Source organism: Thiopseudomonas acetoxidans (assembly GCF_030362935.1).
GTDB classification, from domain to species: domain Bacteria; phylum Pseudomonadota; class Gammaproteobacteria; order Pseudomonadales; family Pseudomonadaceae; genus Thiopseudomonas; species Thiopseudomonas acetoxidans.
Genome location: NZ_JAUCDY010000006.1, coordinates 115344 through 171954 on the forward strand (window position 1 = coordinate 115344; position 56611 = coordinate 171954).

Below are 56611 nucleotides of genomic sequence, written 5' to 3' on the forward strand. Positions count from 1 at the left end.
GAGCAAGTGCGAAGAAGCCGGTAACAACCAGCTGATTCTATGCGAGCGCGGTAGCGCCTTTGGTTACAACAACCTCGTGGTGGATATGCTGGGTTTTGGCATCATGAAAAAATTTAACTACCCCGTATTTTTCGATGTCACCCACTCGTTACAAACCCCAGGCGGACGTGCAGACTCCGCAGGTGGGCGTCGTGCGCAAGTCACTGATTTGGCGAAAGCCGGTATGAGTCAGGGCTTAGCAGGACTGTTTTTAGAGGCGCACCCAGATCCGGATAACGCTAAGTGCGATGGTCCCTGTGCGCTGCGTTTAGATAAGCTTGAACCCTTTTTAGCTCAGCTCAAACAGCTGGATGATTTAATTAAAAGTTTCTCGGTAATTGAAACTGCTTAATTTTTGATGGAGTAACCCAACCCATGGCAAAGATTGTTGACATCAAAGGACGTGAAGTTCTGGACTCGCGCGGCAACCCTACAGTGGAAGCCGATGTTATTTTGGATAATGGCATTATTGGCAGTGCTTGCGCGCCCTCGGGTGCCTCGACGGGCTCGCGCGAAGCGTTAGAGCTGCGCGATGGCGACAAGTCTCGCTACATGGGCAAAGGCGTACTTAAAGCCGTTGCCAACGTCAATGGTCCTATCCGTGAAGCATTGCTGGGTAAAGACGCTACCGATCAGCAAGGCTTAGACCGCATCATGATTGCACTGGACGGCACGAACAACAAAGCCACATTGGGGGCGAACGCTATTTTGGCGGTATCACTGGCCGCTGCTAAAGCTGCTGCACAAGCCAAAGGTATGCCGTTGTATGCGCACATTGCTGAGCTTAATGGCACGCCGGGGCAGTACAGCATGCCGGTGCCGATGATGAACATCATTAACGGCGGTGAGCACGCGGATAACAACGTCGATATCCAAGAGTTTATGATTCAACCGGTGGGTGCGAAAACCTTCTCGCAAGCTTTGCGTATCGGTACAGAAGTCTTTCATCACTTGAAAGCGGTACTGCAGGCGCGTGGCTTAAGCACGGCCGTGGGTGACGAGGGTGGCTTTGCGCCCAATCTTGAGTCTAACGAAGCAGCTTTAACCGTGATTGCTGAAGCGATTGCCAATGCCGGTTACAAGCTAGGCGAAGACATTACCTTAGCGTTGGACTGCGCGGCGACCGAGTTCTATAAAGACGGAGTGTACGATTTAGCGGGTGAAGGCAAGAAGTTTGATGCTCAAGGTTTTACTGATTACTTGGCTGGCTTAACCGAGCGCTTTCCAATTATTTCTATTGAAGATGGTATGGATGAGTCGGATTGGGACGGTTGGAAGCTGCTCACCGATAAAATCGGCGAGAAAATCCAGCTGGTTGGTGATGATCTCTTTGTCACCAACACCAGCATTTTCAAGCAGGGCATTGAATCGAAAACCGCTAACTCTATTCTGATTAAATTTAACCAGATTGGCACACTGACCGAGACGCTGGAAGCTATTCAAATGGCTAAGGCAGCAGGTTATACCGCAGTGATTTCCCATCGCAGCGGCGAAACTGAAGATGCCACCATTGCTGACTTGGCCGTAGGCACAGCAGCGGGGCAGATTAAAACCGGTTCGCTCTGCCGTTCCGACCGCGTAGCCAAGTACAACCAACTGTTACGCATTGAGGAACAGTTGGCCGATAAGGCTGTCTATCGTGGACGTGCTGAGTTTCGCGGTTAATACTACAACTAAGCACTAAACATAAGGGCAGCATTGGGCTGCCCTTTTCCTTTGTAATGACTGAACGATGAAAAGACCTTCACTTTGGCTTACCGCTATCTTGCTGATTATGCTGCTGACGCTGCAGTATAGGTATTGGTTTGGCGATGGTGGAGTAACGCACCGCATAGAATTAGAGCGGCAAATTCAAGTGCAGCGTAACGAGAATGAGCGCCTGCAAGCACGTAACCGCATGATGGAAGCCGAGGTAATGGAATTAAAGCAGGGTATGGAAACCGTTGAAGAGCGTGCGCGGCATGAGTTGGGTATGGTGAAGCAGGGTGAAACGCTTTACCTGTTGCTGGAGTAGTCTGTGAAGTTTTGGCTTGTAATTCCTGCGGCTGGCATTGGTAGTCGGATGGCTAGCGATAGACCTAAGCAATACCTGCAGGTGGCAGGGAAAACGATTTTAGAACATACCCTAGATATTTTTTTGCCGCATCCACAATTACAGGGTGCAGCAGTAGCTGTGGCAGAGCATGACTCATATTGGCCGGATTTACCGTTGGTTCAGCACCCATTGGTTCGGCAGGTTGTCGGCGGGCAGGAACGTGCTGACTCAGTGCTGAATGCCTTGCGTGTGCTGCCAAACTTAGGTGCGCAGCCGTGCGATTGGGTGTTGGTGCATGATGCGGCTAGACCTATGTTGCAGCGCACGGATTTAGACAGGCTTCTATCCACTTTAAAGTATGATGCTGTCGGCGGGCTATTGGCCTATCCAGCGCGCGATACTTTAAAGTTGGCTGATGCACAGCAGCGCAGCCAGCAAACCTTGCAGCGTGAACACATCTGGCACGCGTTAACTCCACAAATGTTTCCTCTGCAGTTGCTTAGCGATGCGCTTGAACAAGCTTTAGCGGCAGGCGTAGCAATTACCGATGAGGCGTCAGCAGTAGAGTGGGCTGGCTTTAAACCTAGGCTGGTAGTTGGGCGCAGTGATAATCTTAAAATCACTTACCCGGAAGACTTGCAGCTGTTAGCAGCAGTTCACGAACCCACTGGGTTGGTTGACGGTGTGATTGATGTCTGATGTAAAGCAAAAGCAAAGTTTAAGCTGGCGTTATATTCGTCAGCTTGCTTGGCAGAATAAACAAAAAATACTCTTTGCTAATGTTTTAGCGTTATTCGCGACGCTAACCAGTGTGCCCATACCTTTGTTGTTACCGTTATTGGTCGATGAAGTATTGCTAAAGCAGCCCGGCAAAGCGGTGGCCTTTATGCAGAACTTGTTGCCAGAGAGCTGGGTGCAGCCCGTTGGTTTTATCGGGTTTTTACTCTTGGTAACTCTGGTACTGCGACTGAGCTCGCTGGCTTTTAATGTGCTACAAAGTCGGCTTTTTACTGAGCTATCGAAGGACATTATTTATAAACTCAGGCTGCTGCTGCTGGGTCGCTTGCAACGTATTTCTTTGTCAGAGTATGAAAGCCTTGGCAGCGGCTCGGTAGCTACAAACCTGGTAACAGATTTGGATACGCTGGATGCCTTTATCGGGGAGACACTGAGCCGCTTTATCGTAGCTTTACTTACGCTCACGGGCACAGCCACTATATTGCTGTGGATGCATTGGCAGTTGGCGCTATTTATTTTGCTGCTTAATCCAGTTGTGGTTTTGGCTACAGTTAAGCTCGGTAAGAAAATCAAGCACCTTAAAAAACAAGAAAACGATAACACAGCGCACTTTACCCAAGCCTTAACTGAAACCCTTGATGCCATTCATGAGGTGCGTGCGGGGAGTCATCAGCACTATTTCTTTTCTCGTTTACGTCTACGTGCTAAGAATGCTCGCGACTCGGCTATCGCCAGTAAGTGGAAAACCGAAACAGCGATGCGTTCAAGTGGCTTGATGTTTCAGTTTGGTATCGACGTGTTTCGCTCCGTGGCGATGCTAACCGTGTTGTTTTCTGATTTATCGATTGGTCAGATGCTTGCTGTGTTTAGTTACCTGTGGTTTATGATTGGTCCTGTTGAACAGCTACTGAATTTACAATATGCGCTCTATGGCGCTAATGGTGCGATGCAGCGGATTAATCAGTTGTTAGCGCGGCAAGATGAAGCGCAATATCCCACCCAGATTAACCCATTCACGCATAAGAAAACCGTAGCCGTAGAAGTGCAGGATCTGCATTTTTCCTACCGACAGGAGCCAATTCTTAATGGCCTGAGCTTCTCAGTAGCACCGGGTGAGAAAGTCGCCATTGTAGGTGTGAGTGGGGGTGGAAAAAGTACCTTAGTGCAACTGTTGTTGGGTCTTTATCGCCCCAGTCGAGGTACGATTTTTTATGATAACGTGCCCATTGAGCAGGTTGGTATACAGACTGTGCGCGAGCATGTGGCAGTGGTACTACAGAATCCAGCGTTGTTTAACGATAGTGTGCGAGAAAACGTGCTGCTAGGTCGTACGGGTGATGATGAGGCCTGTTGGCAGGCGCTAGCAGTGGCGCAGCTGGATGAGTTTGTCAGGCAACTGCCAAACGGTTTAGACACCATTATTGGTCGTGCAGGTGTGCGTCTGTCGGGCGGACAGAAACAGCGTTTAGCTATCGCGCGTATGGTGTTAGCTGATCCCTGTGTGGTGATTCTGGATGAGGCTACTTCCGCTCTGGATAGCCAGACCGAGCAGGGCGTGCATCAGGCATTACAAAGCTTTTTGGCTGGGCGTACGACGCTTATAATTGCGCACCGTTTAAGTGCTGTACGACAGGCCGATAGGATATTAGTGCTTTCTGAGGGGCGCGTTGTTGAGCAGGGCGATCACCAAGCTTTGTTGGCGCAAGGGGGCGTTTATGCTGAACTCTACGGCCGTCTACAAGCTAAATAATCTTTATTGTTAAGAAAGGTTTGACAATAAAGTCGGACTTGCTTATCATGCGCCCCGTCCAATGAGTTGGGGCTATAGCTCAGCTGGGAGAGCGCTTGCATGGCATGCAAGAGGTCCACGGTTCGATCCCGTGTAGCTCCACCAATTCAAACTAGCCTATTGATGTGTTTAGTCAGTAGGAGTCAAGGGTTACGTCCCCTTCGTCTAGTGGCCTAGGACACCGCCCTTTCACGGCGGTAACAGGGGTTCGAGTCCCCTAGGGGACGCCACTATTCTTTTAGCATTAAAAGAAAGTAAATAAAAAGCCTGCGCTTTACTAAAAGCGCAGGCTTTTTTGTTTCTGTCTTTTCAGGTTTAAAACAACTCGCCGCCTTCATCGCGACGCGCTTCACGCTGTAGCTGGTATACATAGCGTTCAATGTTGCGCTGAGTAACGCCATCAACCTGATGAAAGCGCAGGCCAACTTTGGTAATGTCCTTCTCTTCTATTACTTGTACATGGCGTGCTTCAACGCTGAGAGTCAATGAGCCATGCGGCATAATTAGGCTAGAGCTCTCGTAAAGCTGGCCGGCTTTCAAGTGGGTGTTGGCAGAGTCTATATGCACCTTACAGCCTGTAGCGGAGATATCCAGTAAGCGCCCGCTAACTGGGGTAGCCAAGGCGTTGCCAGCGAGGGTAATGCTGGCGGGCTGGTCAGGGATTACATTGGCGCGAAATGTTCCTCGGCGCTGATGGTGGCGCATTTCTTCGGGAAACTTAAACCATAAGCATGGATGGCCGTTGATGGTGGCGGCTATGCCTGTTTGGTGATGCGACCAGTTGATACGCACGCCATCTATATGAGCTTCAACATGAAACTCCTCGCCGTTTTGCAGGAAGCGTAGCGCGGTGTTCGGCACAAATTCATCAAGCGCTAATGAAGCGTTTTCGCGGTCAACAGCAACGATATAGCTAAGATAGCGTTGTTCACGACCAGGGAACCGGATTTTTAAAGGCAGGTTGTTATTCAGGAGGGTGCGTAAGTTACCGTTAATTTCTGCTGGAGTTGTTAATATTTTAGGTGGTTGCGGGCCGCTACCTTCATCAAACAATGTAGACACGAACTAATAACCCTAATGGTGTATAAAAAATAACCGTCTAACTAGGCGCTGGTAAAAGTGCGCCGAGTATTTTTGTAGGCGGTGCTGCCGGATTTGTCATACAGCGAAGGCTCGTTGCTACCGCGAATAATGTTAAGCGCCGAGCCAACACTGATTTGGTTGGCACGTATTAACCGGCCGTTGCGCAAATTGGCCGTTTGACACTGTTCGATCAGGTCATTGAGCGTGTTGTGTTGCTGTAACAGTTTAGCAGAGTGTGGGGAGTTTTGAGCAAATTGTTGGAAACCGTTCATGTCTGCTGTCAGACCATTACGTTGTAACAGGTTGCTGCGCTCTTTGGCGTTTTGGTTGAGGCTTACCAGTAACGGCTGTTTACTATCAAGCAGTGCTTGCAGCTGTTCGAGTTTGCGTTCGTTTAGCGCAGAAAACTCCTGCTCCAGAATCGCGAGGAGTTCTGTGCAGGAGTGTATATCAGTGTTTAGCAGTTCTAATATTCTAGTGTCTGGCATGGCTTATAAAAAGTTATAGTAGTGCTTCGAAAGCAAGAATTTTATTGGCTGTAGCGGCACTATCGACTTTATAGCTGCCATCGTCAATAGTCTGCTTAAGCGCTTGCACTTTGTCGTGATTTATATCAGGCACGTGCTTGAGTTTGTCGTTGATGGATTGTAACTCAAGCGCGCTTTGGCTTAGTTTTACAGACTCGCCAAGATTTTTAGCTGGCGCTGAGGAGTCCGCCTGAGCTGCGTTGGGTGCTGAGTTGTCGCTCAAGCCCGCTTTAGCGGGCGGAGCGTTGTTCTTAGTAAGATTTTGCGTGCTGTTTGCACGATTAAATTCGATAGCCATGATAAACCTCTAACTGCTGAGTATTAGAACACTAGTTTAACTATCGGCGGCATCAGAATAAACTTTAGAGCAATGCATGAAAAAGGCTTTTCAGCCGTAAGCGATGGTGTCGAGACTATGATTGATTTTGGTTTACAGGTGCAGAGTATAGCGGTTTTAATGCAGATTACATAGCGACTTCTACTTGGCCGGGAGCGACCACCCGTGCATGAATGACGCGTTGTGAGCGGGTGTTGAGTACCCGTATTTGTTCGCCTATAGCGCCATCAGACAGGGCTTCGCCTGGCATGCGCACGCGTACTCTGCCACTCATTGCGGAAATAATAACCTGGTCACCACGTTTTACGGCTGCAGGCTGACGTAGCTGGTTGGGTGAAATGACTTGATCATGCTGTAGAGCACGGGTGGTTAAACTGCCAATAACGCTATCCAGGCTGAGTAAATAACCTTGCTTAAGATTGCCGACATCACGCTCAGCCAAGGAGATGTCATTGGTCTGAATAATGCTGTTACGTTTTATGGGGCGGGTCGCTACCACCACGTCACGGTACAGGTTGACTTGTGCCGGTACAAAAATTGACCAGGGTGCGCTGCCCTCGCAACGAATGCGTAGGGTAACTCTACCGACCGGTTGCTGCGGGTTTTCTAATGAAGCACTGAGTGGTTGATCGCAGGCGGCCATCCGTAGACGATTGTCTAAACGGCCAATGCTTACCTCGTAACGTGCTTTTATATCGCTATTGCTTAAATAATTTTTGGTTTCTTGTTCAAGAAAGGATTGGGCGGTGTCGATAATCTGATCAATGCTCGTGCCGGCCGCAGCAAAATTGGTTAAAAATAGGCTAAAGCAGAACAAAAAAAACTTGCTTGGCAGGTTTCGTTCGGCCATTGTGTGTCGGGATAATGTCATTTGGATGTTCATAAGAATTATTAAAGCAAAAAACAGACCGGCTGGCGAGAAAGAAACCGGGGTCTGAGCTGTTATTTTGGAGTTTGCAATGGCTGGTGTTTTAGACTCAGTAAACCAAAGAACCCAATTGGTGGGACAAAACAGATTAGAGTTGTTGCTGTTCAGGCTATCAGGTTCTCAGCTGTATGGTGTGAATGTGTTTAAAGTGCGCGAGGTTTTGCAATGTCCTAGCTTAACCATTATACCGCATTCAAATCCTATGGTGCGTGGCGTGGCTACGGTTCGTGGCAACACGGTTCCAGTGATTGATTTAGCCTTGGCAACAGGTAAGCATGAGAAAACAAAGCTGGAAGACAGTTTTGTCATCGTCACTGAATACAACACGAAAACGCAGGGCTTTTTGGTCTGTGCGGTTGAGCGCATTGTTAACCTAAACTGGGAGGAAATTCTTCCGCCACCTGCAGGTACTGGTCGTGAGCATTATTTAACTGCAGTGACTCATGTTGAGGGTGAGTTGGTTGAAATTCTTGATGTCGAGAAGATTTTGGCCGAGGTTGTGCCGGGCAAAGAGGATATTTCAGAGGGCGTGCTTAATGATGATATTCGTAGTCAAGCAGCGAGTAAAAAAATCCTCATCGTTGATGACTCCCTAGTAGCGCGCAAACAGCTGATGCGCGTGCTGCAAGATGTAGGAGTGCAAATCATTGCGTTAAGTGATGGGCGTGCTGCTTTGAATTACTTAACTGATATGATGGAAGAGGGGCTTAATCCAGCACAAGAGTTGCTGATGTTGATCTCGGATATTGAGATGCCAGTTATGGATGGTTATACCTTAACCTCCGAAATTCGTAACAATCCCAGGCTGAAAGATTTATATGTGTTACTGCATACTTCGCTTTCTGGTGTGTTTAATCAGGCGATGGTGGAGAAAGTAGGAGCAGATGATTTTTTGCCAAAGTTTAAGCCGGACGGATTGGCTGATAGCGTTATAAAGCGTCTTAAACAAAAAGGTTAGGGTTTTTGGGTGCTTGGTTTGTTGCCGGGCTGTTCTTAAATAAGCGCAGACACCTTATATTCGAGCACCTAGAGTAATACTGGGCTATAATTGAACAATTGATTTTGATAGTAAGGCGTTATTATAGTGTCACTCACACTCTCAGACTTTCATCTATTTCGGGACTACTTGGAAAAGCAGTCCGGGATTTTGCTCGGTGACAATAAGCAGTATTTGGTCAGTAGTCGTCTGAAAAAAATACTCGAACAAGAGCGCATTCAATCGTTAAGTGAGCTTGTACGCCGCATGCAGGCCAACCCACGTGGAGCGCTGCATACTCAGGTAATTGATGCCATGACGACCAACGAAACACTTTGGTTTCGTGATACCTACCCCTATGAAGTAATGAAAAACAGGGTTTTACCTGAACTGGTTGCAAAGTATCCTAATCAACGCTTAAGAATTTGGTCAGCGGCTTGCTCTTCGGGTCAAGAACCTTACTCCTTGGCTATGATTTTAGATGAATATGAGCGCACGGCTTTTGGTCAGTTGCGTGCCGGTGTGCAAATTATAGCCACTGAGCTGTCCAGCACTATGCTGGAGGCGAGCAAGCAGGGCGAATACGATGCCTTAGCTATTGCGCGCGGGTTGTCACCTGAAAGGCTGCAGCGTTATTTTGATAAGGTGGGCACAGGTGGCCGTTGGAAAATAAAAGATTTCATTAAACAGAAAGTCGAGTTTCGGCAAATTAACCTGTTAGAAAGCTATTCCGCGCTGGGTAAGTTTGATGTGGTTTTTTGTCGTAACGTATTAATTTATTTTTCTGCAGAAGTCAAAAAGGATATCTTGCGTCGTATTCATGCAACATTAAAGCCTGGCGGCTATTTGTTTTTAGGTGCCTCAGAAGCTTTAAACGGTTTGCCCGAGTTGTATACGATGGTGCAGTGTAATCCGGGAATTATTTATCAAGCCAAATAGTTAGGGAGCCTCTGAATAACGTTACCGAGGACGCTAACACAAGGCAAAAACGTACGAAAAAGCGCAGTTTACATGTGTAAATGAGCATTTTGAGTACGTTTTTAACGCAATGGTAGCTACGCAGGTAGTTATTCAGAGGCTTCTTAGCTTATTTAAGGAGCGTTTTTATAACGCCTAGAACAGTCAAAAAAGCCACGCTTGCACACATGCGCGTGGCTTTTTTATTGTGTTCGCTAAAGGTAGTGGGGTGAACGGTATGCAAATAGTTATAGATGAGAATATTCCAGAAGCACAGGTGTTTGCTCAGTTTGGTCGGGTAATTAAACGTGCAGGTCGTGCCATCAGTGCCGCCGATGTGCGTGCAGCAGATGCGTTGATCGTGCGCTCTATCACTCAGGTTAATCCGCAACTACTGCAAGGCAGTGCGGTTAAGTTTGTTGGTACCTGCACCATTGGTACGGACCATCTAGATTTGGACTACTTGAGCAGTCAAAAAATAGCTTGGGCTAACGCGCCGGGCTGTAATGCTCAAGCCGTAGTGGAATACGTGTTGGCAGTTTTGCAGGTGTTAGCGCAACGCACTGGGGCGAAACTTGCCGAGCGTGTTTTCGGTATCGTGGGTGCGGGGCAGGTCGGACAACGCTTAGCCACTGTGTTACGTCAACTCGGCTATCAGGTAATGCTCTGTGACCCGCCGCGCCAGCAGCTAGAGACGTCATCGGCACAAGACTATGTTGATTTAGCAACTATTCTGGCGCGGTGTGATGTGATTTCTGTGCACACACCCTTAGAGAGTTCCGGTAGCTGGCCCACTTACCATATGTTCTCTTCACAGCAATTAGCTGCTTTGCAGCAGGGCGCTTGGTTAATTAATGCAGCTCGGGGTGCGACGATAGATAATCGGTCATTGCTAACCTGCTTGCAACAGCGTACGGATTTGTCTGTGGTGCTGGATGTGTGGGAACCTGAACCTGTTTTTAATCCTGAGTTGGCGGCGTTATGCCAGTTGGCGACACCGCACATTGCTGGGTATAGCTTGGATGGCAAAATTCGCGGTACGCAGATGGTGTTTAATGCGTTTTGCCAGCACTTCGATGTGTCGCCTAGTGCCACGATAGAATATCCAGAACCTTTGCTGCAAACTGTTCAGTTGAACCCAACGGCCAGTGCGGAAAACCTGTTAAGCCTGCTAACAACAGTGTTGTACGATCCTAGAACCGATGATGCGGCAATGCGGATGTTGTTTAGGTTGTCGCCTGAGCAGCGTGGGGCAGGTTTTGACCTTTTGAGGAAAAACTATCCAATACGGCGTGAGCTGGCAACATTAAAGATCGCGGGGGAGGGCTACACCGCGCAACAACAGCTTGTGTTTCAGGCGTTACAGCTGAGTCGGTAACACTGTTTTGTCGGGCTAATAATTGAATGTGAGCTGGTTCACGGTTTGTTTAAAAATCAAGTTGGTTTAAAAAAACCGCCTACACTTTAAACTGCAATCGGTACTTAAAGCCGACCTTGCTGTAGCGCGGCCAAGCTGATAAGCACTTGGCGGTTCTGCACATACTTAAATACTAAGGAGAGTGTTTTTATGAGCAAATCAATCTGGTTTTCATTAATGTTAGCTCTGTCAGTCATGCTTGGCGTTAGTAATGTTGTTCAAGCGCAAGAAACGGCGATGGTTGCGCCTATGACGTCGGTGAATATTAACCAAGCCGATGCACAAACGTTATCTCGTGAGTTGCAGGGAATTGGGCCCTCTAAAGCACAAGCAATAGTGGATTATCGTGCGGCTCAAGGTCCATTTACATCGGTGGATGAGCTTTTAGAGGTGAAAGGTATCGGTGTTTCTACGTTGGAGCGTATACGTAATAAGCTAGTGCTTGAGTAGAAACTCTATTTACTGTTCGAGATTAAGGCAGCCTAGCTGCCTTTTTTATTGGCAAACAATTAAATCGCAAGGGTGCAGTTTTTCATGGCTTAATCTTATAAACTACCCAGATATTACTATCGAATTATGCGAGAGAGGAATTATGCGTTTCTTAGCTGGGTTATTTACGGCAAGCGTGTTACTAGTGGCAACCTGTGCACAGGCAGTGCAGATGCCGAGTATTTACCAGGTTAGCGTAGAGCAGCTGGCTAATGATGAAAATCAAGCGCGCGAGAAAGCATTAAGCCGCGCTTTTAGCATTGTTGTTTGGCGTTTAACCGGAGTAAGTAATCTTGAAGACTACCCTCAGCTTAAGCAGCACAGTGCTGATCCCCAAGACTTAGTCACCGGTTACAACCATCGTGATACAACCTTAACGGTGCGTTTTGATGCCGCTAGCGTATTAAATGCTTTACAGCAGCAGGGTTTGGCTACTTGGGGAGCGCAAAGACCGGTACTGTTATTGTGGTGGACGCAGCGTGATACACATGGACAGCAGTTGTTTAGCGATGGTCAGTTAAAAGCGCAGAGTATCGCTAAGCACGCTGAGCATAACGGCTTACCCGTTCGTTTCCCAATGGCTGACTTGCAAGAGCAGATGCTCACCGATCGCTTGCAGCTTACTCAGGATGCTGAGCAGGTTGAGCAGCTAATTCAGCGTTATGCAGCTGATGTTTTTTTGCGGGTGGTCGTTGAGCAAGAGCCGCAGCCCACAGCGCTTTGGCAGCTGTATGAGCAGGGCAAAGTACGTCAGGGCAAGGTTGAAGCGAGCAAGGTAGATGACTTGCCTGATGCTGTATTTTTTCAATTGGCAAACTATTTTGTGCATAAGTATGCGGTGTTACCCGGTCAGGGTGAGGTGCTGAAAGTGCAGGTAAATGATCTGACGATGCAGCGATTAGCAACAGTGGAGAACCTGTTGCAGGTTTACAACGCTAAATTGGTTAGGCTCGTGGGTCAGCAAGGTGTTTGGCAGGTTAAGGCGTTACCGGAACAGCTGCGTAGCTTGTTTGCCTTACAGCACATGCGAGAGTTGCCAGTATCTGAGAGCGAGTCTTCGGCTTTGCCAGTTGTGGTTGAGTCCGAACAGTTATCTGAAAGCGCCACTGAAAGTGAGTCAGCATCTAATAGCGAAGTGGGCACTGGTAAAACTGAGTCGTCCAAGAGCGTCCAAGATAAAGTGGATTTGTTATTCGGATGGTAATAATTTAAAGCCCTTATGCAGAGTTTAAAGTACTTTTATCTATGTTTAGCCTGTATAGCTTTTTTGCTGCTGTGCTACGTTTTACTGCCTGTATTAACCCCCTTTTTAGTCAGTGCCTTGATTGCCTACGCCAGCAACCCTCTTGTTGTATGGTTGCAGCGTTGGTTTAGTCGGGCGTGGGCGGTAACGCTGGTGTTTTGCTTTACGCTAAGTCTGCTGTTGGTTTTTTTGCTCATATTGATTCCTGTTGCAGGCCAGCAAATGCTGTATTTGTATGAGTTGATGCCCCAGTTTATTGGTTGGTTACAAAGCCAAGTCCTGCCTAGGGTGCAGGAAGCCTTCAACTTGGATGAGGATGTTTGGCACGCAGATAAGCTCAAATCCATGTTACTTGTACATATAGACAAAGCACCCAGCCTAGCTAGTGTGTTGATGACTAAGCTAAGCAGTTCAGGTGCAGTGTTTTTTTCTTGGCTGGCTAACCTGTTGCTGATTCCAGTAGTGACGTTTTATCTGCTGATTGACTGGTTGGCAATTATCAAACGTTTGCGATTGCTCGTACCGCGTCGTTTTGAATCCATAATCAATACGTTAGCTTGCGAGTGCCATGAGGTGTTGGGGGCGTTTATCCATGGGCAGCTGCTGGTGATGCTCAGTTTGGGTGTGATTTACACGCTGGGACTAAGCGCGTTAGGACTAGAGCTGGCGCTTATCGTGGGCGTGATTGCAGCGTTCGCTAGCTTGGTGCCTAACCTAGGATTCATCGTTGGTTTGGTGTTGGCGCTACTGGCTGGGTTGTTTCAGTTTGGCTTGAATTATTATGTGTTGAGCGGCATTGCATTGGTCTTTATCGGCGGACGTTTGTTGGAAAGTATGTTTTTAACCCAAGCTTTGGTCGGCGACCGTCTAGGGCTGCACCCTGTCACGGTAATGTTTGCCTTGTTGGTGGGTAGTCAATTGTTAGGTTTTACAGGGGTTTTGTTGGCTTTGCCGGTAGCAGCTATATTGATGGTTTTGTTGCGTCATCTGTATGCTTACTATATAAAGTCGCGTTTCTATCAACACAGTGAGTCTGAGGCTGCAGATTAATTTCATGCAGGCAGTAGTGATATTTCTATGAAACCAATTCAGTTACCCCTTGCGGTACGCCTACGCGATGATGCGACTTTTGCCAATTACTATCCAGGCGCTAATGCTGCAGCCTTAGGCTATGTTGAGCGCGCTTGCCAGCTAGAGCAGTCGTGGGTGGAGAACTTCATTTGGCTCTGGGGTGCTGCTGGGGCAGGTCGCACGCACTTATTGCAGGCAGCCTGTTTGCGCGCCGAAGAGCTTGGCAGTAGAAGCCTGTACTTGCCTATGACTGAGTGCGTGGGTTACGGCACCGAAATACTGGATGATATTGAAAACTGTGACTTGGTTGCTCTGGATGACGTGCAATGCATCGTTGGCTTAGCAGAATGGGAAACAGCTTTGTTTCATGCCTTTAATCGATTGCGTGATGCAGGAAAGCGATTACTTATAGGTGCTAAGGCAAGCCCGCGTGAGCTGGGCATTGAGCTGCCTGACCTGCAGTCACGCTTGAATACGGCACTGGTTTTTCATTTGCACGAATTGTCCGATGATGAAAAATTGCGTGCTTTGCAGTTGCGTGCATCAAGACGTGGCTTGTATTTGGCTGATGAGGTGGGCGGTTACTTGCTAACCCACACAGGACGTAGCATGGATAACCTGTTTTCTGCCTTAGAAAAACTCGATGAGGCTTCTCTGCAAGCACAGCGCAAGCTGACCATACCCTTCGTCAAAGAAGTGTTGTTTTAGCTGGGTGTTGCCTAAACCGACTCGCTGGTCACTTTGGCGGGGTGTTTAGCCTTGCTTTTTTCGCTGCTGAGCTAAGAACAGTCAAAGCCTTTGTGTTAGTATTTGCCGCCATATGCAAAGCTGAGTATGTGGTTTATGAGTAGCAACGAATCTAACAAAACAAGTCTCTCTAGCGCAAAAATCTATTTTCGCCTACTGCGTTATGTCAGACCCTATATCGGTCTTTTTTCCATCAGTATTTTCGGCTATCTGCTTTTTGCAGCGACCCAGCCGATGCTGGGTTATGTCTTAAAGTATTTTGTTGATGGCCTTACCACGCCTGACGCGGTTTTATTTCCAGATGTCTCTTGGTTAGCCGAGTTGCGCTTGTTACAAGCTGTGCCGTTACTGATTGTGATTATTGCGCTGTGGCAGGGTGTTGGTTCTTTTCTGGGTAACTATTTTCTAGCTAAGGTCTCCTTGGGGTTGGTGCATGATCTGCGCGTGCAGCTGTTTAACAACCTGTTAACTCTGCCGAACGTGTATTTTGATCAAAACAATTCTGGGCATTTGATTTCGCGTATTACCTACAACGTGACCATGGTGACAGGCGCTGCTACCGAAGCCATTAAAGTGGTGGTGCGCGAGGGCATGACTGTAGTGTTCTTGTTTGGCATGCTGCTGTGGATGAACTGGAAACTGACTTTGGTGATGGTGGCAATTTTGCCCCTCATTGCATTGATGGTGAGCAGTGCAAGCAAAAAATTCCGCAAACAAAGTAAAAAAATTCAAGTCGCCATGGGAGACGTTACCCACGTGTCTTCTGAAACCATCCATGGCTATCGGGTGGTACGCAGTTTTGGCGGAGAAGAGTTTGAGAAGGAGCGTTTTTTAAAGGCCAGTGATAGCAACACCAAAAGACAGCTCAAAATGGTGAAAACCACCGCGGTATATACTCCTTCTTTACAGTTGGTTATTTATTCAGCAATGTCGGTGTTGTTGTTTTTGGTTTTGCTATTGCGTGGTGATTCATCGCCGGGGGATTTGGTGGCCTATATCACCTTGGCGGGTTTGTTACCCAAACCTATTCGCCAACTGTCTGAGGTGAGTTCGACTATTCAGCGTGGTGTGGCCGGTGCGGAGAGTATCTTTGAGCAGCTGGATGAAGAACCAGAAGATGACAGCGGTACGCAAGAGTTAACTCAGGTGCAAGGGCGCTTAGAGGTGCGTAATCTGAGCTTTGCATATCCGCAAACCGATAAACTTGTATTAGATGATATTAGTTTTGTCGCTGAACCTGGGCAAATGGTGGCCTTGGTTGGGCGCTCTGGTAGCGGAAAGTCGACTCTTGCTAGCCTAGTACCGCGCTTTTATGCGTACGATCAGGGACAAATTCTGCTTGATAACGTGGATATAAAGCAGCTTAAGTTGCGCAATTTGCGGCGTCATATTGCCTTAGTAAATCAGCATGTCTCTCTCTTTAATGACACGGTGGCCAATAACATTGCCTATGGTGATTTGGCCGGCGCACCGCTTGAGCAAATAAAAGCGGCGTCCGAAGCTGCTTATGCAGCTGAGTTTATTGAGCGTATGCCCGAGGGCTATCAAACGCTGGTGGGCGAAAATGGTGTGCTACTGTCTGGCGGGCAACGGCAGCGTTTAGCCATAGCGCGTGCGTTGCTTAAAAACGCACCTTTATTGATTTTAGATGAAGCAACTTCGGCGTTAGATACCGAATCAGAACGGCATATTCAGGCGGCATTAGAGCATGCGGTGCAGGGTCGCACTACACTAGTTATTGCTCACCGGCTAAGCACCATTGAACGTGCTGATTTGATTTTGGTTATGGACCAAGGAAAGATTGTTGAGCGCGGTACCCACGCAGAATTATTAGCACAAAATGGTTACTACAGCCGTTTGCATGCGACGCAATTTGAAGATTTAGCCCCTGAGCAAGAAGTAGATGATGAATCAAACTAAAGCCTACAGCCTTGAGGATTTGCTCTACCTGATGGAGCGTCTGCGCGATCCCGTGACCGGTTGTCCTTGGGATTTAGCGCAAGACTTTCACAGCATAGTGCCGCACACGCTTGAAGAAGCCTACGAAGTGGCGGACGTTATTGAGCGCCAAGACTTTGCCCAGCTGCCTGCAGAGCTGGGTGACTTACTTTTCCAGGTGGTGTATTACAGCCAAATGGCTCGTGAGGAATCACGTTTTGAGTTTGCTGATGTAGTGGATACCTGTGTACGTAAGTTAGTTCGTCGTCATCCACATGTTTTCCCCAGTGGTGAGCTGCACAGTCAGCGTGAAGCAGGTAAAGTAGAGCCGCAACAGGTAGAGCAGCAGTGGCAGCAAATCAAAGCGCAGGAGCGCGCCGAGCAGCAGGCGCAACCAGCTGCTTCAGTGCTGGATGGTATCGCGTTGAATCTACCAGCGTTGACTCGTGCTACTAAGCTGCAAAAAAAAGCAGCAAAAGTAGGCTTTGATTGGCAAGAGTTATCTTCAGTGTTAGCAAAAATTCAAGAGGAAATAGCTGAGTTGCAAGAAGCCATTGAGCAGCAGGATGCACAGGCCATAGAGCATGAGCTTGGGGATGTGTTGTTTTCAGTTGGTAACTTGGCGCGCTTTGTTAAGGTGGATCCTGAGCAAGCACTGCGCTTGACCAATCAACGCTTTTACCAACGTTTTAATTACATTGAACAACGCCTAGTTGAACAGGGCAAAGAAATAACCGAATGCGATTTAGCTACTTTGGAATCGCTGTGGAATGCAGCCAAGCAAAGTTTGGCTAAATCATAAGTTTGAGGAAGTGGTGATGAGTTTATCCTTGCGCGATCAGTTGCTGAAAGCTGGGCTAGTTAACGAAAAACAAGCGAAGCAGGCCGAACGGCAAAAAAGGAAAGAAAAACGTTTAGTACATAAAGGGCAAGCTGAAGCTGATAACTCAAGCCAAGAAGCAGCTGCCCAAGCGCTTGCAGATAAAGCTAAACGCGATCAAGAACTTAATCAGCAGCAGCAAGAAAAAGCAGAAAAAAAAGCCCGTGCTGCACAAATCAAACAGCTGATTGAGAGCAGTCGTTTGCCCAAACTCGATACAGATGACTATTACAACTTTGTGGATCAGAAAAAAGTTAAGCGTATTGCTGTCAATGAGTTGGTGCGTAATAAACTCAGCAGCGGAAGTTTAGCCATTGTGACTCACGGTGGCGGGTATGAAATTATTCCCCGTGATGCAGCAGTAAAGATTGAAGAGCGCGATCCGCGCAGGATTGTGCTGTTAAATGTAGCCACTGAAACACCGGATGAAGACGATCCCTATGCAGCATATCAGGTGCCGGATGATTTAATGTGGTAAAGCCAAGGATAGGGCTGTTATTGCGCGCTAATTGCTGATATGAGCGCGCAGTTATACCTCGGTAACAGTAGTTGTACACAGATTAAATTGATGTTGCGTTAAGCTGCGCTAAAAAACACTAAATCATGCAATGATTTTTCATGTGGGCACAAGTTGCTGATTTAGTAGGACTTTTAGTCAGTGCCTAAAAAAGCAGCAAACCGCCCTAGAACCAATGCAGTCAAGAGGAAGCTGGTTTTGTCAGCATGATATGCACAGAGTTATCCACAGTATTTGTGGATGCATTGTGTAAGCCTATGGTGCATATGGCTTTGCATAGAATAAGCCCCTGAAAATTGTCGTTTTTGATAAGTGTTTTTGAGTTAGGTCGCAAACTCCCCAACATAAAATGCTGTTGATACTGGGGTGAAAAAAGTGCTGTCATGGACACTCAACGGCTGACAGTTCAATCAATCGGGTCGAGGTCTATATGCGTATTTTAATATCTGGCGGTACAGGTTTTATTGGTAAAGCGCTTTGCCCACTGTTAGTCAGCCAAGGACACCAGCTGATTTTGTGGACGCGGCAAACCAAACCAGTGTTGCCACAGGGTGTGACTGAGTTTGTTAATCAGTTAAGCGAGTTAGAACCTGATTCTGTGCACGCCGTGATTAATTTGGCCGGCGCAGGAATTGCCGATAAACGCTGGTCGTCCGCACGCAAACAGCTATTGATAAGTTCTAGAGTTAACACAACTGAACAGTTGGTGGAGTGGATGAAGGCGCAAGCTACTCCTCCCAAGGTTCTCGTATCGGCCTCCGCCGTGGGTTATTACGGTGAGCAGGGTGATAAAACGGTTACCGAGCAAACCCAACCAAGTGACGGCTTTACACATGAACTTTGTGCCGCTTGGGAGAAAGCCGCTTTAGCCGCCGAGGCTTTGGGCGTACGCGTTTGTTTAGTACGCACGGGTGTGGTGCTGGGTAAAGGGGGTGGCTCTTTAAGCAAAATGCTTCCGGCTTTTCAATTGGGTTTGGGCGGTCGATTGGGTAAGGGCCAGCATTGGTTCCCTTGGATCCATCTTGAAGATATGGCCAGAGTGTATGCATGGCTGGTAGACACTGAGCGAGCGCGTGGCGTATTTAATGCCAGTGCCCCCAATCCTGTAACTAATGCCGATTTCACGCAATCCTTAGGCGCTGCATTACGCCGACCCACTCTGCTCCCTATGCCGGAAAAGGTGTTGAGGTTATTGTTTGGTGAGCTGGCTGAACTGCTGCTGGTTAGCGATAAAATGCTGCCACAGCGTTTATTAGATGAAGGCTTCAAATTTAACTACCCTGAGCTTGAGGGCGCTTTAGCGCAGATTTATTAAAGTGCGTTTGCAGCTCTAATTCAGTACTGAAAATCAGAATCTTAGATTTTTATTTGTAAGTTTCGAAAAGTCCTTACTACTTTTAGTGGGTGGTGTTTGCTTACTCAGTGCTTTTGCGTATAAAAAATAGGTGATAAAGTGTGTCGGTTGTCACAGTACAGGCTTGGTTGAAGCTGTATGTGTGGCATGCGTCTTGCAAGTTATTCATGTGCGCGATGCTGGATGCCAATTTTATGGCATGTGCGAGTAATTATTGTTATAAAAATAAAGCAATAATTTAATTAACGGCTATTTGCTCAAGGTTTTAACGGGTAAGCCGAATACACTTACAGTCGACACGATTTTCAAAACTAAAAGCTCCTGTAAAGGAACCTGCAACTTTTAGGTTATAAAAAAGAGAAGTACCTTGAGGGTTAAAGCATGAGCCAAGTGCCAAAAACAAAACACATGTCAGTGCAGACCAAAATAAACATTGCAATGCTGTCGGTTTTTTTTGTGATGATGTCGGCTTCTTTGCTTTTTTCTGCGAGCAATGAAAAACAGCTAGTGCTCGAAGTTGTTGAGCAACAAACCAAAGACGCTGCAGATACGTACTTTGACAGCATTAACACCATGATGTTGACGGGTACTATGGCTCAGCGCGAAGTGTTACGCAGCAAGATTCTTGAGCGTCCTGGGGTAGTTGAGGCGCGGATTATTCGCAATGATGCGATTAACTCAATGTATGGTCCGGGCTATGACTATCAGGTTGCTCTAGATGAATTGGATGAGCGCGCGCTTAATGGCGATCCTGTGGTACATATTGATGACAGGCAAGGCTCGCGCATTTTAACGGTGATTAATCCTATATTGGCCGAAACAGATTATCGCGGCACTAATTGTTTGATGTGTCACATGGTGCCCGAAAATATGGTGGTAGGTGCGGTACGAATAAGCTATTCACTGGAAGCACTTGATGAGCAGGTGATGCAAAATATCCTGATGAGCGCTGCCATTCAGTTATTGCTGTTAATTGTTGGGCTGATTGTTATCATTTATATTGTTCGTCGAGTGGTTATTGTGCGTATTAACGCGATGCGCCAAACCATGGAAGAAATGACGCACGCTGACGATCTAAGCCGCACCGTAGAGGTACATGCCAAAGACGAAGTGGGCGCTATGGGTGAGACCTTTAACCGCATGATCGGTAAGTTCCGCCATAGTCTCAATGCTGTGTCGAGTGTTACGCAACGTTTGAGTCAAGTATCGGATCAGGTGGCTTCCGTTGCTGACGATACCCTTAAGGCTGTTGTAGCGCAGCGTACTGAAACTGACATGGTGGCTTCGGCCATGAATGAGATGAGCGCCACAGTGCAGCAGGTGGCGCAAAATGCAACACAGACTTCGCAGGCTTCACAGGGTGCAGACCAAGAAGCGAGCAACGGTGTGCTCGTTGCGCAAGAGGCGATAGAAGGTATACGTACGCTTATTAATGAGATCGAGAGCGCCGCACAGGTGGTTGCTCAGGTGGAAGGCGATACCGCCAATATTGCCAAGGTGTTAAGTGAAATCAAGGGTATTGCCGAACAAACCAACTTGTTGGCTTTGAATGCGGCCATCGAGGCAGCACGAGCGGGTGAGCAGGGTCGTGGTTTTGCTGTAGTAGCCGATGAGGTGCGTACTTTGGCGTCACGTACCCAGCATTCCACTGAAGAAATTCAAAACATGATTGAGCAGTTACAAAAAGGAGTTTCTAATGCAGTGACTGCTATGGGTGGCGCCCAAGACCGCGCTGGCTATGGTACGGAGCGCGTGGAGCGTGCCGCACAAAGCTTGCATGTCATTGCTGCAGAGGTGGCAACCATCAGCGATATGAACATGCAAATCGCGACTGCAGCTGAGGAGCAGTCTTCAGTGGCTGATGAAATCAACCGTAATGTAACTACGATCAGCCAGATTGCGGACGAGACTTCAGCAGGGGCGACTAAAACATCGCAGAACAGCGAAGAGTTGGTGCGCCTAGCCGCCGAGTTAAACCATTTGGTTGGACAATTTAAACTCTAACCCACAAGTCACCTTTTAAGCCCTGCCATTGGTAACAATAGCAGGGCTTTTTTTATGGCTTTATGGCTTCATTTAAAGCGTTGATACTGCGTGTTATTTGCGCTCGATAGGCTTGAAATTCTTGTGCGAGCCCAACCTGTTCAGCGTGAATCTTATCCAGTTCTTGTTGCAGCTTTTGTAAGGCCAACTGATTGCTATGGTACTGCTTGAGTTGTTCATTGAGCTGTTCAGAGTGCTGGGCTAAGGCTTCAAGCTCAGCATGGATTAGGGTTAACTGTTGATTATGGGTTTGGTTAACCTCCAACTGCTGGGATTGCTGTTGCTGAAAAACTTCTAGCTGCTTAAAGCCGAGCTTAACTTCGCTACCCAGCTGTTGCTGAGCGGCATCGACGGCCAGCAAGCCTTCTTTTACTGCGTTGGCATGTTGTGTTAAGCGTTGCTTCAGCTGCTCCTGTTGCTTGGAGAGCGAACGCACCTGCTCAGTGTTTTTGCCTGTTTGTGTGTTGATAGCCTCAAGTTGCTGCTGCAGTGTTGTGAGTGTGCGGCTCAATGTTGCGATTTTTGATTGAGCGCTGCTCTGACTGGTATTGAGCTGTCCAGAGATGCTTTGAATATGTTTGGCAGCATCACCGCTAATTTCAGCAAAGTTGTCTTGTGTGGCGATCAGCTGCTGTTCCAGAAGCTGCATGCGCTGATAATTGTTGTAGGCTAGAGCTCCTGTGCCTGCGGCAATGCTTGCTATGGCGAACCAAATAGCCAATTGGCGCGGTTTTTTGCTAGGTTGATTAAACAGCCGAGAGGTTTCGCCGAGTAAAGGTTCAAGTTGAATGCTGTCGTCAGACTGTGCGGTAAGACTGGGTAGCTCATCATTAGGAGCGGGAGTGTTTTTGTTAGCTGGCATGCAGAGATCTTTTAACCTTTTCGTTAGCGGCAAAGTCTGTGTTATAGCGTAAAACTGCGCATAAGTGAATTTGCCTGTATTGGTCAGCAATCCTGGCTAGAGGTTTTAATCTGTAGCGCTCAGCGTACCAAGTGTGCTTCTTCAAGGCAGCGCATCAACACACTGACCTTATCAATAGACTCTTGATACTCGGCTTGCCAGTCAGAGCCCTGAGTGATGCCACCGCCGCCCCAGCAGCGTAGTAATCCATCTTGGGCGAGCAGAGTACGAATAGTGACTGAGCTGTCGAATTGACCATGATTAGAAAGATAGAAAACCGATCCGCAATACACTTCTCTTGAGTCCGCTTCGAGCATATCAATCACTTCAATCACGCTGTTTTTCGGTGTGCCGCTAATTGAGCCAGCCGGAAAACAGTGTTGGAGCAGGTCTAGAGCATCCTTATCTTGGCTAAGCTGGCCGGTAATACAACTAACCAAGTGATGTACATTGGCAAAGCTTTCCAGCTGACATAACTGCGGCGTATGCAAAGTATCGGGATGACAGCATTGCAACAACTCTTGCAGCATAAGCTCGACAATCATCAGGTTTTCGCGCTGATCTTTATCGCTGTTGCGTAACTCATCAGCCAGCTGCTTATCAAGCAGCGCAGTTGCGCCACGCGGGCGTGTGCCTTTTATGGGATAGGTGCGAACCTGCTGTTGTTGCGCCTGTAAAAAACACTCGGGCGATGCGCTTAATACGGCGTCTTGCGCTCCAAGACGGATAAAGCTGGCATAGGGTGTGGGGCAGACCGCACGTAAGCTGAGGTAGGCTTGCCAAGGGTCGCCTTGATAATAACTGTTAAAGGATTGTGCGAAGTTCACCTGCTCGCACTCACCTTGCTCGATTAGGCTTTGAATACGTGCAATGGCAGCTTGGTACTCATCTGGCTGAATTTGCGCCTGAAACGGCTGGGATAGTGTAAATGTTTCAGTTGTTTTTGGCGCGGAAGGGTTAAACAAGGCAACAAGCTGTTGTTGCCTGGCCGCTGGAACGCTGGAGTGGCAAATCAGTCCAGTGCGCTGCGACTGATGATCATTGATGAGCGCCCAAGGATATAAGCCGATACTGGCTGGAACCAGCTGGCTTGCATGCCGGCTTTTAGGCACGCCAGCGCTGTAGGCAAGATAACCTAGTAAGCCGCCGGTAAAGGGTAAGTCTGCCACTGGGCAGGCTTCAGCAGGCAGAGTGTGCAGCATAGCGCGCGTGCGGATTAAAAACTCACCGGTAGACTCGTTGGGCTGCAGTTGTAACTGCCTGCTCGGCCATGCGCTACAGATATCGTAGCGTCCTGAGGTGCAGTGAGGACGTCCGGAATCCAGCCATATAGCTCCCGGTGCAGCCTGAATACAGGCGAAATAGCCGCTGGTGTCAGTGACGTAAGGAAGTGGGTAATACTGGCTAGACATACACTCAGCTAGAGCTCGTGATTAGTGTCAAATAAGGACTGAGCAAGGTTAATACGCTGCTGCGGACTCTCTTGTGTGCCCGTCAGCTTGAGCTGCTGTAAATGCTCTTCTATGGCATGTGCTCTATGGGTAAGTCCTGCGTTGTTAGCGATTTGGATATTCAGGCCCGGGCGCGCATTGAGCTCAAGAATTAGCGGACCAAGCTCTTGGTCTAGCACCATATCGACGCCGATATAACCTAAACCACATAGCTCGTAGCAGCTTGCTGCTAATTCCATAAAATTTTGCCAGTGCGGTAGTTGCACGCCATCAACGGGGTTTTCAGTGTCTGGGTGTTTGCTGATTTTGTCGTTTAACCAAGTGCCTTTCAGCGTAATACCGGTAGCTAGGTCAACGCCCACACCGATTGCACCTTGGTGCAGGTTGGCTTTGCCGCCAGACTGGCGGGTCGGGAGGCGTAGCATGGCCATAATAGGGTATCCCATCAGTACGATGATGCGAATATCAGGCACGCCTTCGTAACTGATGCTTTTAAAGATTGGGTCGGGCGTAACGCGGTATTCAATCAGCGCACGGTCTCTAGCGCCTCCTAGCGAATACAGGCCGGTCAATATGTTGGAAACCTGATGTTCAAGCTCATCATGACTCATCAACTTGCCTGATACCGTTTTGTAACGCCCTTCGAAGCGATCAGCAATAACGATAATGCCGTCACCACCTGCGCCTTGAGCTGGTTTAATCACAAAATCCTTATGGCCTTCGAGGAGTTGGTGCAGCTTGCTAATACCTTTTTCTGTCTCAATGATGCCGTACATTTCGGGTACTTGAATACCGGCAGCTATCGCACGTTCTTTGGTGAGGATTTTATCGTCAACTAGAGGGTATAGGCTGCGCTTGTTGTATTTAAGCACGTAGTCAGCGTTGCGGCGGTTAATGCCCATAATGCCTTTGGCTTCAAGCTCACGCCATGTTTTGATTAAACCGAGCATGTCACTAATCCTTGAGGAAGGCTTTAAAACGGAAAAGTTCGGTTAAGCGATAACCACGATAACGTCCCATTGCCAGCATAAAGCCCGTCATGATGAGCAGGGTGCCGGGGAAGGTGAAGATAAAGTAGCTTAGCTGCACAGAGCTCATTAAGAAGTACGCCAGTGAAGCGGCAAACAAAGTGCCTATAGCCACTTTAAAGGCGTTGTTACCGCCGCGCTCTTCCCACGTAATAGACAGACGCTCAATGGTCATGGTCAAAATAACCATTGGGAAGAGCGTAACTGACAGCCCGCGTTCCAAACCGAGTTTGTGACTGAACAGGCTGATGCACGCAAATAAAATCACTACAAAGGTCAGCACGACGGATAGTCGCGGCAGCATCTGTAGTTTTAAATGCTCTAAATAGGAGCGTAATGATAAACCAAGCGCGGTGATTAAAGTAAATAACACAATCCCGAAAACTAGCTGGGTTTCGCGGAAAGCCAGCGCAATCAACACTGGAGTAAAAGTACCTAGCGTTTGCAGACCGCCAATGTTGCGTAAAATCAGAATAATCAGCACGCCGACAGGGATCATCAGCATGATGTGGTAATTCTGCTGCTCAGCAAAGGGCAGTGCATAGAGGGAGTAATCCAAGAAGTGGCTGCTGGCATCACTGGAAAGTTGAGCTAAACGCATGGCGTTTATTTCATTCTTATTGATGCTGAAGCTTATTTGTGGATTAAGACCGCCTTCTAGATTAAAGGCAGGTTCATCACCATACCACCAGACCAAGCGATCTTTAGGCATGCCTTGCTCGCCGGTTTGCGGATTAAAATACAGCCATTTTTTGCCATTAAAACTACGCAGCCACAACTCAGGTTCTTGGTTGCTACTGCTTTCTAAGCGTATGGTGTGCATGCGTTGGATAGGCACATGGGCGATGGATAATACCAGCTCGATAACCTCTGCTTTTTTTGTGCTCGAGTAGTCGCCCCTTAAGAGGAGTTTGGCATTATCGTCATTCCTATTGTTAACTTTCTTGATCGCTTCGGTCACAAAGGTTTCTACATCAGCGGAGTTTTGTCTAATGGAAGCCAGCAACGCTTCAGCGGCAATTTTTTCTACGCCATCCACCGCAATGCTTTCGCGGTAAACAGGGCCTTTGGCTTTGCCTTCTTCAAGGTTGTAGCGACTTGAGGCTACAAGACGGTAATACAGCGTTTGTTTGCCGGATGCGCGTCGTGCTGACCAAGTGATACGTCTGTTATTGTCGAGCTTGTTGATACTTACGCCGTAGTTGTTAGATATGAAGCTCTCATTAAGAATAACGTGGTTTTGTTCGGCCGGTGGTGCAAACATTTGCAATTTGACTGGTTCATTGGTTTTTGCCTGAAACTCAACTTTGGCATCGATATTCCATAGGTTGTCTACTTCGTGTTCGGTCAAGGGAATATTGAGCACGAATATCTGATAACCCGTAATCAGAGCACCTAGGCCGACTAACAGGGTGATAAGGATTTTTAAATGTAAGTTCAGAGCGCGCATGGGTTAGTCAAACTCGTGATTGTTGATGGTGTTTAGCGTTGGTGTTTGCGCTTGGTATTCAAGACTAGGATCCACGATGGCGTTGAACTGCTGCAGTGCTGTGGCCCCTACCAGCATAGGGAACTCAAAGCGGCTACGGTCGGTAAGGTTCACTTCTATGGCGTGCTGTTGAGTGCCCATAGATACAGTCATGGTGACCACGGGGCGCTTGATGTAAGAGCGCTGTACTTCAGGTTTAAAGTCACCGTCACGGCGTTTGATTTTACTTACTCTGGCCAGGGGAAGTTCGTAAGTGTGTGGCGCAGCATCTTCAATGGCTAAACGAAAACGCACCCAAGGCTCACCGTCTTTATCAAAATGTTCAATGTCTTGTGCGCTAAGTGATGAGGTTTGAGCACCTGTGTCTAATTTGGCTTTTACGAGCAGGCCAACTTCTGCAATCAGTACTTTTTCGTAAAGCCCGTAGATGTGTTTTTCTGCTGCATGGGTTGTTTGCATGGCGGTGACACTAGTTAAGCAGGTGAGGAAAAAAGTTTGGAGTATCAACTTTATTTTAAACACGTCTATTAAACCCTGTAAGAATTCTTGATTTGTTCGCTGTACGGACGAAGCAAATGCAGGCATGAAAAGGAGCACCATTCTAATCAGCTAAGTGAAAAATAACTATGGGTTGAGTAGAGGAACCTAGAAAATAATCACCCAGAAGTAGTGGGTGCAACTCAGTGTGCTGGTTAATGCTAAACCGCTCATTAAAGGCTAGTTAAGGAACCTCTGAATAACGTTACCGAGGACGCTAACACAAGGCGCAACGACCAACGGGAGTAACAGCCAAAGGCTGGCCCGAAGGGTGAGCACTAGCGAGTCAAAACGTGCGAAAAAGCGCAGTTTACACCGAGTAAATGAGCATTTTATTCGCTTCGCTCCCCCTTCGGGGCCGTGCTAAAGCACGTTCAATCTAAAGATTGTGAGTACGTTTTTAACGCAGTGGTAGCTACGCAGGTAGTTATTCAGAGGCTTCTTAAGCTAGAAGGTTGTTATTTGCGCGCCTTTAATAAGCAAAAAATACAGCCCTCGCCATTTAAACAAATGCCGTGCTGTTGGCGCCAGTACGCCTATAGTGCCTTCTTTTAGTAGTGCCTCCTTTCATGGTGTTTTATACTCCTTAATACTGTTGCAGAGAGTGCAGTCAAAAAACACAGGGTTCTCGACCAAGGTCGCATGATTGTTGACAGTATTCTTAATATTGTCGACAATCAGTTCTATATGTTGGGTTTTATGTCCTGCGGGAATGAGTAGGTGTAGACAATATGCGAGCAGAGGTTGAAGAGTTGTCCGGAGTTGCAGAAGAGTCTTATACGCTCTCGGAGCAAGTATTCCGCAATATTCAAGCTGCGATTGTACGCGGTGAAATAGCTCCTGGCAGTAAAATATCAGAGCCAGAGCTTGCGCGTACCTATGGTATCAGTCGCGGGCCATTACGCGAAGCGATTCACCGCCTTGAGGGGCAACGCTTATTGGTACGTATTCCGCATATCGGCGCGCGCGTGGTTTCGTTGTCACATAAAGAGCTCATTGAGTTGTATGAAATCCGCGAGTCATTAGAGGGCTTGGCCTGTCGCTTGGCCGCTGAGCGTATGACCGAGGAACAGGTCATGCAATTGCGTGAAGTGTTAGCAACGCACGAACGCGATGCCGCTTTCCAAGCAGGAATTGATTACTTCCAGCAAGAAGGCGATTACGACTTTCATTACAAAATCATTCAAGGCAGCAATAACCAGATGCTGGTTAAATTGCTGGGTGAAGAGCTGTATCAGCTGGTGCGCATGTACCGCATTCAGCACTCATCCACGCCTAACCGTCCACAACAAGCCTTTAAAGAGCATCACAAAATTCTTGATGCCATTGCCGATGGCGATGGTGAACTTGCTGAGCTGTTGATGCGTAGACACATAGCCGCATCAAGGCGCAATGTTGAGCGTTATTTTCAAAGTGCCAATAGTGCACAAACACCAATAAGAGGTTAATTATGAGCCGTAAAACTCCAGGCCAGCTTTTTCGTGATGCGGTAGCTAATGAGCATCCATTACAGGTTGTAGGTGCTATTAATGCCAATCATGCTTTGTTAGCAAAGCGTGCTGGTTTTAAAGCGATTTATTTGTCAGGTGGTGGTGTAGCTGCAGGCTCGTTAGGCTTGCCAGACCTAGGTATCTCCACTCTGGATGATGTACTCACTGACGTGCGCCGTATTACGGATGTCTGTGATCTGCCCTTGTTGGTGGACGTGGATACTGGTTTTGGTTCGTCTGCGTTTAACGTGGCACGTACCGTTAAGTCCATGTGCAAGTTTGGCGCTGCGGCCATTCATATTGAAGACCAAGTGGGTGCTAAGCGCTGTGGTCACCGCCCGAACAAAGAAATCGTGACCCAGCAAGAAATGGTTGATCGTATTAAAGCAGCCGTAGATGCGCGTACTGATGACAGCTTTGTCATTATGGCGCGTACTGATGCGTTGGCGGTTGAGGGTTTGAACTCTGCGCTAGACCGCGCTGCTGCCTGTATCGAAGCCGGTGCGGATATGGTTTTCCCTGAAGCCATTACCGAGCTGGAGATGTATAAAACCTTTGCTGATCGCATCAAGGCGCCGATTTTGGCTAATATCACTGAGTTTGGCGCAACACCGCTGTACACCACTGAGCAATTAGCTTCTGTGGATGTGTCCTTGGTGCTGTATCCGCTTTCTGCTTTCCGTGCCATGAATAAGGCAGCGGAAAATGTGTACACCGCGATTCGCCGCGATGGCACGCAGGAGAATGTTGTCGATACCATGCAAACCCGTATGGAGCTTTACGACCGCATTAACTACCATGCTTTTGAGCAAAGCTTAGATGCATTGTTTGCGCAAAAGAAAGGTAACTAACGCACTAAAACCAGAGCCAAGGCGCTGGTTGTGTGGTAACTAAAAGTTCAATTGAACACCGTTAAAGCGTCATTATAAAAATTACGAGGACTACACTCATGGCTGAAACAAAACCAAAAGTACTTAGCGGCGCAGGTTTGCGCGGTCAAATCGCTGGACAAACTGCACTGTGCACCGTGGGTAAAGAGGGCGCTGGCCTGACTTATCGCGGCTACGATGTACGCGATCTTGCCAAGAACTGTAAGAAGTTTGAAGAAGTTGCATACCTGTTGTGGTACGGCAAGCTACCTAACCAAGCTGAATTGGACGCCTATGTAACGCGTTTGAAAGGTATGCGCGATCTGCCTACAGCACTGAAAGAAGTGCTTGAGCGCATTCCTGCCGATGCTCACCCGATGGACGTGATGCGTACGGGTGTTTCCGTTCTAGGTACCTTGGAGCCTGAGCTGTCTTTTGATCAGCAGCTGGATGTAGCAGACCGTTTGTTGGCATCCATGCCAGCCATGCTGCTGTACTGGTACCACTTCAGCCACAACAACAAACGCATTGAGTGCGTCACTGATGAGCCGGATCTGGGCGGTCACTTCCTGGCCCTTCTGCACGGCAAGTCACCTAGCGATCTGCACCGCGAAGTGATGAACGTGTCGCTGACTCTGTATGCCGAACACGAATTTAACGCCTCTACCTTCACTGGTCGCGTTTGTGCTTCTACTTTGTCTGACCTGTACTCCTGTGTTACCGGTGCCATCGGTTCGCTGCGTGGCCCGCTGCACGGTGGTGCCAACGAGGCAGCCATGGACCTGATCGACCGTTTCCAGACCCCTGATGAAGCCGTTGCTGAGCTGAAGGCGATGATGGCTCGCAAAGAGCTGATCATGGGCTTTGGTCACGCTATCTACCGCGAGTCTGATCCGCGCAACGAAGTGATCAAGGCGTACTCCGAGAAGCTGGCAGCCGAAGTTGGCGATACCGTAATTTATCCGGTTTCCTGCGCCATAGAGAAGCTGATGTGGGACGAGAAGAAGCTGTTCCCTAACGCTGACTTCTTCCACGCTTCTGCCTACCGCTTTATGGGTATCCCAACGCCGCTGTTTACGCCGATCTTTGTGTGCTCACGCGTAACGGGCTGGGCGGCACACGTGTTTGAGCAGCGTGCTAACAACCGTATTATCCGTCCGAGTGCGGAGTATATAGGTGAAGAGCAACGTCCAGTACCGGCCATTAACGAGCGTTAATTGGTTGTTTGATTGAGGCTGTTGGGTTGACATGGTGTGCAGGCAGTGGGTATTGCGCAAAGACGCCGCAAGTACATCTGACCGCCATGGATGGCGGAAATGCAGTTTTTGCAGGAGCAAAAAACTGCCCTGTAGGCTCTCTGTCGCCATCCATGGCGACAAAAGCTTTGCTACATACCCACCACCTGCATTAAGTATTGTGCAGTCTGCAGCATCAATCGTGTTGGAAAGAGTAGGGCGGGCGTTGCCCGCCTGAATTCCTGGCAGGAATTCTTTGAATGGCGTCACTCCTCATTCAAAGACTTCTTGTTTGTTGGCATTGATATGCTGACTTATTGCGCTTAACCCGAACCGTGTTGCAGCTTGCCGGTTATTACAAACCGCGCATGCACTGAGCGCTGAAGTTTGTGCATAAAATTCGTACTGTAAATTGCAGGAAAAAAGACCATGACCATGAATACTCAATACCGTAAAAACCTCCCCGGCAGTGTGCTGGATTATTTTGATGCACGCGAGGCGGTCAATGCCATTGAGCCAGGTGCCTATGAAAAGCTGCCTTATACCTCGCGCATTCTGGCCGAGCAGCTGGTGCGCCGCTGTGAGCCGGACGCGCTGACCGATTCCTTGAAGCAGCTGATTTATCGCAAGCGTGATCTGGACTTCCCCTGGTATCCGGCCCGTGTGGTAACCCACGACATTCTCGGTCTGACCGCGCTGGTGGACCTGGCCGGTCTGCGTGATGCCATTGCCGCCAAGGGTGGCGATCCGTCCAAGGTCAACCCAGTGGTACAAACCCAGCTGATTGTTGACCACTCCTTGGCCGTTGAGTGTGGCGGTTTTGACCCCGATGCCTTCCAGAAGAACCGTGAAATCGAAGACCGTCGCAACGAAGACCGTTTTCACTTTATCGACTGGACCAAGACCGCGTTCGACAACGTGGACGTTATTCCGGCCGGTAACGGCATCATGCACCAGATCAACCTGGAAAAAATGTCGCCCGTGGTGCAGGTGCGTGAAGGCGTGGCCTTCCCGGATACCTGTGTTGGTACCGATAGTCATACGCCGCATGTGGATGCACTGGGCGTGATTTCTGTCGGTGTGGGTGGTTTGGAAGCTGAAACCGTGATGCTTGGCCACCCGTCCATGATGCGTCTGCCGGATATCGTCGGAGTCGAGCTGACCGGCAAGCGCCAGCCGGGCATTACCGCAACTGACATCGTATTGGCGCTGACCGAATTCCTGCGCACCGAGCGTGTAGTGGGTGCCTATGTCGAGTTCTTTGGCGAGGGTGCCGACAGCCTGTCCATTGGTGACCGTGCCACCATCTCCAACATGACGCCTGAGTATGGTGCCACTGCGGCGATGTTCTACATCGACGGCCAGACCATCGACTATTTGCGCCTGACCGGTCGCGACCCCAAGCAGATCGAGCTGGTTGAACAGTACGCCAAACACACCGGCCTGTGGGCAGACAGCCTGAAAACCGCCGAATACGAGCGTGTGCTGAAGTTTGACCTGTCCACTGTTGGCCGCAACATTGCCGGCCCGTCCAACCCGCACGCCCGTGTTTCCACCAGCGATCTGGCGGCCAAAGGCATTGCCGGCAATCTGGAGGCCGCGCGCGCACAGGAAGCTGAGGGCCTGATGCCCGATGGCGCGGTGATTATTGCCGCCATTACTTCCTGTACCAACACCTCCAACCCGCGCAACGTGGTGGCGGCTGGCCTGCTGGCGAAAAAAGCCAACGAGCTGGGCCTGACCCGCAAGCCCTGGGTCAAGTCGTCTTTTGCGCCAGGCTCCAAAGTAGCCGAGCTATATCTGAAAGAGGCCGATCTGCTGGGTGACATGGAAAAGCTCGGCTTTGGCATCGTCGGTTTTGCCTGTACTACCTGTAACGGCATGAGCGGTGCCCTGGACCCTGTGATTCAGCAGGAAATCATCGACCGCGACCTCTACGCCACCGCGGTGCTGTCGGGTAACCGCAACTTTGACGGCCGTATTCACCCCTATGCCAAACAAGCGTTTTTGGCCTCGCCACCGCTGGTAGTGGCCTATGCGATTGCTGGTACCATCCGCTTTGATATCGAGCAGGATGTGCTGGGCGTGGTGGATGGCAAGGAAATCCGCCTGAAAGACATCTGGCCCAGCGATGAAGAAATCGACGCCATCGTCAACAAATACGTCAAGCCCGAGCAGTTCAACCAGATTTACATCCCGATGTTTGACATGGAAGCCGCCGAGCGTGCGCCAAGCCCGCTGTATGACTGGCGTCCAATGAGTACCTATGTGCGCCGTCCGCCTTACTGGGAAGGTGCGCTGGCCGCGCCTCGCACCATGAAGGGCATGCGTCCGCTGGCGCTGTTGCCGGACAACATCACCACCGACCACCTATCGCCATCCAACGCGATTATGATGGATTCAGCGGCGGGTGAATATCTGCACAAAATGGGCCTGCCGGAGGAGGACTTCAACTCCTACGCTACCCACCGTGGTGACCACCTGACCGCCCAGCGTGCCACCCTGGCCAACCCCAAGCTGCTCAACGAGATGGTGCGCAACGAGGATGGTAGCGTGAAGCAGGGTTCGCTGGCCCGTGTCGAGCCGGAAGGCGAAGTCATGCGCATGTGGGAAGCCATTGAGACCTACATGAATCGCAAGCAGCCGCTGATCATCATTGCCGGTGCCGACTACGGTCAGGGCTCGTCCCGTGACTGGGCCGCCAAGGGTGTGCGTCTGGCCGGTGTTGAGGTCATCGTGGCCGAGGGCTTTGAGCGCATCCACCGCACCAACTTGGTTGGCATGGGTGTGTTGCCACTGCAGTTCAAGGAAGGCACCAACCGCCTGACGCTGAAACTGGACGGCACCGAGACCTATGACGTTGAAGGTACTCCTGCGCCGCTGGCCGAGCTGACTTTGGTGGTTAACCGCGCTAACGGTGAGAAGGTTGAGGTACCTGTGATTTGCCGTCTGGATACTGCCGATGATGTGGAAGTATATGAGGCAGGTGGTGTGTTGCAGAAATTTGCCAAGGACTTTTTGGGGGAGTGATGGTTTTTTAGCTTTGGTGCTGTGGGTGACCGGGATGACGCTACGCAAAACTACGCAGCCAGTTTGAACAAGTTCAAACCTGGCAGCTGAGGTTTTGCTCCGGTCATCCCGGTCACCCAAATGCGCACCGCGCTGAGGGGGAGGGAGTGGCACGGCTTTGCCGTGCTGCTGTCGCGGTTTCTTCTGATGCCTTTGCGTGTAGAAGAATTTTACGCAGCGGTTTCGGGGAGTCCGGGGGGAGACTGGAGCAAGCACCAGCAGTCAGGTTTGAACCTGTTCAAACTGGCTGCGTCGGCTTGCGGAACGTCTCAGCCGGACTCCAGCACGCCTCTCCCCCCTCCACCCCGAAAATTGCGTTTTACACAGAATTCGCAGGGCGGGTTGGTGAAGGCTGTAGCAAGCATCAGCTCGTGTGCCGAAGCTTGCTTCGGCGCATGAGCGTCAGCTTGCGGAAGCCTTCACCAACCATCAGCCCCAACACAAATCTACAAACAAGCTATTGCACGGAAAATAACTATGTCTTTTGTACCTCAAGTAAAAATTCCCGCTACCTATATGCGTGGCGGTACCAGTAAGGGCGTGTTCCTGCGCGTGCAGGATTTGCCCGAGCGTGCGCAGGTTGCTGGTGAAGCACGTGATAACCTGCTGCTGCGCATCATTGGCAGTCCTGACCCTTATGGCAAGCAAATTGATGGCTTGGGTAACGGCAGTTCCAGTACCAGTAAAAGCGTGCTGCTAAGCAAAAGCAGTCAGCCCGGTCACGATGTGGATTACCTCTTTGGCCAGGTGGCAATTGACCGCCCCTTTGTTGATTGGAGCGGCAACTGCGGCAACCTTACCGCTGCGGTAGGCTCGTTTGCGATTAGTAACGGCTTGGTCGATGCCGACAAGATTCCAGAAAATGGCATCTGCACGGTTAATATCTGGCAGGTCAATATCCAGAAAACCATTGTCGCCCACGTGCCCATTACCAATGGCCAAGTGCAGGAAACCGGTGATTTCGAGCTGGATGGCGTAACTTTCCCAGCGGCTGAAGTTGAAATCGAGTTTCTGGACCCAGCGGATGCAACAGGTTCGATGTTCCCGACAGGCAATCTTGTCGACAGCTTGGATGTGCCCGGTGTTGGCACGTTGCAAGCCACGTTGATTAACGCGGGCATCCCAACAATTTTCGTTAATGCTGGCGATATTGGCTATACCGGCACTGAGCTGCAAAGCGATATCAACAGTGATAAAGACGCGTTAGCCAAGTTTGAGTTGATTCGTGCTTACGGTGCCGTAAAGATGGGACTGATTAAAGACGTGTCTGAAGCCGCCACCCGTCAGCACACGCCTAAAGTAGCGTTTGTTGCACCGCCGGTCAGCTATGTGTCTTCCAGTGGTAAGCCGGTTAACGCTGCTGATATTGATGTGCTGGTGCGTGCGTTGTCGATGGGTCAATTGCACCATGCCATGATGGGCACGGCTGCTGTGGCGATTGGTACAGCCGCCTCGATTCCCGGTACTTTGGTGAACCTAGCCGCCGGTGGCGGTGAGCGCCAAACGGTGCGCTTTGGTCATCCGTCCGGCACATTGCGTGTGGGTGCGCAAGCGGCTGAAGTGGACGGCCAGTGGCAAGCTAAAAAAGCCATTATGAGTCGCAGCGCGCGCGTTTTGATGGAAGGTTGGGTGCGCGTTCCTGGTGATTGCTTCTGATACTTAATATAAATATAAACAAGTTTCCGCTTTAGCGCTCCTTTGTGGGCGCTTTTTTTTTGCCTGTTAAAGTACCACCAAGCGTGTTCTAATCTGCAGTAGGTGCACTGATACAGTCTTTAATACTTTAAGGTTTGTTATGTTTAATTTACTTAGTATCCAAAGCAAAATGACCGCCACCGTGCAAGAGGTGGCGCAAAATGCTTTGCTGGCTTCCGAAGCAGCGCAAACAGCAGAGCATGAAAGTCAAACCGGTACTCGCGTGGTAACGCAAACGCAAGCCAGCATCCAATCACTGGTGACAGAAGTGGAACAGGCGGCTCAGTTTATGCAGGTGGTGCGTGATGACAGTCAGCAGATCAATGGCATATTAGAGGTGATTCGTGGCATCGCTGAACAAACTAACTTGCTGGCGTTAAACGCTGCGATTGAGGCGGCGCGCGCAGGTGAGCAAGGTCGCGGGTTTGCTGTGGTAGCGGATGAGGTGCGTAATTTGGCGCAGCGCACCCAGGGCTCCACTAAAGAAATTGATGAGATGATAGAGAGGCTCCAGCAAAGCGTCAGCAATGCGGCGACTACCATGCAGCAGGGGCGCGAGAAAGCGTTAACCGGTGTCGAGTCCGTTCAGCAAGCCAATGACGCGCTGATACGCATTGCTGAGCAGGTGACACGCATTAACGATATGAACGCCAGTATTGCCAGCGCTGCAGAAGAACAATCGGCTGTGGCAGAAGAAATTGACCGCAATGTGGTCAATATTAATGACATTTCTCGCGAAGTTAATGAGGGTACGGCGCAAACGAATAGTGCTAGCCAAGAGTTGGCGCAGTTAGCAGAAGAGCTGCAGCGACAGGTACAGAGCTTTAAAGTGTAAATCGTAATTAATTAATGTAAGGGGTAATCCGTGCAGCATCCTGCCGAAGAATCACTGCTGGGCAAGCAAACAGGTTATGTCACGCAGTACGATGCCAGTTTGTTATTTCCTATCGAGCGTAGGTTTAAATGGCAAGCGTTTGGTATTGATGAAAATAACCTGCCTTATCAGGGCGTAGATATTTGGAATGCCTACGAGCTGTCTTGGCTTTTGCCTAGCGGCAAGCCGGTGGTTGCGATGGCAGAGATTCGAGTACCGGCGCATTCGCCCAACATTATTGAATCCAAGTCGTTTAAACTGTATTTGAACTCTCTTAATCAAAGCCGGTTTGCCAGCTTTGCAGAGGTGCAAGCAGTCATGAGTCGAGACTTGACTGCAATAGCGGGCGCGCCGGTGCAGGTATGGATTAAAACTCTGGCGCAAGCAGCCACCGAAGCTGTTGTTGAGCTACCTGGAATTTGTATAGATGAGCAGGACATCGCTATAAGTCAGTATGACCAGCCTAATGCCAGTTTGCTGCAATGCCGGCCGAGCAAGCAGGTAAAAGAAAGTTTGCACACCCATTTGTTGCGTTCAAGTTGCCCGGTTACCGGTCAACCCGACTGGGGTAGTTTGTGCGTTGAGTATCAAGGGGCTGCGTTATGTCATGCCAGTCTGCTGGCGTATGTAATCAGTTTTCGCCAGCATCAAGATTTTCATGAGCAGTGTGTTGAGCGAATATTTTTGGATTTGTATCAGTTATTACAGCCACAAAAGCTGACGGTGTTTGCGCGTTATTTACGCCGTGGCGGTTTGGATATTAACCCTTATCGCAGCACGCATTCCCTTGAGTTGGCTAACACACGCTTAGTACGTCAATAAAAAAGGCTAAGGCGTATCCGTGCGTCTTAGCCTTGTAGCTTGTAGGTTAGGTTACTGCAGGCTGGTTGGTAAACTGGCTTTGCGACGTAACTCAGTCCAGTTCTCGTAGCTTATTCCAGTATTGGCAGTGGTTACGCGGTCAAGAATCTCATAAAAATCCTGACGTGAAGGGTGTTTCATCACTACATCGCGCTGGTTGGCGCGCACAACATATACCGTCTGTGAGTTCTGGTGATCAAAAGCGCGCCACTGAGCTTTATCTTTTAATAGGCTGTATTCATGATCTTCTAGCGCGCGAATCACGTCACTGCTTTTGAAGCTATTGCTGCGCCGCGCGGCATCAGCCCATTGCTGCACTACGGTGTAGGCAGAAGCTGCCGCGCTAGAAGGTAGAATGCCGTACTTATTGTCAAAGTTTTTTACAAAGGCCATGCCTTTTTCTGATTTTTCTAGCTCTGGAGCGCGCCAAATCCAGTGCTCAACGCCGATAACGCCTTCCATTGCACCCGGGCCAGCACCTTCGATAGCCGTTTGAATTAAGTGCGGCACAACGATTTGCATTTTTTTCGTTAAACCCATGGAGTGGGCGATGCGCATGGCGCGTACCAAATCCTTGCCGTAAAGCACTAAAGCAAGAACCTGGGCATCACTGTGCTGCACCTGAGTGAGTGCATCGATAAAATCTGATTGCTTGGAGCTAGGAAAAGGCACGAGAATACGTGTGTGTTTACCCGTGTCGGTCGTGTTGGTGTTGGCTCTAATGGCAGATTCTGCGCTATGCCCCCAGCTATAGTCGGCTGTGATGTAAGCGTATTTTTTATTTGGGAAATGCTTGGATAAATAGCGTCCTAGTGCTTGACCTGTCATGGTAGCACTCGAGCTTTCGCGGAAAATGTATTTATGCCCGTTTTCTACGGTCACATCATCGGCATAACCGATGGTGGCAAAATATATCGTCTTACCTTGCTGCGCACGTTTACCTGCCGCGACTGCTTCTGCGCTGGAAACGCTACCGAAAACCATGGCAGCACCATCGCGAATAAACTGGTCAACGTTATTGGCTGCTTTTTCAGGTCGTGCAGAGGAATCACGACTGTTAAGTTGTACGGAGTGTCCGAGCAGTCCACCCTGTGCATTAATTTCTTCAATGGCCATTAATGCGCCGCGCATCTGCGCCAAACCTTCTTCCTTGTAAGCTCCGGTGCGAGGATAAGTCAGTCCGATTATTACCGATTCAGCTGCAAACGCTAGAGTGTTTGTACAGAGGTAAAGAGCGCTTAAAATTATTATTCTAAACAAGGCATGCTCCTTGGGAGTTGTTGTTATTGATTTACGTTTAAGCATATTGAGCTTGCTGGTTTGCAGCAATAGCCGGATGCTGACCATTAGTCGTATTTTGGTCGCTTTTTTCGATGAGCTGTTAAGTGGTCCGCACAATTGTGTAGTGGCAATTGCACAGCACGGACTGCTTGCGCAGGCACGCCAAATTTACTATGAGGTTATAACCAAACAATCTACTGATTTATGGCTTTGAATACCGTTTAAGCAGGATTGTCGTTATCATGGATGCATTTTTTGATGCACTTGGAAACCCTATGCACGTTCAATATCCCACTTTAGCCGATTGTATTGGCAACACGCCTTTGGTGCGTTTGCAGCGCCTTGGCCAGGAGTCAGGTAATACGTTGTTAGTTAAGCTTGAAGGCAATAATCCCGCTGGTTCGGTAAAAGATCGTCCAGCACTGTCCATGATCGAGCGCGCTGAGCGTCAGGGACGTATTCGGCCGGGTGATACGCTTATTGAAGCAACCTCGGGCAATACCGGTATTGCGTTGGCGATGGTGGCGGCTATCAAAGGCTATCGCATGGTGCTGATTATGCCGGAAAGCTCCACAGCTGAGCGTAAAACCGCGATGACAGCCTATGGCGCGCAGTTGATTTTAGTGGAGTCTATGGAAGCAGCGCGTGACTTAGCATTGGCAATGCAAGCGGACGGGCAGGGTAAGGTGCTGGATCAGTTTGCTAACCAAGATAATCCTCGTGCGCATTATCAGGGTACTGGTCCAGAAATATGGCAGCAAACCCATGGCCAAATCACCCACTTTATTAGCGCTATGGGCACGACCGGCACCATTATGGGCGTGTCGAAATACCTTAAAGAGCAAAATTCGGCGATTCAAATTATCGGTTTACAGCCCGATGCCAATGCCAGTATTCCTGGAATACGTCGCTGGCCTGAGACGTATTTGCCAAGTATTTATGAGCAGGAGCGTGTGGACCGCGTGATCGATCTGTGCCAAGCAGAAGCCGAAAACTGCATGCGTCGTTTAGCGCGTGAGGAAGGAATTTTTTGTGGTGTATCATCCGGTGGTGCAGTGGCAGCGATGTTGCAAGTGGCGCAAGAAGTAGAAAATGCGGTGCTGGTGGCCATTATTTGCGATCGTGGTGATCGTTATCTTTCCAGTGGCGTATTCAATAGCGAGTCAATATGAAGCGGCAACAGCAAAGCGGGCTACGTTTTCAGCCAGCCCGTGGCGTGCAACAAACAGATTTGCCTGTTGGTAAAAAACAGCCGCTTAGTATTGAGCGCTTAGCTCATGATGGCCGAGGCATTGCTTTTCATGCTGGGCGCACCTGGTTCGTTAGTGGTGCTATGCCGGGTGAGCTGGTAGTCGCGCGAGTGTTGAGCGTACGCAACAAAATAGTAGAGGCGCAGATTGTTGAGGTGCCGCAAGCATGCAGTAATAGGCAACAGCCTTTTTGTGCGGTGGCAGGGCGTTGTGGTGGTTGTACGTTGCAGCACATGCCTATTAATGAGCAGCGCGAGTTCAAACAAGCTTACATTGCTGAGCAAATGCAACGCGCAGGGGTTGAGGTGGGGGAGTGGTTTGCTACCCTGCAAGGCAGTGAACAGGGTTATCGTCGCCGTACACGCATTGCAGTGAAGCCGAACAAACAGGGGCTGTTACAGGTGGGTTTTCGTGCCTTGGCCTCGCAGCAAATTGTTGAAACAACCCAGTGCCCAATTCTGGTTGAGCCTTTACAAAAACTGTATGCCGAACTTGTCCCCTTTATTAAAACGCTTAAGCAAACTAGAGCCATAGGGCATTTAGAGTTGTTTTACGGTAATCAACCGGCATTGCTGGTGCGCTTAACCCAAGCACTTAACAATGAAGACCAACAACGGTTGCGTGATTTCTGTCAACAGCAGCACACTCAGCTCTGGTGGCAAACTCAGGCCGAGCCTTATCCAGACAATGAAGGTGATACCCTGTATTACGAGCTGCAACCCTATGATTTGCAGATTGATTATCAACCCGGTGACTTTGTGCAGGTAAACGCTGAGGTTAATTTAGCCATGGTGCAGCAAGCGCTTGCATGGTTGGATTTGCACAGCGATGATCAAGTGCTGGATTTATTCTGTGGTTTGGGCAATTTTAGTTTGCCGATGGCGCGCACTGTTGCCTCGGTGGTGGCGGTGGAGGGTGTTGAGTCGATGGTTAAACGCGCGCAACACACCGCTAAACGCCAAGGGTTGCAGCATGTTGAGTTCCATCATTTTGATTTATCCCAGCCCCTAAGCCAGGCTGCTTGGATGCAGCAAAAGTTTACCGTGGTTGTTTTAGATCCACCGCGTGAAGGTGCGGCGCAAGCAGTGGAGCAATTAACGAAAGTGGCTGCCAAAAAGATTTTATATGTATCCTGTAATCCTGCCACACTGGCTCGCGATGCTGCGGTATTACAGGCGCAGGGATACCAGCTTCAGCGTTTGGCTGCGCTGGATATGTTCAGTCAAACAGGGCATGTTGAAGCCATGGCTTTGTTTGTTCGTCAGTCGTTAAGTCGTTATTAAGGAAAACCTATGGTACAGGTTCGCTCACAACACCCACTTAATGCGGATGGTAGTATAGATTTGCCGCGTTGGGTCGCGCACCTACTGGAAGTGGATGAAGATTTAAACGCTGCTAATTTGTTGCAAGCGTGCGAGTTTGCCCGTGATGCAGAGCTTAAAGCGCATGCTGCACAAAATATTTGGCCAGATGGCAGCTCCAGCTTACAAGCCGGTCTAGAAATTGCGCAAATTTTGGTTGATTTAAAGCTCGACGAGGAAACTCTTATCGCCGCAATCTTGTACCGCACGGTGCGAGAAAATAAAGCGACTATCATGGAAGTAGAGCAGCAGTTTGGCAGCACAGTGGCTAAGCTGATTGATGGCGTGCTGCGCATGGCGGCAATTAGTGCCAGCTTAAACCCACGTCAATCGGTTGTGCTTAATGCCCAGGCTCAGGTAGAGAACTTGCGCAAAATGCTGGTGGCTATGGTTGATGATGTGCGTGTCGCATTGATCAAGCTGGCGGAGCGCACCTGTGCGATTCGAGCGGTGAAAAATGCGCCAGAAGACAAACGTTATCGGGTGGCGCGCGAGGTGTTTGATATCTATGCACCCTTGGCGCACCGCTTAGGTATTGGTCACATCAAGTGGGAGTTGGAGGATCTGTCGTTTCGCTACTTGGAGCCTGAGCAATATATGCACATTGCTGGCTTGCTGCATGAAAAGCGTATGGACCGACAGAACTTTATCCGCGATGTGGTACAGCAGCTTGAAACCGAAATGCAGGAAGCAGGAATAGAGGCGCAAATCAGTGGCCGGGTTAAACATATCTATTCCATCTGGCGCAAAATGCAGAATAAAAACCTGCGCTTTAGTGAGATTTATGATGTGCGTGCGGTGCGGATTTTGGTGCCGGAGGTGCGTGATTGTTACGCCGTGCTGGGGATTGTGCACTCGCTATGGAAGCATATTGCTCGCGAGTTCGATGACTATATTGCCAACCCAAAAGAAAACGGCTACCGCTCGTTGCATACGGCGGTGATAGGGCCCGAAGGCAAGGTGCTAGAAGTACAGATTCGCACCACTGAGATGCACGAAGAAGCTGAGCTTGGAGTATGTGCCCACTGGCGCTACAAAGGCACTGATACACAGGGGCGTTCAGATCATTATGAAGAAAAAATTGCGTGGTTGCGCCAAGTGCTTGAGTGGCATGAAGAGTTGGGTGATATAGGTGGTTTGGCGGACCAACTGCAGGTCGATATAGAGCCCGATCGGGTCTATGTTTTTACCCCAGATGGGCATGCGATTGATTTGCCTAAAGGCTCTACGCCGCTGGATTTTGCCTACCGTGTGCATACTGAAATCGGGCACAATTGCCGTGGCGCAAAAATCAATGGCCGCATCGTGCCACTAAGCTATAACTTGAAAACCGGTGAGCAGGTTGAAATTATCACCGGTAAAAACGGTGCGCCCAGTCGTGACTGGCTCAATACCAACCTAGGTTACGTAAATACCGCCCGCGCCAGAGCTAAAATAGTACACTGGTTTAAGCTGCAAGACCGTGAACAGAATGTTGCAGCGGGTCGGCAAATGCTCGAGCGAGAACTCACTCGGCTGGCTTTAATGCCCGTTGACTTTGAGCAGCTAGCTGAGCGTTGCAATGTTAAAGCCAGTGAAGATTTGTTTGCGGCTATTGGTGCGGGAGATCTGCGCTTAGCTCATGCGGTTGGCTTGGCTCAGCAGCTGCAAGAAGGTGGCAGTCGTAGCCAGCACGTCGAGCTTATTCCGCGCAAGCCCACCGTGCATACGAGCAGTCGTAGTGACGAAGTACGTATTGAAGGGGTGGGTAACCTGTTAACGCAGATGGCCGGTTGTTGCCAGCCTGTGCCGGGCGAACCTATTGTGGGTTATATCACCCAAGGACGTGGCGTCACCATTCACCGTCAAGACTGTCCGACCGTTTTACAACTCAGTGAGCGCGAGCCAGAGCGTGTCATTCAGGTGAGTTGGGGCAGTGAACCGGTTAAGACCTATCCGGTGGATGTGCTTATTCAAGCCTATGATCGCGCTGGTTTGTTGAGTGATATTTTGCAGGTGTTGTTTAACGAAAAAGTTAACGTGGTAGCGCTGAATACCAGCACCAGCAAGGAAGATGGCTCTGCATTAATAGAGTTGACGATTGAAGTGCCGGGCTTGGATATTCTAAGCCGTATGCTCGGCCGCATCGCTCAGCTGCCTAACGTGATAGAAGCGCGGCGTAAGCGCACCTAGTTTTTCGAGTAGAGCGTTAGTAACCCCTAACGCTCTATTGCTAACTGCAACTAATCCGCCCGCTTCGGTGATAGCAGCTCGATTTTATAGCCGTCTGGATCTTCAACGAACGCCAGAATGCTATTGCCGTGCATCATTGGGCCTGGCTCGCGGGTGATTTTACCGCCACGGGCACGAATGTCCTCACAGGCTTTGTACACATCGGGCACCTCTAGGGCGATATGTCCGTAGCCGTCACCCAGAACATAGCTAGTGGTGTCCCAGTTATGGGTTAGCTCAATCACGGCATTCTCTGCTTCGCTGCCATAACCAACAAAGGCAAGGGTGAACTTACCTTCGGGGTAATCTTTACGGCGCAGCAGTTGCATGCCTAAGACCTCAGTATAAAACGCCAGCGACTTGTCTAAATCGCCCACTCTAAGCATGGTGTGTAGAATACGCATGGTATGTCTCCTCATTCAAAAAACAAAGCCCCAATGAAGGGGCTTTGTAATGATAGCTATGCAGTAAAATCAGCTGCAAGCCAATGTATTACAACAGGTTACGCCCTTTGCTGGCAGCAATGCGCAAGCGTAATGCGTTGAGCTTGATAAAGCCCTCAGCGTCTTGCTGATCGTACGCGCCGGCGTCGTCTTCAAAGGTGGCTACAGCGGCGTCAAACAGTGAGTCGTCGGACTTGCGACCAACCACCATGATGTTGCCTTTGTACAGTTTTAAGCGCACCACACCGTTAACGTTGGCTTGCGAGGCATCAATCATCGCCTGCATCATGTGACGCTCTGGGCTCCACCAGTAGCCGTTATAAATCATCGTGGCGTACTTGGGCATCAGCTCGTCTTTCAAGTGCATCACTTCGCGGTCCAGAGTGATGGACTCAATTGCGCGGTGCGCTTTGAGCATAATGGTGCCACCGGGAGTTTCGTAGCAGCCACGGGCTTTCATGCCCACGTAGCGGTTTTCGACGATATCCACACGACCAATACCGTTATCGCCACCCACTTTATTCAGATAGGTCAGCACTTGCGCTGGGCTCATGTCGACGCCATCAATGGCAACGATGTCACCTTTGCGGTAGGTCAATTCAATATAGGTAGGTGTGTTGGGTGCGTTTTCTGGCGAAACACTCCAGCGCCACATTTCTTCTTCGTGCTCGCTCCAGGTATCTTCTAACACGCCACCTTCATAGGAGATGTGCAGCAGGTTAGCATCCATGGAGTAGGGGGATTTCTTGCCGTGACGCTCAATAGGAATATTGTGCTGCTCTGCGTAGGCCAGCAGTTTTTCACGCGAGAGTAAATCCCACTCACGCCATGGTGCAATGACTTTCACGCCTGGTTTAAGTGCATAAGCACCCAGCTCAAAACGAACTTGGTCGTTGCCTTTTCCGGTCGCGCCGTGAGAAATAGCGTCTGCGCCGGTCTCGTTAGCAATTTCTACCAAACGCTTGGCAATCAGCGGACGGGCAATGGAGGTGCCGAGCAGGTATTCGCCTTCGTAAATGGTATTGGCGCGGAACATGGGGAACACAAAGTCGCGCACAAACTCTTCACGCAGGTCGTCAATATAGATTTCTTTGACGCCCAGCGCTTGGGCCTTGGTACGCGCTGGCTCAACTTCTTCGCCCTGACCTAAGTCAGCGGTGAAGGTAACGATTTCGCACTGATAGGTATCTTGCAACCATTTAAGAATAACCGAGGTGTCCAAGCCGCCTGAATAGGCCAGAACTACCTTTTTAATATCGGACATGCCTTAGCTCCAAAGGATTACGCAGAGAATAAAACCGCTATTCTACTGCGCAACGCCATAAAATTATAGGTGGAAGGTGAAAAACGGGTTGCTTTTTTAGCCTTGGCTAGCGTTTTGGCTGGTTAAACAAACACTGTGCCTTTACCACTACTTAATTTTGACACAGCTCTAGCTGCAAAGCTGCGCGCACGCAATAAATGATGCCCTCATCAATACGTCCAGCGAACTGATTGGCAATCTGTGCGGCGCTTGGCAGCTCGTCTTCAGTGGCAAGAAAAGCATCCTGAACCTCATCTAAGAGCTCTTCGGGCAGGTCAAGTGCCTGCTCAAGACTGAGTTGTTCGCTGGCAATGGCTTGCGCCAGATGGCTGTATACGCTTTTTAGGGCGCATTGTTGTTGCTGGGCAATTTGCTGGGGTGTCATGCCATTGAGCGCCAAGGTGATAATTTCGTGACGGACATCTTGGCTGTATGCAGCTGGTGTTTCACTGGTTTCAGAGTTTTGGAAAATAGCTAAGAAATCAGCACCATAACGCTCTAGTTTGACTGCGCCGACGCCGCTCACTTCCGCCATATCGCTGAGATCCTCGGGCTGGCGGCGAAGCATTTCTAATAAAGTGGTGTCGGAAAAAATAACAAAAGGAGGCACGTTTTGCTCTTCGGCCAATTTGCGGCGCAAGGCACGTAACCGTTCCCACTGTGGTTGCTCACTGTCACGTACCAATTGGCTGGCGCCGCTCTTGCGTGGGGTGCTGGAGGTGGTCTGCGGCAGTTCTTGGCGCAACTGCAGCTGCACTTCGCCGCGCAGTAAGGGGCGGCATTGCTCGGCGAGGCGTAAACCACCAAAACCCTCTACATCAACATCGACTAGACCGCGTGCAACCAGTTGACGAAACACAGAGCGCCACTGATGTTCGCTGAGTGCTTTACCGATGCCAAATACAGATAAGTGTTGATGGCCCATGGAGCGCACGCGATCGTTTTCCCGTCCCAGCAATACATCAATTAAATGGCCAACGCCGTACCGCTGTTCAGTACGGAAAATCGTAGACAAGGCTTGGCGTGCCGCTTCAGTGGCATTCCACTGTTGTGGAGGTTCAGCGCAGTTGTCGCAATTACCGCAGGGTTCTGGCAGTTGCTCGTCAAAGTAGGCCAATAGTGTTTGGCGGCGGCAACGCACTTCTTCACACAGCGCTAGCATGGCATCAAGTTTGTGTTGCTCCACACGCTTAAAACGCTCATCGCCATCGGAGTTGGCGAGCATCTGCTTTAAAAACAGCATGTCTTGTAAGCCATACACCATCCAAGCGTCGGCGGGTAAACCATCACGCCCTGCGCGACCGGTTTCTTGGTAGTAACCTTCAATGGATTTAGGCAGGTCTAGGTGGGCCACAAAACGCACGTTGGATTTATCGATACCCATGCCAAAGGCAATGGTTGCTACCATGATAATGCCTTCTTCTTTGAGAAAGCGTTGCTGATTAAAAGCGCGCAGCTCATTGCTTAATCCAGCATGGTAAGGCAGGGCGGGATAGCCTTTTTCTAATAGAAATTCGGCGACACTTTCAACGCTTTTTCGCGATAGGCAATAAACAATACCGGCATCGCCTTGGCGGCTGGCAAGAAAATCTAATAACTGCTTGCGCGGGCTGTCTTTAGGAGTGATACGATAAAAGATGTTAGGTCGATCAAAACTGGAGACGAATTCCTGAGCTTGCTGTAACTGCAGGCGTTGAGCAATTTCTGTGCGCGTGCGCAAATCGGCGGTAGCGGTAAGGGCAATGCGTGGTACCTGAGGAAATAACTGTGCTAATTGTCCAAGCTGTAGGTATTCGGGGCGAAAGTCATGCCCCCATTGTGAAACGCAGTGAGCTTCATCGATAGCAAACAAGCTAATCGGCAACTGCTGTAAAAAACTGAGCGTTTGCGGCTGCATCAAACGTTCGGGGGCAAGGTAAAGTAGCTTGAGTTCATTGCGACGCAAACGATTAGCGGTTTCACGGCGCTCATCAACACTGGCGGCGGAATTTAAAGCAGCGGCACTGATACCCAGTGCTTCTAAGCTGCTGACCTGGTCCTGCATTAGGGCAATGAGGGGCGACACGACTATGGCGATGCCCTCACGCACTAGGGCAGGGATTTGATAGCACAGGGATTTACCGCCACCTGTGGGCATTAACACTAAAGCGTCCCCGCCATGACTAACGCGCTCGATAATAGCGGCTTGATGACCGCGAAAAGAGTCGTAACCAAAAACTGTTTTAAGGATATTAAGTGCCTGCTCGGCCATACTGCTCTCCCAAAGTAGGCTGGGCATTATACGTATACTTAGCTGAGATTGCTGCCGGTTTGGGTTATCAAGTTGCAGGCCAGCACTTTCAGATAGCAGCATCCAAGCCGTAAGTAGAGTTTTTAGCTATAGCAGTGCGGTTAAGGCTGGTCTACAATACAGCGGTTATAAACATATTCTTCTTTAGGTAAATGCCCATGTCTTTTACAGAGCAACTCTCCCGTTTGCGTACTTTTTTGGATTCTGATGAATTATACGAAGAAGCGCTCGACTACGTAGCCGCACACGGTTATCTGACAGCCTTGGCAATTTGCCCTGAAACCGTACTAGAAGATGAGTGGATGGCTGAGCTGTTTGCTGAGCCGCCCGTCTACAAAGATCAGGCGCAGAAAGACGATATCGAAAGCGCATTACGTCAGCTGAAATCGCATATCGAACGTCAGTTAGCCAGCGATGAAGAGTTTGTTCTGCCATGTGACTTGGACGTGGGCGATGAGCCTGAAGAGTCAGAGTTGCGTGGTTGGTGTATTGGCTTTATGGAAGGCGTATTTTTGCGTGAAGACATCTGGTTTGAAGAAGATGAAGATGAAGTCAGCGAGCTGCTGCTGCCTATAATGGTCGTGTCGGGCTTGTTTGATGAACAGCCGGATTTTGCTGAAATTGCTGAGGACTTGGACTTGCTGGACAGCATGGCTGCACAAATTCCAGAGCTGCTCACCACGCTGTTTTTGATTTGCCAAGCACCTGAAGAAAAGCCCGTATTGCTCAAAAAGCCAAGGTAAGCAGGTGCTTGCTGAGACGGCTTCTGTGAGAAGCTATTGCCCTCTTTAAAATGCCATGACCCCTAAAAAGCTTCTGGTTGCTAACCCGTTGTTACGCTATACGCTATTTGCAATTGGCTGCCTGAGTCTGGCTTTGGGAGTGTTGGGCATTTTCTTACCAATACTACCCACCACGCCGTTTATTTTATTAGCGGCAGCTTGTTTTGCCCGCAGCTCAGAATCCTTCTACCGTTGGATTACCTCTCATCCGCGTTTTGGCCCCATGATTGCTGATTATTTAGCGGGCAAAGGTCTGCCACTTAAAGCCAAACGCATGGCGATTACGCTGCTATGGATAAGCATTATCGCCGGCTGTTTGTGGGTGGACTTTATTTGGGCCAAGGTAGCTATGTTGTGTACCGCTACGGTGGTGAGCCTATACATCTGGCGACTGCCTACAGCGCGAACGCACTATCGGTAGTGCTAAGGAATTATTATTCCAGCTTTGCTGAGCATATCGCATAAACGAATGAGCGGCAGGCCGATTAAGCTGGTTGCATCCTCACCTTCGGTGGCGCGGAACAAGCTAATACCTAAACCCTCAGATTTGAAACTGCCGGCACAGTCCAGCGGCTGTTCACGCTCAATGTAACGGCTGACTTGTTCTGGGCTGAGGGTGCGGAAATGCACAGTGAAGGGCACGCAATCCACTTCAATGGTGCCGCTGGCGCTGTCGAGTAAGCACAGGCCGGTATAAAAAGTCACGCTACGTCCGCTAGCAGCAGTCAGCTGGGCGATGGCGGCAGCAGCAGTACCGGGTTTGCTTAAAATCTGCCCATCCAGTACGGCAACCTGATCTGAACCAATAATTAAATGTTGTAAAAACTGTGCACGCAAAGCGCGTGCTTTGGCGACCGCTAAGCGTTGTACCAGCATTTGTGGAGTTTCGTCAGCGAGTGGGCGCTCATCAATGTTGGGGCTGCAACTGGTGAAGGGTAGTTGGAGTCGTTGCAAAAGCTCGCGGCGGTAGACCGAGCTGGAGGCTAAAACAAGTGGGCGCATAGTGATAAAACCTAACTAATCTGTAATGGACTGCAAAGCGCGCCCAAGTTTCGGTTATACTATGGCGCATTTGGGCGGCAATGATCTAGAGGATTTTACATGTTCGATAATCTTAGCGAACGTCTCTCGCAAACACTACGTAATGTCACGGGTAAAGCGAAATTAACAGAAGACAACATTAAAGACACGCTACGTGAAGTACGCATGGCGTTATTGGAAGCTGATGTTGCATTACCTGTGGTGAAAGACTTTGTTAATGCGGTACGTGCTCGTGCGGTAGGTGCTGAAGTTTCGCGTAGCTTGTCGCCTGGTCAGGCGTTTTTAAAAATAGTCCAAGCTGAATTAGAAAGCATGATGGGTGCAGCCAACGAAGAACTGTCCCTTAATGCTGCACCACCCGCTGTGGTGTTAATGGCTGGTTTGCAGGGTGCGGGTAAAACCACCACAGTGGCCAAGCTAGCCAAGCACTTACAGGAGCGCAAAAAGAAAAGCGTGATGGTGGTATCTGCCGACGTTTATCGCCCAGCAGCGATTAAACAGCTTGAAACGCTTGCCACTGAAGTGGGAGCAACCTTCTTTCCTTCAGATATTAGCCAGAAACCAGTTGATATTGCTCAGGCAGCCATTAAAGAAGCCAAGCTTAAGTTTATTGATGTGGTGCTGGTGGATACCGCGGGTCGTTTAGCTGTCGATGAAGAGTTAATGGCGGAAATAAGTGCTTTGCACGCTGCGGTTAATCCGATCGAAACCCTGTTTGTGGTTGATGCCATGACCGGTCAGGATGCTGCCAATACCGCCAAAGCCTTTAATGATGCCTTGCCGCTAACGGGTGTGGTGTTGACTAAGGTTGATGGTGATGCGCGTGGTGGTGCAGCCTTGTCAGTGCGTGCCATTACCGGCAAACCAATTAAGTTTTTGGGTATGGGTGAAAAAACTGATGCCCTAGAGCCTTTCCACCCTGATCGTATTGCATCGCGCATTTTGGGTATGGGTGATGTGCTCAGTTTAATTGAGCAGGCTGAGCAAAATCTGGATCGCGAAAAAGCTGAAAAACTCACTAAAAAGCTGAAAAAAGGCAAGGGATTTGACCTTGAAGACTTTCGTGATCAGCTGCAGCAAATGAACAATATGGGCGGCATGGGCGGTTTGTTGGAAAAGATGCCCAACATGGGCGGCATTAATCCAGCACAAATGCAGGGAATGCAAGGCAATGCCGAAAAACAGTTCAAGCAAATGGAGTCCATCATCAACTCCATGACGCCGCAAGAGCGCCGTAACCCTGACATTATCAGTGGTTCGCGCCGCCGACGTATTGCAATGGGTTCCGGAACCCAGGTGCAGGATGTGGGGCGCTTGATCAAGCAGCATAAGCAAATGCAGAAGATGATGAAGAAGTTCATGGGTAAAGGCATGGGCAAAATGATGCGCGGACTTGGTGGCATGCTGCCAGGTATGGGTGGCCTGCCTAAACGTTAAAGGCGTGCCTTTAGGGCAAATAAACCTTTGCAAAACCCGAGTTACAGCTTAGAATATGCGACCTTTCGTACGTGCATAGAGCATTTGCGAAAGTTTTATTCATTTTAAATATAGGAAAAAAGTTTAATGGTAACTATCCGTCTAGCACGTGGTGGCTCTAAAAAACGTCCTTTCTATCACGTGACTGTAGCTAACAGCCGCAATGCTCGTGATGGCCGTTTTGTTGAGCGTATCGGCTTTTTCAACCCAGTTGCACGTGGCGCAGAAACTCGTTTGTCTGTAGACCAAGAGCGCGCAAACTACTGGATCAGCCAAGGTGCCCAGCCATCTGAGCGCGTTGCCCAGTTGTTGAAAGAAGCTGCTACTCAAGCAATTGCTTAAGTATCGCTTGTAGAGTAGAACGCACATGAACACTGACGATTTAGTCGTAATAGGTAAGATCGGCGCGGTGCATGGTGTGCGCGGGGAAGTTAAAATTCATTCGTTTACCGACCCTGTTGATAACCTGCAGGATTACCCCAAATGGACATTGCGCCGTGAGAAGGAAACCAAGCAGGTTGAGCTGGCGAGTGCTCGTTTCCAAGGCAAAGGGCTAGTGGCTAAAATTCAAGGCGTGGATGACCGTGATATTGCACGGACCTATGCAGGTTTTGAAATTTGTGTGCCGCGTAGTGAATTTCCTGAGCTGGAAGAGGGTGAGTTTTACTGGTATCAGCTCATAGGTTTGCAAGTGATTACTCAGGACCAGCAATTGCTGGGACGTGTCGATCACTTACTCGAAACCGGTGCTAATGACGTCTTGGTAGTAAAGCCCTGTGCTGGCAGCCTAGACGGTCGTGAGCGGTTGCTGCCTTACACTGATCAGTGCGTTATCGCCGTTGATTTGGCGCAAGGCATCATTAGCGTTGAATGGGACGCTGACTTTTAGTCGGGCATCATGTTAAGTGTTGCTGTTATTAGTCTGTTTCCCGAGATGTTCGCCGCTATAACCGAACATGGCATTACCCGTCGAGCAGTAGAGCAAGGGCTGGTCAGCATTGATTGCTGGAATCCACGCACCTTTACTGAAGACCGCCATCAAACTGTGGATGACCGACCCTTCGGCGGTGGTCCTGGGATGGTGATGAAGATTGAACCGCTGGAGCGTGCGTTGGCAGCAGCCAAACAAGCGCTGGGCAAGCCCGCTAAAGTGATATATATGTCACCGCAGGGTCAGCCCTTAAAGCAAGCAGCGGTGAGCGAACTGGCGCAAGCAGAGGCTTTAATTCTGATTGCCGGACGCTACGAAGGCATTGACGAGCGATTTATCGAGGCGCACGTTGATGAAGAATGGTCAATTGGTGACTATGTGTTATCCGGTGGTGAGTTACCGGCCATGGTACTGATTGATGCTATTACGAGGCTTTTGCCTGGTGCATTAAACCACGCAGATTCCGCAATAGAAGACTCATTTAGCGATGGTCTACTCGATTGCCCGCATTACACACGACCGGTCACGTATGCGGGTACAGATGTTCCACAGGTGCTGCTTAGCGGCAACCACGAACATATCCGGCGCTGGCGATTGCAGCAGGCTCTAGGCCGAACTGCAGAGCGTCGCGCTGATCTTCTGGATAGCCGCTCGCTTTCTGGAGAAGAGCAAACGCTGTTGGACGAATACTTTGCCCAGCAGGACGATAGTTAAGGTATCGATGGTAAATTTTAAGATTTACCTTAGGAGCAAACAATGACAAACCCAATTATTCAGCAGATTGAAGCTGAACAGATGATCAAAGAAATCCCTGCCTTTGCGCCGGGTGATACAGTAATAGTTCAAGTAAAAGTTAAGGAAGGCGATCGTCAGCGTCTTCAGGCATACGAGGGCGTAGTTATTCGTAAGCGCAACCGTGGCCTAAACAGTGCTTTTACCGTACGTAAAATTTCCAGCGGTGTAGGTGTTGAGCGTACTTTCCAAACCTACAGTCCTCTAGTAGACAGCATCACCGTTAAACGTCGTGGTGATGTGCGTAAAGCCAAGCTGTACTACTTACGCAACCTGTCTGGTAAAGCTGCTCGTATTAAAGAGAAGCTCAGCCGCTAAGCAGGCAAAAGAAAGCAGCCCAAGTGGCTGCTTTCTTGTTTTTAGGCTGAATAAAGGTAATTAATATTGCAGCAAAATAAACAGCTTATCGACGATTTTTTGCAGCAACTCTGGCTGCAGCAAGGTTTGTCCGAAAATACACGGGCAGCCTATGCGAATGATTTGCGTCAGTTTGTTTTGTGGTTAACAGAGCAAGAACTCGCTCTGCTGCTGGTTCAACGCAGCCACGTATTAGAGTATCTTGCTTGGCGTCTGCAAGAAGGCTACAGAGCGCGCTCAACAGCACGTTTTATCTCAACCCTGAGGCGTTTCTATCAGTACCTGCTGGAGCAACGACTGATTAGCGAAGATCCCAGCGTGCTGGTGGATTTACCCAAGCTGGGACGTTCCCTACCCGATAGCCTGAGCGAAGCAGAAGTTGATGCCTTGCTTGATGCACCCGATACTGAAACACCCTTAGGCATGCGTGACCGCACCATGCTTGAAGTGCTCTATGCAACAGGCTTGCGCGTTAGTGAGCTGGTAGGGTTAAGTTTAGATGAAGTAAGCCTGCGCCAAGGTGTCGTGCGGGTGGTCGGTAAGGGTAATAAAGAACGCTTAGTGCCCATGGGGGAGCAGGCGTTAGATTGGCTCGAAGAGTATCTGGAGCAAACGCGTCCAATATTGTTGGGCGGCAAAACTCCAGATGTTGTGTTTCCCAGTCAGCGTGGTCAGAAAATGACGCGGCAAACTTTTTGGCATCGAATAAAAATTCACGCGCAAACGGCGGGTATCCGTAAACCACTGTCACCGCATACCCTAAGGCATGCTTTCGCTACGCACTTACTGAATCACGGCGCGGACTTGCGTGTCGTGCAGATGCTGCTTGGGCACAGTGACTTGTCGACTACGCAGATCTATACCCACGTTGCGCAGGCACGTTTACAGCAATTGCATGCAGAGCATCATCCCCGTGGCTAGCGCTGCACGTTTTCTATCATTTAAATAAAAAGTTAATACAACCGAGGAACACACCATGCTTCAGCGTCGTACCAAAATTGTTGCCACTATCGGCCCTGCTAGTAATAGTCCGGAAATACTTGAACAGTTAATACTGGCTGGCATGGATGTGGCGCGCTTGAATTTTTCCCACGGTACGGCTGATGAGCATCGCCGGTTGACGGAGCTGATTCGCCAAATTGCGAGAAAAAATCAACGCTACGTGGCGATATTAGGCGATTTGCAAGGGCCGAAGATTCGTATTGCGCGTTTCGCTAATCAGCGCATAGAGCTCAACACAGGGGACCCTTTTGTCTTCTCTATCAGCCATCCTAAAGACGCGGGTAATCAAGAGCGAGTAGGGGTGGATTATCCTGATCTGGTGAAAGATTGCACCGTTGGCGATGAGCTATTGCTTGATGACGGCCGTGTAGTGATGCGTGTTAAAGCCGTTACTGAGGACGAGCTACAATGTGTTGTTTTGCAGGGCGGCCCCCTGTCAGACCACAAAGGGGTTAACCGTCGCGGCGGCGGTTTAACTGCGCCTGCGTTAACCGAAAAAGATAAGCAAGATATCCTTTTGGCTGCTGAGTTAAAGCTTGATTACGTGGCGGTTTCATTTCCTCGTGATATGGCTGATATGCAGCTTGCGCGTGAGCTCTGTGTTGCGGCTGGCAGTCAGGCGTGGTTGGTGGCTAAAATTGAGCGTGCTGAAGCCGTTAAAAATGACGAAGTGCTCAGTGGCCTGATCGAAGCCAGTGATGCAGTTATGGTGGCGCGTGGTGATTTGGCGGTAGAAATTGGTGATGCTGAGCTAGTAGCTATTCAGAAGAAAATCATTGCCGCTGCACGCCGGCAAAACACAGCCGTGATTACCGCCACACAGATGATGGAGTCCATGATTAATAACCCCATGCCCACGCGTGCAGAAGTGTCGGACGTGGCTAACGCGGTACTGGATTACACAGACGCAGTGATGTTGTCGGCAGAAACGGCAGCAGGGCATTATCCGGTGGAAGCCGTTACGGCGATGGCGCGAATTTGCGTGGGCGCAGAAAAGAGTCCCACCATGCACCGCTCATCGCATCGACTAGGTTTAGAGTTCTCCCGCCAAGATGAGAGCATTGCGCTGGCGAGCATGTACATTGCCAACCACTTTCCCGGAGTCAAAGCGATTGTGGCGCTGACTGAAAGCGGTTACACGCCTTTGGTGATGTCACGTATTCGCTCGTCGATTCCTATTTATGCCTTTGCGCCAACGCGTATGGCGCAGGCACGTACTTGTTTATTTCGCGGAGTTTATACCGTGCCCTTTAATCCGTCTGAATACCCTGAAGAACAGGTTTGCTACATGGCGGTGCGTAAACTGGTTGATTTAAATCTAGTAGCAGAAGGTGATTGGGTCATTCTGACCCAAGGTGATAAGCATCATAATATTGGTAGTACTAATGATATGAAGCTGCTGCAGGTGACGGCTGAACTTGTTGTTTCCTAATAGGTTATCAGGCATACAAGGCCGGTCTTTAACGTGCCGGCTATCGTGCGTTTCGCTTGTCTGGTTGCTGGAATTGGCTTTTTTTGCTACACTCAACGGCCGACTCTATGGAGGAAGTGATAATGAGAGTTAAGAATTCAGCTGCTAATAAAAAAGCAGCCGATGCTGCAACCAGTAGTGATTTGCTAAGTGCGCAAACGGCAGCATTTTTAAAGAAAGGCGGTAAGATTCAGGAAATACCACGTGGCAAGAGCGGTCAGCAGAATATCAGTTACTTTAAGCGTTCCAACGCTAAATAGTTTGTTGGACTGGTAGTCAAGAATTAAAAAACCCCAGTATTCGTTAATGCGGATGGTGGGGTTTTTTCTATTTAATAGGTTAATATAAAGCCGGTTTGGTGGTACTCGCTATGCAAAAACCTTTTTTCTTGCTGCCTGCACCTCTATCTTTTGGCCTAGTGATTGGTATGGCTTGGCTGCTTGATAACCTGTGGCCATGGCCGTTAGCCAATGATCTGTGGAGCTTTTATGCAGGCTGCGGCTTTATTGATGTGGGTGCTGTGTTGTTGCTTTGGAGCGCCTGGCTAATGTTTTGGCGTAAAACCACCTTAAGTCCCTATGGCAAGCCGCAAAGGTTGCTGCAAGAAGGGCCTTTTTGCTTCAGTCGTAACCCTATCTACCTAGCTTTTTTAGTCATTTATATCGGTATCGCCTTGCTTTGGGCGCAGCTGTGGGCGTGGATACTATTACCCTTAGCGGTTTTGTTGCTTAATTTCGGTGTGATTCGGCATGAAGAAAAGCTATTGTTACAGCATTTCGGTGACGAATACGTTCAATACTGCAAAAAAGTACGCCGCTGGTTCTAGTCATACTTTGTTGAGTCTAAGAAAACTTACTGATGAAAAAACTATCTTCTTTAGCCGCTTTAGGCGCTTTGGTGTATAGCACTGATGCAGGCAGGCACTGCGATGGTTGTGCACAGCCGCAGGCAGACTGTGTTTGTGAGCAGCAGGCCGAGATTCTGGGCGATGGTCAAGTTCGCGTTCGGCGTGAAAGTAAAGGGCGTGGTGGCAAAACAGTTACCGTGGTGACAGGTTTGCCACTCACTGCGGCGCAGTTGAAAGCTATTTGTGGTGAGCTGAAAAAGCGCTGTGGCGTAGGTGGCTCGGTCAAGGGTGCAACTATAGAAATTCAAGGTGATCAAGCTGAAGCTGCGTTGGCATGGCTGCAACAGCAAGGCTATCAAGCAAAACGCAGTGGCGGTTAATAGCCAAAAGCAGGGCGTTTAACCCTGCTTAATCCAGCTCGTAATCATAATCGGACAGTTCTTTGTTTAATCGACGTTCTTCCAGCAGATTATCGATGATGCGGCGTTTTGTGAGCGTGTTTTTGCTTTCTTCAACAATGACTTCGGCATCATCAATACTCACTTCTTCGTCATCGACAAAATCATCATCGAGCTCTAACTCTTCTTTGCTCATGCAAGCCTCCTCAGCTATTAATAATGCATAAAATTTATGGCGCACCTTATATATCGAAATGCGGCAGATAGAAATGCAATTTTATTAATAAGGTTTCCTTGATTGATTACTAAAATTAATCATCTGAGGTTTTGTTTTTGTATTCACATAGGTCTTCGATGCGACAACTGCCACAGCGAGGCTTGCGTGCCTGACATACATAACGACCGTGTAGGATCAGCCAGTGGTGTGCATCAAGAAGAAACTCCTTGGGTACAAGGCGTAACAGCTTCTTTTCCACCTCAAGCACATTCTTACCGGGCGCTATGCCTGTGCGGTTGCTCACGCGGAAGATATGGGTGTCCACTGCCATGGCTATCTGGCGAAACGCTGTGTTAAGCACCACGCTGGCTGTTTTACGGCCTACACCGGGCAGGGCTTCTAACGCTTCGCGTGTATCAGGCACCTGACTGTTATGGCGCTCGATAAGCAAACGGCAAGTTTCAATCACGTTTCTGGCTTTACTGTTGTACAGACCAATGGTTTTAATGTAGTCGCTCAACCCTTCGACACCCAGCGCGTACATAGCTTCT

General features: G+C 49.3%; 55 protein-coding genes and 2 tRNA genes (2 of these 57 only partly in view). 41 read left to right on the forward strand and 16 right to left on the reverse strand.

What is annotated here, in order from left to right:
• From kdsA to QEZ41_RS06700, 7 genes are all read left to right on the forward strand, one after another.
• Positions 1-391 carry the end of a 3-deoxy-8-phosphooctulonate synthase gene (kdsA, locus tag QEZ41_RS06670; protein ID WP_289410615.1) on the forward strand. The gene continues 455 nt to the left of window position 1, outside the view, so only the last 391 of its 846 coding nucleotides appear in the window; its start codon lies beyond the left edge, outside the window; its stop codon occupies positions 389-391.
• 23 nt (positions 392-414) lie between these two features.
• A complete protein-coding gene (eno, locus tag QEZ41_RS06675; protein ID WP_289410616.1) occupies positions 415-1704 on the forward strand; it encodes a phosphopyruvate hydratase in 1290 nt (429 codons plus the stop codon).
• A gap of 67 nt (positions 1705-1771) precedes the next feature.
• Positions 1772-2053, forward strand: a complete 282-nt coding sequence (gene ftsB, locus QEZ41_RS06680) for a cell division protein FtsB (RefSeq protein ID WP_289410617.1) — start codon at positions 1772-1774, stop codon at positions 2051-2053.
• A gap of 3 nt (positions 2054-2056) precedes the next feature.
• Complete coding sequence (ispD, locus tag QEZ41_RS06685) at positions 2057-2773, forward strand: 2-C-methyl-D-erythritol 4-phosphate cytidylyltransferase (RefSeq protein ID WP_289410618.1); 717 nt, start codon at positions 2057-2059, stop codon at positions 2771-2773.
• Positions 2766-4562: an ABC transporter ATP-binding protein gene (locus QEZ41_RS06690; protein ID WP_289410619.1), complete on the forward strand. Its 1797-nt coding sequence runs from the start codon at positions 2766-2768 to the stop codon at positions 4560-4562. Before ispD ends, QEZ41_RS06690 begins: the two co-directional genes overlap by 8 nt.
• 68 nt (positions 4563-4630) lie before the next feature.
• Positions 4631-4706: transfer RNA gene (locus tag QEZ41_RS06695), tRNA-Ala, on the forward strand.
• Between the two features lie 49 nt (positions 4707-4755).
• Positions 4756-4831, forward strand: a tRNA-Glu gene (locus QEZ41_RS06700).
• A gap of 85 nt (positions 4832-4916) precedes the next feature.
• On the opposite strand, the gene QEZ41_RS06705 is transcribed toward QEZ41_RS06700, so the two are convergent.
• From QEZ41_RS06705 to flgA, 4 genes are all read right to left on the reverse strand, one after another.
• Entirely contained in the window at positions 4917-5663 is a 747-nt protein-coding gene (locus QEZ41_RS06705) for a flagellar brake protein (RefSeq protein ID WP_289410620.1), read from the reverse strand.
• Between the two features lie 41 nt (positions 5664-5704).
• Positions 5705-6172, reverse strand: coding sequence for a flagella synthesis protein FlgN (locus QEZ41_RS06710; RefSeq protein ID WP_289410621.1), 468 nt, complete (start codon positions 6170-6172; stop codon positions 5705-5707).
• Between the two features lie 13 nt (positions 6173-6185).
• A complete protein-coding gene (gene flgM, locus QEZ41_RS06715) occupies positions 6186-6509 on the reverse strand; it encodes a flagellar biosynthesis anti-sigma factor FlgM (RefSeq protein ID WP_289410622.1) in 324 nt (107 codons plus the stop codon).
• 166 nt (positions 6510-6675) lie between these two features.
• Positions 6676-7431 (reverse strand): flagellar basal body P-ring formation chaperone FlgA, encoded by a 756-nt coding sequence (gene flgA / locus QEZ41_RS06720; protein ID WP_434556798.1) that lies wholly within the window; start codon positions 7429-7431, stop codon positions 6676-6678.
• Between the two features lie 76 nt (positions 7432-7507).
• On the opposite strand from flgA, the gene QEZ41_RS06725 reads away from it, so the two are divergent.
• The 12 genes from QEZ41_RS06725 to QEZ41_RS06780 all read left to right on the forward strand — a co-directional run bounded on the left by QEZ41_RS06725 (position 7508) and on the right by QEZ41_RS06780 (position 21069).
• On the forward strand, positions 7508-8434 hold the full coding sequence (locus QEZ41_RS06725; protein WP_289410624.1) for a chemotaxis protein CheV: 927 nt from the start codon (positions 7508-7510) through the stop codon (positions 8432-8434).
• A 126-nt stretch (positions 8435-8560) separates the two neighbouring features.
• The gene (locus QEZ41_RS06730) at positions 8561-9391 is read left to right on the forward strand and encodes a CheR family methyltransferase (RefSeq protein WP_289410625.1); all 831 of its coding nucleotides are present in this window, start codon (positions 8561-8563) and stop codon (positions 9389-9391) included.
• Positions 9392-9647: 256 nt separating this feature from the next.
• Entirely contained in the window at positions 9648-10787 is a 1140-nt protein-coding gene (gene pdxB, locus QEZ41_RS06735; protein WP_289410626.1) for a 4-phosphoerythronate dehydrogenase PdxB, read from the forward strand.
• Positions 10788-10976: 189 nt separating this feature from the next.
• The gene (locus tag QEZ41_RS06740) at positions 10977-11276 is read left to right on the forward strand and encodes a ComEA family DNA-binding protein (RefSeq protein WP_289410627.1); all 300 of its coding nucleotides are present in this window, start codon (positions 10977-10979) and stop codon (positions 11274-11276) included.
• 211 nt (positions 11277-11487) lie between these two features.
• Positions 11488-12519, forward strand: coding sequence for a DUF2066 domain-containing protein (locus QEZ41_RS06745; RefSeq protein WP_289410628.1), 1032 nt, complete (start codon positions 11488-11490; stop codon positions 12517-12519).
• Positions 12520-12534: 15 nt separating this feature from the next.
• Positions 12535-13608: an AI-2E family transporter gene (locus tag QEZ41_RS06750; RefSeq protein WP_289410629.1), complete on the forward strand. Its 1074-nt coding sequence runs from the start codon at positions 12535-12537 to the stop codon at positions 13606-13608.
• A 27-nt stretch (positions 13609-13635) separates the two neighbouring features.
• The gene (gene hda / locus QEZ41_RS06755) at positions 13636-14337 is read left to right on the forward strand and encodes a DnaA regulatory inactivator Hda (protein WP_289410630.1); all 702 of its coding nucleotides are present in this window, start codon (positions 13636-13638) and stop codon (positions 14335-14337) included.
• 135 nt (positions 14338-14472) lie between these two features.
• Complete coding sequence (msbA, locus tag QEZ41_RS06760; RefSeq protein ID WP_289410631.1) at positions 14473-16296, forward strand: lipid A export permease/ATP-binding protein MsbA; 1824 nt, start codon at positions 14473-14475, stop codon at positions 16294-16296.
• On the forward strand, positions 16283-17116 hold the full coding sequence (gene mazG, locus QEZ41_RS06765; RefSeq protein WP_289410632.1) for a nucleoside triphosphate pyrophosphohydrolase: 834 nt from the start codon (positions 16283-16285) through the stop codon (positions 17114-17116). Before msbA ends, mazG begins: the two co-directional genes overlap by 14 nt.
• 16 nt (positions 17117-17132) lie before the next feature.
• Positions 17133-17672, forward strand: a complete 540-nt coding sequence (locus QEZ41_RS06770; protein ID WP_289410633.1) for a DUF2058 domain-containing protein — start codon at positions 17133-17135, stop codon at positions 17670-17672.
• 469 nt (positions 17673-18141) lie between these two features.
• A complete protein-coding gene (locus QEZ41_RS06775) occupies positions 18142-19026 on the forward strand; it encodes a TIGR01777 family oxidoreductase (RefSeq protein WP_289410634.1) in 885 nt (294 codons plus the stop codon).
• 420 nt (positions 19027-19446) lie between these two features.
• Positions 19447-21069 (forward strand): methyl-accepting chemotaxis protein, encoded by a 1623-nt coding sequence (locus QEZ41_RS06780; protein WP_289410635.1) that lies wholly within the window; start codon positions 19447-19449, stop codon positions 21067-21069.
• 52 nt (positions 21070-21121) lie between these two features.
• Here the strand turns inward: QEZ41_RS06780 and QEZ41_RS06785 are convergent, their stop codons facing one another.
• The 5 genes from QEZ41_RS06785 to QEZ41_RS06805 form a co-directional block, all read right to left on the reverse strand.
• On the reverse strand, positions 21122-21970 hold the full coding sequence (locus QEZ41_RS06785; RefSeq protein ID WP_289410636.1) for a coiled-coil domain-containing protein: 849 nt from the start codon (positions 21968-21970) through the stop codon (positions 21122-21124).
• A 119-nt stretch (positions 21971-22089) separates the two neighbouring features.
• Positions 22090-23421: an anthranilate synthase component I family protein gene (locus QEZ41_RS06790; protein ID WP_289410637.1), complete on the reverse strand. Its 1332-nt coding sequence runs from the start codon at positions 23419-23421 to the stop codon at positions 22090-22092.
• 8 nt (positions 23422-23429) lie between these two features.
• On the reverse strand, positions 23430-24410 hold the full coding sequence (locus tag QEZ41_RS06795; RefSeq protein ID WP_289410638.1) for an alpha-L-glutamate ligase-like protein: 981 nt from the start codon (positions 24408-24410) through the stop codon (positions 23430-23432).
• 4 nt (positions 24411-24414) lie between these two features.
• A complete protein-coding gene (gene rloB / locus QEZ41_RS06800; protein WP_289410639.1) occupies positions 24415-25938 on the reverse strand; it encodes an osmotic stress tolerance membrane protein RloB in 1524 nt (507 codons plus the stop codon).
• A gap of 3 nt (positions 25939-25941) precedes the next feature.
• Positions 25942-26436, reverse strand: a complete 495-nt coding sequence (locus QEZ41_RS06805) for an ATP-dependent zinc protease family protein (protein WP_289410640.1) — start codon at positions 26434-26436, stop codon at positions 25942-25944.
• An 809-nt stretch (positions 26437-27245) separates the two neighbouring features.
• Here QEZ41_RS06805 and QEZ41_RS06810 point away from each other — a divergent pair.
• The 7 genes from QEZ41_RS06810 to queF all read left to right on the forward strand — a co-directional run bounded on the left by QEZ41_RS06810 (position 27246) and on the right by queF (position 36568).
• Positions 27246-27962, forward strand: coding sequence for a GntR family transcriptional regulator (locus QEZ41_RS06810; RefSeq protein WP_289410641.1), 717 nt, complete (start codon positions 27246-27248; stop codon positions 27960-27962).
• 2 nt (positions 27963-27964) lie between these two features.
• Positions 27965-28855, forward strand: a complete 891-nt coding sequence (prpB, locus tag QEZ41_RS06815) for a methylisocitrate lyase (protein WP_289410642.1) — start codon at positions 27965-27967, stop codon at positions 28853-28855.
• A gap of 98 nt (positions 28856-28953) precedes the next feature.
• Positions 28954-30090 carry a bifunctional 2-methylcitrate synthase/citrate synthase gene (gene prpC, locus QEZ41_RS06820; RefSeq protein WP_289410643.1) on the forward strand — a complete coding sequence of 379 codons (1137 nt, stop codon included), beginning with the start codon at positions 28954-28956 and terminating at the stop codon, positions 30088-30090.
• Positions 30091-30543: 453 nt separating this feature from the next.
• Positions 30544-33138 (forward strand): Fe/S-dependent 2-methylisocitrate dehydratase AcnD, encoded by a 2595-nt coding sequence (acnD, locus tag QEZ41_RS06825; protein WP_289410684.1) that lies wholly within the window; start codon positions 30544-30546, stop codon positions 33136-33138.
• Between the two features lie 516 nt (positions 33139-33654).
• Entirely contained in the window at positions 33655-34833 is a 1179-nt protein-coding gene (gene prpF, locus QEZ41_RS06830) for a 2-methylaconitate cis-trans isomerase PrpF (protein WP_289410644.1), read from the forward strand.
• Positions 34834-34972: 139 nt separating this feature from the next.
• On the forward strand, positions 34973-35707 hold the full coding sequence (locus QEZ41_RS06835) for a methyl-accepting chemotaxis protein (protein WP_289410645.1): 735 nt from the start codon (positions 34973-34975) through the stop codon (positions 35705-35707).
• A gap of 30 nt (positions 35708-35737) precedes the next feature.
• On the forward strand, positions 35738-36568 hold the full coding sequence (queF, locus tag QEZ41_RS06840) for an NADPH-dependent 7-cyano-7-deazaguanine reductase QueF (protein ID WP_289410646.1): 831 nt from the start codon (positions 35738-35740) through the stop codon (positions 36566-36568).
• A 51-nt stretch (positions 36569-36619) separates the two neighbouring features.
• Here the strand turns inward: queF and QEZ41_RS06845 are convergent, their stop codons facing one another.
• A complete protein-coding gene (locus tag QEZ41_RS06845; protein WP_289410647.1) occupies positions 36620-37867 on the reverse strand; it encodes an ABC transporter substrate-binding protein in 1248 nt (415 codons plus the stop codon).
• Positions 37868-38163: 296 nt separating this feature from the next.
• Here QEZ41_RS06845 and cysM point away from each other — a divergent pair, with 296 nt between their 5' ends.
• From cysM to relA, 3 genes are read left to right on the forward strand one after another with little or no spacing between them, the layout of a single operon-like run.
• A complete protein-coding gene (gene cysM / locus QEZ41_RS06850) occupies positions 38164-39060 on the forward strand; it encodes a cysteine synthase CysM (RefSeq protein WP_289410648.1) in 897 nt (298 codons plus the stop codon).
• On the forward strand, positions 39057-40421 hold the full coding sequence (gene rlmD / locus QEZ41_RS06855) for a 23S rRNA (uracil(1939)-C(5))-methyltransferase RlmD (RefSeq protein WP_289410649.1): 1365 nt from the start codon (positions 39057-39059) through the stop codon (positions 40419-40421). Before cysM ends, rlmD begins: the two co-directional genes overlap by 4 nt.
• A gap of 9 nt (positions 40422-40430) precedes the next feature.
• Positions 40431-42671 (forward strand): GTP diphosphokinase, encoded by a 2241-nt coding sequence (gene relA / locus QEZ41_RS06860; protein ID WP_289410650.1) that lies wholly within the window; start codon positions 40431-40433, stop codon positions 42669-42671.
• 50 nt (positions 42672-42721) lie between these two features.
• On the opposite strand, the gene gloA is transcribed toward relA, so the two are convergent.
• From gloA to recQ, 3 genes are all read right to left on the reverse strand, one after another.
• Complete coding sequence (gene gloA / locus QEZ41_RS06865) at positions 42722-43114, reverse strand: lactoylglutathione lyase (protein WP_289410651.1); 393 nt, start codon at positions 43112-43114, stop codon at positions 42722-42724.
• 88 nt (positions 43115-43202) lie between these two features.
• Complete coding sequence (locus QEZ41_RS06870) at positions 43203-44417, reverse strand: argininosuccinate synthase (protein ID WP_289410652.1); 1215 nt, start codon at positions 44415-44417, stop codon at positions 43203-43205.
• A 151-nt stretch (positions 44418-44568) separates the two neighbouring features.
• Positions 44569-46707, reverse strand: coding sequence for a DNA helicase RecQ (recQ, locus tag QEZ41_RS06875; RefSeq protein ID WP_289410653.1), 2139 nt, complete (start codon positions 46705-46707; stop codon positions 44569-44571).
• Between the two features lie 197 nt (positions 46708-46904).
• Here recQ and QEZ41_RS06880 point away from each other — a divergent pair, with 197 nt between their 5' ends.
• Together QEZ41_RS06880 and QEZ41_RS06885 are read left to right on the forward strand one after the other, a co-directional pair.
• Positions 46905-47489, forward strand: a complete 585-nt coding sequence (locus QEZ41_RS06880) for a UPF0149 family protein (RefSeq protein WP_289410654.1) — start codon at positions 46905-46907, stop codon at positions 47487-47489.
• A 55-nt stretch (positions 47490-47544) separates the two neighbouring features.
• On the forward strand, positions 47545-47949 hold the full coding sequence (locus QEZ41_RS06885) for a YbaN family protein (RefSeq protein ID WP_289410655.1): 405 nt from the start codon (positions 47545-47547) through the stop codon (positions 47947-47949).
• Between the two features lie 2 nt (positions 47950-47951).
• Here QEZ41_RS06885 and QEZ41_RS06890 read toward each other — a convergent pair whose 3' ends face one another.
• Complete coding sequence (locus QEZ41_RS06890; RefSeq protein ID WP_289410656.1) at positions 47952-48530, reverse strand: Maf family protein; 579 nt, start codon at positions 48528-48530, stop codon at positions 47952-47954.
• Positions 48531-48629: 99 nt separating this feature from the next.
• Between QEZ41_RS06890 and ffh the strand changes: the two genes are divergently transcribed.
• From ffh to QEZ41_RS06940, 10 genes are all read left to right on the forward strand, one after another.
• Positions 48630-50006, forward strand: coding sequence for a signal recognition particle protein (gene ffh / locus QEZ41_RS06895; protein WP_289410657.1), 1377 nt, complete (start codon positions 48630-48632; stop codon positions 50004-50006).
• Positions 50007-50132: 126 nt separating this feature from the next.
• Positions 50133-50387 carry a 30S ribosomal protein S16 gene (gene rpsP, locus QEZ41_RS06900; protein ID WP_289410658.1) on the forward strand — a complete coding sequence of 85 codons (255 nt, stop codon included), beginning with the start codon at positions 50133-50135 and terminating at the stop codon, positions 50385-50387.
• A 25-nt stretch (positions 50388-50412) separates the two neighbouring features.
• The gene (gene rimM, locus QEZ41_RS06905) at positions 50413-50934 is read left to right on the forward strand and encodes a ribosome maturation factor RimM (protein WP_289410659.1); all 522 of its coding nucleotides are present in this window, start codon (positions 50413-50415) and stop codon (positions 50932-50934) included.
• A 9-nt stretch (positions 50935-50943) separates the two neighbouring features.
• Complete coding sequence (gene trmD, locus QEZ41_RS06910; protein ID WP_289410660.1) at positions 50944-51690, forward strand: tRNA (guanosine(37)-N1)-methyltransferase TrmD; 747 nt, start codon at positions 50944-50946, stop codon at positions 51688-51690.
• Positions 51691-51732: 42 nt separating this feature from the next.
• Positions 51733-52086 (forward strand): 50S ribosomal protein L19, encoded by a 354-nt coding sequence (gene rplS / locus QEZ41_RS06915; protein WP_289410661.1) that lies wholly within the window; start codon positions 51733-51735, stop codon positions 52084-52086.
• 63 nt (positions 52087-52149) lie between these two features.
• Positions 52150-53046, forward strand: coding sequence for a site-specific tyrosine recombinase XerD (gene xerD / locus QEZ41_RS06920; protein ID WP_434556799.1), 897 nt, complete (start codon positions 52150-52152; stop codon positions 53044-53046).
• Between the two features lie 55 nt (positions 53047-53101).
• Positions 53102-54559 carry a pyruvate kinase gene (gene pyk, locus QEZ41_RS06925; RefSeq protein ID WP_289410663.1) on the forward strand — a complete coding sequence of 486 codons (1458 nt, stop codon included), beginning with the start codon at positions 53102-53104 and terminating at the stop codon, positions 54557-54559.
• Positions 54560-54681: 122 nt separating this feature from the next.
• Complete coding sequence (locus QEZ41_RS06930) at positions 54682-54858, forward strand: hypothetical protein (RefSeq protein WP_289410664.1); 177 nt, start codon at positions 54682-54684, stop codon at positions 54856-54858.
• A 110-nt stretch (positions 54859-54968) separates the two neighbouring features.
• Positions 54969-55424, forward strand: coding sequence for a methyltransferase family protein (locus QEZ41_RS06935; protein WP_289410665.1), 456 nt, complete (start codon positions 54969-54971; stop codon positions 55422-55424).
• 29 nt (positions 55425-55453) lie between these two features.
• Positions 55454-55825 carry a translation initiation factor Sui1 gene (locus QEZ41_RS06940; RefSeq protein WP_289410685.1) on the forward strand — a complete coding sequence of 124 codons (372 nt, stop codon included), beginning with the start codon at positions 55454-55456 and terminating at the stop codon, positions 55823-55825.
• A gap of 28 nt (positions 55826-55853) precedes the next feature.
• On the opposite strand, the gene QEZ41_RS06945 is transcribed toward QEZ41_RS06940, so the two are convergent.
• Entirely contained in the window at positions 55854-56039 is a 186-nt protein-coding gene (locus tag QEZ41_RS06945) for a PA3496 family putative envelope integrity protein (protein WP_289410666.1), read from the reverse strand.
• Positions 56040-56154: 115 nt separating this feature from the next.
• Positions 56155-56611 carry the 3' portion of an endonuclease III gene (gene nth / locus QEZ41_RS06950; protein ID WP_289410667.1) on the reverse strand. It continues 182 nt past the right edge of the window, so 457 of the gene's 639 nt are visible here — the last part of the coding sequence; its start codon lies beyond the right edge, outside the window; its stop codon occupies positions 56155-56157.

What these genes read in the sequence shown, in the direction of transcription:
- eno (WP_289410616.1), top strand. Translation starts at nt 415, where the DNA reads ATGGCAAAGATTGTTGACATCAAAGGACGTGAAGTTCTGGACTCGCGC.
- ftsB (WP_289410617.1), top strand. Translation starts at nt 1,772, where the DNA reads ATGAAAAGACCTTCACTTTGGCTTACCGCTATCTTGCTGATTATGCTG.
- QEZ41_RS06690 (WP_289410619.1), top strand. Translation starts at nt 2,766, where the DNA reads ATGTCTGATGTAAAGCAAAAGCAAAGTTTAAGCTGGCGTTATATTCGT.
- QEZ41_RS06710 (WP_289410621.1), bottom strand. Translation starts at nt 6,172, where the DNA reads ATGCCAGACACTAGAATATTAGAACTGCTAAACACTGATATACACTCC.
- flgM (WP_289410622.1), bottom strand. Translation starts at nt 6,509, where the DNA reads ATGGCTATCGAATTTAATCGTGCAAACAGCACGCAAAATCTTACTAAG.
- flgA (WP_434556798.1), bottom strand. Translation starts at nt 7,431, where the DNA reads ATGAACATCCAAATGACATTATCCCGACACACAATGGCCGAACGAAAC.
- QEZ41_RS06725 (WP_289410624.1), top strand. Translation starts at nt 7,508, where the DNA reads ATGGCTGGTGTTTTAGACTCAGTAAACCAAAGAACCCAATTGGTGGGA.
- pdxB (WP_289410626.1), top strand. Translation starts at nt 9,648, where the DNA reads ATGCAAATAGTTATAGATGAGAATATTCCAGAAGCACAGGTGTTTGCT.
- QEZ41_RS06740 (WP_289410627.1), top strand. Translation starts at nt 10,977, where the DNA reads ATGAGCAAATCAATCTGGTTTTCATTAATGTTAGCTCTGTCAGTCATG.
- QEZ41_RS06745 (WP_289410628.1), top strand. Translation starts at nt 11,488, where the DNA reads ATGCCGAGTATTTACCAGGTTAGCGTAGAGCAGCTGGCTAATGATGAA.
- QEZ41_RS06750 (WP_289410629.1), top strand. Translation starts at nt 12,535, where the DNA reads ATGCAGAGTTTAAAGTACTTTTATCTATGTTTAGCCTGTATAGCTTTT.
- hda (WP_289410630.1), top strand. Translation starts at nt 13,636, where the DNA reads ATGAAACCAATTCAGTTACCCCTTGCGGTACGCCTACGCGATGATGCG.
- msbA (WP_289410631.1), top strand. Translation starts at nt 14,473, where the DNA reads ATGAGTAGCAACGAATCTAACAAAACAAGTCTCTCTAGCGCAAAAATC.
- mazG (WP_289410632.1), top strand. Translation starts at nt 16,283, where the DNA reads ATGAATCAAACTAAAGCCTACAGCCTTGAGGATTTGCTCTACCTGATG.
- QEZ41_RS06770 (WP_289410633.1), top strand. Translation starts at nt 17,133, where the DNA reads ATGAGTTTATCCTTGCGCGATCAGTTGCTGAAAGCTGGGCTAGTTAAC.
- QEZ41_RS06775 (WP_289410634.1), top strand. Translation starts at nt 18,142, where the DNA reads ATGCGTATTTTAATATCTGGCGGTACAGGTTTTATTGGTAAAGCGCTT.
- QEZ41_RS06780 (WP_289410635.1), top strand. Translation starts at nt 19,447, where the DNA reads ATGAGCCAAGTGCCAAAAACAAAACACATGTCAGTGCAGACCAAAATA.
- QEZ41_RS06785 (WP_289410636.1), bottom strand. Translation starts at nt 21,970, where the DNA reads ATGCCAGCTAACAAAAACACTCCCGCTCCTAATGATGAGCTACCCAGT.
- QEZ41_RS06790 (WP_289410637.1), bottom strand. Translation starts at nt 23,421, where the DNA reads ATGTCTAGCCAGTATTACCCACTTCCTTACGTCACTGACACCAGCGGC.
- QEZ41_RS06795 (WP_289410638.1), bottom strand. Translation starts at nt 24,410, where the DNA reads ATGCTCGGTTTAATCAAAACATGGCGTGAGCTTGAAGCCAAAGGCATT.
- rloB (WP_289410639.1), bottom strand. Translation starts at nt 25,938, where the DNA reads ATGCGCGCTCTGAACTTACATTTAAAAATCCTTATCACCCTGTTAGTC.
- QEZ41_RS06805 (WP_289410640.1), bottom strand. Translation starts at nt 26,436, where the DNA reads ATGCAAACAACCCATGCAGCAGAAAAACACATCTACGGGCTTTACGAA.
- QEZ41_RS06810 (WP_289410641.1), top strand. Translation starts at nt 27,246, where the DNA reads ATGCGAGCAGAGGTTGAAGAGTTGTCCGGAGTTGCAGAAGAGTCTTAT.
- prpB (WP_289410642.1), top strand. Translation starts at nt 27,965, where the DNA reads ATGAGCCGTAAAACTCCAGGCCAGCTTTTTCGTGATGCGGTAGCTAAT.
- prpC (WP_289410643.1), top strand. Translation starts at nt 28,954, where the DNA reads ATGGCTGAAACAAAACCAAAAGTACTTAGCGGCGCAGGTTTGCGCGGT.
- acnD (WP_289410684.1), top strand. Translation starts at nt 30,544, where the DNA reads ATGAATACTCAATACCGTAAAAACCTCCCCGGCAGTGTGCTGGATTAT.
- prpF (WP_289410644.1), top strand. Translation starts at nt 33,655, where the DNA reads ATGTCTTTTGTACCTCAAGTAAAAATTCCCGCTACCTATATGCGTGGC.
- QEZ41_RS06835 (WP_289410645.1), top strand. Translation starts at nt 34,973, where the DNA reads ATGTTTAATTTACTTAGTATCCAAAGCAAAATGACCGCCACCGTGCAA.
- cysM (WP_289410648.1), top strand. Translation starts at nt 38,164, where the DNA reads ATGCACGTTCAATATCCCACTTTAGCCGATTGTATTGGCAACACGCCT.
- rlmD (WP_289410649.1), top strand. Translation starts at nt 39,057, where the DNA reads ATGAAGCGGCAACAGCAAAGCGGGCTACGTTTTCAGCCAGCCCGTGGC.
- relA (WP_289410650.1), top strand. Translation starts at nt 40,431, where the DNA reads ATGGTACAGGTTCGCTCACAACACCCACTTAATGCGGATGGTAGTATA.
- gloA (WP_289410651.1), bottom strand. Translation starts at nt 43,114, where the DNA reads ATGCGTATTCTACACACCATGCTTAGAGTGGGCGATTTAGACAAGTCG.
- QEZ41_RS06870 (WP_289410652.1), bottom strand. Translation starts at nt 44,417, where the DNA reads ATGTCCGATATTAAAAAGGTAGTTCTGGCCTATTCAGGCGGCTTGGAC.
- recQ (WP_289410653.1), bottom strand. Translation starts at nt 46,707, where the DNA reads ATGGCCGAGCAGGCACTTAATATCCTTAAAACAGTTTTTGGTTACGAC.
- QEZ41_RS06880 (WP_289410654.1), top strand. Translation starts at nt 46,905, where the DNA reads ATGTCTTTTACAGAGCAACTCTCCCGTTTGCGTACTTTTTTGGATTCT.
- QEZ41_RS06885 (WP_289410655.1), top strand. Translation starts at nt 47,545, where the DNA reads ATGACCCCTAAAAAGCTTCTGGTTGCTAACCCGTTGTTACGCTATACG.
- QEZ41_RS06890 (WP_289410656.1), bottom strand. Translation starts at nt 48,530, where the DNA reads ATGCGCCCACTTGTTTTAGCCTCCAGCTCGGTCTACCGCCGCGAGCTT.
- ffh (WP_289410657.1), top strand. Translation starts at nt 48,630, where the DNA reads ATGTTCGATAATCTTAGCGAACGTCTCTCGCAAACACTACGTAATGTC.
- rpsP (WP_289410658.1), top strand. Translation starts at nt 50,133, where the DNA reads ATGGTAACTATCCGTCTAGCACGTGGTGGCTCTAAAAAACGTCCTTTC.
- rimM (WP_289410659.1), top strand. Translation starts at nt 50,413, where the DNA reads ATGAACACTGACGATTTAGTCGTAATAGGTAAGATCGGCGCGGTGCAT.
- trmD (WP_289410660.1), top strand. Translation starts at nt 50,944, where the DNA reads ATGTTAAGTGTTGCTGTTATTAGTCTGTTTCCCGAGATGTTCGCCGCT.
- rplS (WP_289410661.1), top strand. Translation starts at nt 51,733, where the DNA reads ATGACAAACCCAATTATTCAGCAGATTGAAGCTGAACAGATGATCAAA.
- pyk (WP_289410663.1), top strand. Translation starts at nt 53,102, where the DNA reads ATGCTTCAGCGTCGTACCAAAATTGTTGCCACTATCGGCCCTGCTAGT.
- QEZ41_RS06930 (WP_289410664.1), top strand. Translation starts at nt 54,682, where the DNA reads ATGAGAGTTAAGAATTCAGCTGCTAATAAAAAAGCAGCCGATGCTGCA.
- QEZ41_RS06935 (WP_289410665.1), top strand. Translation starts at nt 54,969, where the DNA reads ATGCAAAAACCTTTTTTCTTGCTGCCTGCACCTCTATCTTTTGGCCTA.
- QEZ41_RS06945 (WP_289410666.1), bottom strand. Translation starts at nt 56,039, where the DNA reads ATGAGCAAAGAAGAGTTAGAGCTCGATGATGATTTTGTCGATGACGAA.